The following is a 57,671-nucleotide window of genomic DNA, read 5'->3' on the forward strand; positions in this document are numbered from 1 at the left end:
TCCAAATTGGATTGAATATCTCTCAGACTTTGCCTACAAGAGAATTGAGACATCAATATGGCAATAAACTGATCCCACCGGGAAGCCGCTCTAAATTTCTGTCCAACATGGTGTACTTTAGCAAGTTCTTCAAAATCCTGTCGCACAACAGGTTTAATTAGCTCATGAAATACGGTATTCTGATGTGACAAAACCTGAATCCTGGTCGTTAAAGTGTTTGTTTGCACTCATATTTTAACTGTTAGGACTCAGGTTTTTTTATTTAAAGCAAACTATGGGACAGCAGTGAACTCAAGGTTCTCTTTTTTAATATATTTTTCTCAGTTTGGTGCGTGATATTTATACCAATGTGCTGCAATATCACCCCGTCGGCAAATCCACACCTTTTCATGACCTTGCACATAATCGAGGAACTTTTGTAGGGCTTTAAAGCGTCCTGGCCGCCCTAAAATACGACAATGCATCCCGATCGATAGCATTTTTGGTTCAGTTTCACCTTCAGCATAGAGCACATCGAAGGCATCTTTTAAATATTGATAGAATTGCTCCCCGCTATTAAAGCCGCCCGGTGAACTAAATTTCATATCATTGCTTTCTAAAGTATAGGGGATGATCAAATGAGGGCGTGTTTCACCTGCCTGATTGGTCAATGTACTCCAAAATGGCAAGTCATCTCCATAGTTGTCGCAATCATATTGAATCTGAGGAAATTCAGCCAGTAACTGACGGGTATTTGGACTATCACGACCGGTATACCAGCCAGTCGGTGCTTTGCCGAACAGGGTTTCCAGTACGCTAATCGCCTGATCCATATATTGGCGTTCAAGCTCAATTGGCATGTCCTGATAATGCACCCAGCGCTGACCATGTGACACTACATCATAATTGGCTTCTTTAATCGCTTCGACTATATAAGGGTTGCGGATTAAAGCCATCCCAACCCCAAAAATAGTCATCGGCAGATTACGCTTTTTAAACTCGTTATGAATGCGCCAGAAACCTGCACGTGAGCCATATTCATACATGGAATCCATCGACATGTGTTTGTCTGGAAAGCTAGCCGCGCCGATAATTTCAGATAAAAATTGTTCTGAACCGGCATCACCATGTTCAATGTGGTTTTCACCACCTTCTTCATAATTCAGTACAAACTGAACTGCGACACGGGCCTGATTGGGCCATTCTACTTTAGGTACATCACCATGATAGCCAATCAAGTCACGTGAATAAGGCTGGTTTCGAATTTGATCTATGAGTTCTTGTCCGCGTAGATAGGTACTGGTCACGTTTAATCCCTGATGTGTTATATCAAACAGTAAAATTGAATAAGGGTGACAAGCAATTTATGCGCCAAAAAGGATCATTAAATTTTCATGAAGTTTCATTAATAGTTCGATCTAATCTAGGATGATTAGGAACTGTAAGACCATAATTATTGAATATTCTTTCTACTCTAAAATAGGAAATTTTATTTTTACTACATATCTTTTTAAGTTTTTCCTCATCTTTGGATGAAATTTTAATTCCACCAATTACAGTACAAATTAAATCTGTATAAGGAATTTTTTGGATCGGTTCATTTGTATAAGGTCTTAAAATTCTAAACTCTTTTTCATAGCTCCATTCTTCAGATTTCGTTGTATAGATCTCTAATATTTTCCATTTAGGTGATCCTAGACAGTATCGTGGACAACCAGCCCCTCTAAACTTTTAATATATTTCTGTTCAAAGGCTTCTGGACTTAACCAGCCGTTTGCAGAATGTCTTCTGACTCGATTGTAATAAATTTCAATATAGTCAAACAAGACAGCATTCGCTTCTTTTCGAGTCGAAAACACACTGCCATGTACCACATGACCTTTTAATGTATGAAAGAAGCTTTCAGTCACTGCATTATCCCAACAGTTTCCACGTCTAGACATACTCTGAGTACAATCATTTTTCAGTAACAGCGCTCTAAAATCACGACTACAGTACTGTGAGCCTTGGTCCGAATGAACCATAACACCAGTTGGATAACCCTGACGAGCCATTGCATAGTTAAACGTATCACACACCAACTGGCGGTCTATTCGATGGCTGGTTTGCCACCCCACGATACGACGGCTAAATAAATCTAGCATCACACATAAATACAACCAACCTTCTTTAGTGCGGATATAGGTAATGTCTGTTGTCCAGACTTTATTAGGCTGAGTAGCTGTAAATTGGCGATCCAACAAGTTGGGTGCTGTAGGCAAACGATGGGTTGAATCAGTCGTATGCTTGTATTTACGTGCAATCCTGCTACGTAAACCAAGCTTTTTTAGGATCCTTCCAATAGTACGTTCGCTCATGTTGTAACCTAAATCATGCATGTCATGTACTAATGAAGGTGCACCCAATCGTGCATGATGCTGCCAATATACGGCTTTTAAGTCATTATATTTCTGTGCCGTAATGGCTTGATGTTTTCGCCAGGCATAATAGCCTGAAGTGCTGACACCTAGGTATTTACAGGCAGAAGATACGGTGACTTCATTCATATCTAGATCTTGAATTACCGTGTACTTTTCTTGGCATGATCTGTTAGAAAGTACACATGCGCTTTTTTTAAGATGTCATTGGCTTCCTTGAGCTGTTTGACTTCTTTCTCTAATTCCACGATCCGCTGTTGTTCTGGTGAAAGTTGACGTTTGCTTGAACCTGCCGGATTCGTTTCACGAATCCATTTATCTAATGTTGAATAACCCACACCTAATTTCTGGGCGATTGCAGCTACAGACTCGTGTGAGTTTGAAAGTGCATAATCAATCGCTTGCTGTTTAAATTCGGGACTAAAACGTTTAGCCATTTCTTGAATCTCCAAAGATTAAAGTTACGTTATCTTTAGAGGGATGTGCTGTCCATTATTTTGTCTAGGATCACTTTTTAAACATACTCATCAAGATCAAAAATAAGAAAATACCCCTCATCCTAACCTTCTCCCAAAGGGAGAAGGAACTTTCCAAGAATTTATTTAAATAGTGGAAATTCCCTCTCCTTTAAGGAGAGGGTCAGGGAGAGGTAATTAAAACAAGAAATACCTTTGCGCCATTGGCAACACTTCCGCTGGCTCACAAGTCAAATGCACACCATCGGCACGAACCTCATAAGTTTCTGGATGCACTTCCATGACAGGACAGTAACTATTATGTTTCATATCCTGTTTAGTGACCTGGCGTGTCGCTTTACATGGTGAAATCAACTTTTTCAGACCTAATTTTTCATGTACGCCATTCTCAATTGCAACTTGTGACAGGAACGTAATACAGGTGTTATGCACACCTCGCGGATAAGCCCCAAACATCGGACGGTAATGCACTGGCTGTGGCGTTGGAATAGAAGCATTAATATCACCCATTGGTGCTGCTGCAATCATGCCACCTTTAATAATCATGGATGGTTTCACCCCAAAGAATGCAGGTTTCCACAGTACCAGATCGGCTAACTTACCTTCTTCAACAGAGCCGATTTCATGGCTTAAACCGTGAGTAATTGCAGGATTAATCGTATATTTGGCGATATAACGTTTGACCCGGTTATTGTCCCTATAGGCTGTATCACCTTCCAAAGGCCCACGTTGCACTTTCATTTTATGCGCCGTCTGCCAAGTCCGTAAAATTACTTCACCCACACGACCCATCGCCTGAGAGTCTGATGACATCATGGCAATCGCACCCATATCCTGCAATATATCTTCTGCAGCAATGGTTTCGCGTCGGATACGGCTTTCTGCAAAGGCCACATCTTCTGCAATCGCTGGATCTAAATGGTGACAGACCATCAACATGTCTAAATGTTCATCGATGGTATTGACGGTATATGGACGAGTTGGATTAGTTGAAGATGGCAATACATTCGGTTGACCAATGGCTTTTAGAATGTCCGGTGCATGTCCGCCACCTGCACCTTCAGTATGATAAGTATGAATGGTTCGATTTTTAAAAGCTGCTAAAGTTTCTTCTAGAAAGCCACTTTCGTTTAGTGTGTCAGTGTGAATCGCGACCTGCACATCGTACTGGTCGGCCACAGTGAGACAGTTATCAATCGCTGCTGGTGTCGAGCCCCAATCTTCATGCAATTTTAAACCCACTACACCAGCTTTAATTTGTTCTGCAATTGGCTCTGGCTGGCTCAAGTTACCTTTACCCAATAAACCAATATTCATTGGTAAATCATCAATCGCTTGTAGCATTGTGGCAATATGCCAAGGCCCTGGAGTCACGGTTGTCGCAGAAGTTCCAGCTGCCGGACCTGTACCGCCGCCGACCATCGTGGTTGTGCCAGACATCAGTGCCGTTTCAACTTGCTGCGGACAGATCCAGTGAATATGGGTATCAATTCCGCCAGCTGTTAATATTTGTCCTTCACCAGCAATGACCTCAGTTGCAGCACCCAATGGAATAGTGATATTCGGCTGAATATCCGGATTACCGGCTTTACCAATTTTCCAGATTCGGCCGTTTTTTAAGCCCACATCGGCCTTTACAATGCCCCACCAGTCGACAATTAGCGTATTTGTAATGACAGTGTCAGCCACTTCGGATGACAAAAGTTGTGATTGACCCATACCATCACGAATGACCTTGCCACCACCAAATTTAACTTCTTCACCATAAGTGGTGAAATCCTGTTCGACTTCAATGAATAATTCAGTATCAGCTAGACGAACACGATCCCCGACTGTTGGTCCAAACATTTCGGCATAAGCACGACGTGACATTTTCATGATTTATAAACCTTTATAATTCTGCTGCAATTTTTATGAATCGAGCTTGCCCATGACCCGCCCGGCGAAACCATAAACTTCACGTTTCCCAGCCAGTGCGACCAGTTCCACATCACGTTTCTGCCCTGGCTCAAAACGAATCGCCGTACCGGCAGCAATATTTAAGCGAAAGCCTTTGCCCAGCTCACGATCAAACTGCAAGGCATCATTTGCTTCGGCAAAATGGAAATGTGATCCGACCTGAATCGGTCGATCACCAATATTAGCGACAGTCACCTTCAAAATTTCCCGACCGACATTCATTTCAATATCGCTCTCAGGTGTAAAAATTTCCCCTGGAATCATATGCTGCTCCTATACGATCGGTTGATGGACAGTGACCAGCTTTGATCCATCTGGAAAGGTTGCCTCGACCTGCACTTCTGCAATCATTTCCGGAATGCCTTCCATGACATCATCACGTGTCAATAAGGTCGTACCGTAATGCATTAATTCACTGACCGTCATGCCATCACGCGCGCCTTCAAGCAATGCTGCAGAAATATAGGCAATGGCTTCCGGATAATTCAGCTTTAAACCTCGGGCTTTACGACGCTCTGCTACCAGACCCGCAGTAAAAATCAGCAGTTTATCTTTTTCTGTAGGATTGAGTTCCATAACTGGTTCCTCATTGATATATATGTATTTCTAAGCAAAATATGTGCAAGATTCGATATTTGGTGTTCTCTCTCCCTTTGGGAGGGAGTTAGAGGGAGGGTTTTAATAAATGTTTAATCACCTCTCCCTAACCCTCTCCTATAAGGAGAGGGAATTAAAGGATTACGTCCGCCAAATCCTCGGAAATGCCTCATCCAGACCGAACCAGTAACGTCTTAATCGAGCGCGAATTGCAGCAAAACCATCATGGCATTGACGGACATTATCTCCCAGAAAACGTGCACTAATTACATCGCCAAGCAAAGTCAAGGTAATCGGTACATCCATCCGCATAATAAGCTCACGAATTAAATCGAGATGCTGTTCCAGATAAAAACTCGCGCGATATTTTTCAGGCGGTACAGCCCAGAAGCTACCCATCACCGCATGTCCATTCATACCTAGACATGAACTGAGCCAGCGGTCATTGCCCTTAAAATTCAAGGTGTCTGCAACCAGCAATTTGTCTTTGCGCCAAAGCTGAAACCGGTTTTGATAAGCTCCCTGTGCAAACTGCTCATCTCGTGCCTGACGGCCGATCACCAACATATCCCAACCAATAAAACTGGCTGCTGCATCTAAGTGGACGATTGTTTCGGAACTGGCATTAGCCCCATCAAATAGCATAGTTTCTTGAGGTAGCCATTCAAAAATGGCATTGTCATTTAAACGGATATGAATGTGCTGAAAAGCCTGCTTGCCATTGGTTCTGTACCATTTACCCGCACCCGGTGTAGTCACCAAGGCATGGGCATTGGCATCCACCTGCATATCAAAAGTGAGATGATCTCCACCGGCGATCCCTGCTGGCGGATGCACGATAATGGCATGGCAAATCCCATTGGCTTCTGGCCATAACATTTTCTGGATGCGTACCGGTCCATGATGCCTGCGATGTTGCAAAATGGTTCGTGCAGTCTGTTGCTGTGCCTGAAATCCCATTTCCAGACGTGCATACCATAAGTTCTGCTGCGTGCTTTTTTCTGCCAGTTCGTACATCAACAAATCAATCCAATATCATCTGAAAATGATTTTCCAGGCATTAAGCCAGGCCAATGACAGCAACAACTGCAGCTAGACCACCAACGATCTGCTTGCCATAAGGCATATATTTTTTCACGAATGCACCTAGAGCCAAGCCTGCACCATAAATCAAAGCCATTGCTGAAACCATACCGACAATTAATAGCGATACATGTCCACCTTGACCCAGTTCACTTCCATGCGCTACGCCGTGGAAGCTGGCCAATAAGATTGCAGCGACAGGCAAAACCTTATTCGATTTAGTCCATAGCGCAACAGCTAAAATAACCAGTGAAGCGATGATGCCTGACTCAGCCAGTGAAGTTGAAAGCAGACCCTTGCTACCGAGCACAAAGCCTGCAACCATCGCTACTGCAAGACCGATGAGACCCGTGATTTTCCAGCGCTGATTTGTAGTCCACATCAATACACCAAAAGCAATTGCCATCATCAGGTGATCTAAACCGGTAAAAGGATGGACAAAGCCAGACCAGAATCCATTGTGATGGTCATGTCCCGCGTGAGCCATTGCCAACATAGGTAAAGCAGCAATACCTGCGACCAGTAACTGTTTGAATAGACGCATGATGAATTTCCCCTTAAGACTTAAATAAACCTTGTTTTTCGATAAAGCTGATAATCTCGTTCAAGCCATCTTGTGTTTTCATATTAGAAAATAAAAATGGTTTATCGCCACGCATCCGCTTCGCGTCCTGATCCATCACCTCTAGGCTGGCACCGACCATTGGCGCCAAATCTGTTTTATTGATAATCAGCAAATCCGACTTGGTAATTCCAGGACCACCTTTACGTGGAATTTTCTCGCCACCGGCAACATCGATCACGTATAAAGTGAGATCAGATAATTCCGGGCTAAAGGTTGCCGCAAGGTTATCGCCACCACTTTCAATAATGATCAGCTCCAGCCCATCAAACTTTTCACACAAATCATCAATCGCAGCTAGGTTAATGGACGCATCTTCACGAATCGCAGTATGTGGGCAACCACCTGTTTCTACACCCACGATACGGTCTGGCGACATCGCTTCATGACGGGTTAAAAAGTTCGAGTCTTCTTTGGTGTAGATGTCATTGGTCACCACTGCCATATTGTATTTTTCACGCAGTGCAAGACATAAATTCAGGGTTAAAGCCGTTTTACCTGATCCAACCGGACCACCAATTCCAACGCGTAATGGACTACGTTCTGACATGTTGATTTCCTTTTTTACAATTTCTTGGCACCAGTTTTAATGATGCTTTTCAATCTTTTTACTGCTGCTCTGGTCTGAAGATTACGACCGAAATAAGCGTGAATACTGGGTTTCATGCGACATGCTCAACATGGCATATTGCGGCAATGCGCTGCTGATTTCATAATCGTTCAAAGCTAATGCAGCCTGTACAGCTTCAGGAATTTCCTGATGTAATTGCCAAATAATCCGCTGCCCGCTCATTTGCCCGAGTGGAATGGTTTTTACTGCTGCCAGCACCTGATTTTCCAAAACCGTAAAGCTATAAGCAGTTAATACATCGGCAAGATCTAAACCCAGCTCACCACATAAATGTGCATACACCGGCACAAACCCTAATTGCTTTTTTACGCTCGGCGGCTGCTTTAACACATCTCTAATCCATGCATTCAAGGAAAATGCCAACTGCTGTGATTCAGCCAGTAATTCTTTGGATTCTCGGCTGGCCCGATACAGTTCTGCCCAATAGTGAAATTTTTCAGGATTATTAAAAGACTCCACCAGACGCTTGAATACGGGAAGCTCAAAACGCACCAGCAGCATTTCCAATACTTCTTGGAAATAGCTCACACAAGAGGCTTCATCATGCACCATGCCTTTTTCGATAGCGCTTTCCACCCCTTGTGAATAACAGTACGCTCCAATCGGCAATGCCGTTGAAGATAAAGTCAGCAAGCTGAGCAGTTGAGACGCATTAGTGATGGACATGATGTAAAGCCTTGATTGGGCTTAAACGGTGATCATGTTGATGCTGTGCATAAGCACCACTTTCAGGTTCAAATGGGTGCATGACTTCCTGAACTTCAAGACCTAAGCCTTGCACCATTTCAGCCAGTACATGATCCGGTTCAAAGTACAATGCAGTAGGTGTTAACATGAGAGGAACATGACGATTCCCCAGGTGATAGGCTGCTTTTAATAAGTCAAAGCTATTGTTTGTAGTTACCTGCATCAATTTTTCAGGTTTTGCATCGACTCGAAGAATGTCACCCTGTTCAGTTGCTATAAAATAACCACTACGCAAGATTCCAGTACGTGGTAAATCTGCACCAATATCGACACCATTTTTTAAAGTTGCACGAAAACGGCTCTTTTGTCGTGTATCGAATGTGAGTTCAAGAGACTCAAAATCACTTTCTGGTGCAATGTTTTCCAAACGTTGCGTATAAATTTTCATAACTACCCTACTGATGCTGATAAATCCTGTATTTGTTCCAAATTGAAACCAAATATTTTTAGCATTTAAAATTTGCATCAAAATAAAGCAGTTATCGTGCCAACTTGGATTTTAGTTATTTATTCATCTCTGTTAATTTCGTTTTGTGATACCCATTGCATAAAATAAATGTTATCTCAAGGATTGAGATCAGCTTTAACAGGATTAGTTTGAAAAATTTAAATAAGGCTTTAAATTCCGTTATAGTTCAAAAATCACAAACATAAATATGACCAATAAAATGATTAAAAATTTTTCTGTTTTAGCACTTTTAATTCTTTTACTACCATTGGCACATGCCGATTTTTCAATTGAACAAGAAATTCGAGGTGGCTGTAATAAAGTCAAAGCTTATGGCTTGTTAGGCAAAAAATATTATGATCAAAAACAATATAAAAAAGCTCTTGATCAATTTCAAGATCAAGCCTCTTGGACATCTTTCTGTTTATTAAATCAAGAAGATAGTAGGATGAAACTATCTGAACAGGATGTTGTTATAGCCAATAATAATGTGGGTTTGACTTATGCCAAGTTAGGAAAACCACTTTGGGCTCGTGCCTGGTTCTTACTTAATCCAGAAGCAACATCGAGCCAGTTTAACTTAAGTAAATTACCTACGCCCAAAGCATCTCATAGTTTAAGTGGTCAGTATATTCGCAGTAATCGTTTTGGCTTCTGGGATACCATTACAGTAACGAAAAACCAAAGTTACTATGAAATTAGTTATGAAGGATTATACTTTCCTTATCGAGGATTGATTTCTGGTCCAAATATGGGCGAATTTATCACTTACATGGCTCTGGATCAGAAAAAAACAACATATAAAACTGAAGATTGTAAAATTGATTTAGCTTTTAATTTTGATAAAAAATATGGACAACAGATTCTTGTAAAACAGTCAGGCATAAGTCCTGATTGTGGTTTTGGCTATAATGTCTCATCTGAAGGGACTTATTTAAAAGTAGAAAAATAATCATGAATAGACAATCCCTCTCCTGATCAAATCTAAAATATAAATGTTTAAATTTTTGCAAGAGAGGATTTGAGCTAGAAAAAATTAAATCGCCACTAAATCGCGAATCCCTTTTTCCGGCATTTCACTTCCAACACCCTGAGCAATCACTTGTCCACGTGCCATAACCGTATAACCATCTGCCAGTTCTTCAGCAAAGTCATAGAACTGTTCCACCAGAACAATTGCCATTTCACCGCCATCAGCCAGCTTACGAATTACCCGACCAATATCTTTAATGATAGATGGCTGAATCCCCTCAGTCGGTTCATCCAAAATGAGCACACGCGGTTCAGATGCCAATGCGCGGGCAATCGCCAGTTGTTGTTGCTGGCCACCGGATAAGTCACCACCGCGTCGATATTTCATTTCCTCTAATACCGGAAAAATCTCATAGAGATGTTCCGGTACTTTACGAGTTTTGGTTCCTTTAAATTTCGCCATGCCAATCAGAATATTTTCTTCAACGGTTAACGTCGAAAAAATATCTCGTCCTTGTGGCACATAAGCCAAACCAGCCCGAACCCGCTGTTCAGGACTCAGTTTGGCAATATCTTTGCCATCTAAAAGAATCTGACCTGATTTGATGGGCAAAATTCCCATTAGACATTTAAGTAGTGTCGTTTTACCAACGCCGTTACGACCTAGTACCACTGAGCACTCACCAACAGGCGCATTGAAAGACACATCACGTAAAATGTGACTACCGCCATAAAACTGATTTACCTCTTTAACTTCTAGCATCAGTCAGCCCCTTAACGTCCAAGATACTTTTCAATAACATCTTCATTGGCCTGGACTTCTGCCAATGTACCTTCAGCCAGAATCGCCCCTTGTGCCAGCACCGTGACTTTCTCACTAATAGTATCGATGAAGCTCATATCGTGTTCGACGACTACCAGGGTATGATTCTTTTTCAGTTCCAGACACAGTTCAGCAGTCCGTTCAGTTTCAGCATCAGTCATCCCTGCCACTGGTTCATCCAGTAAAATCAGTTTTGGACGTTGCATCAGCAGCATGCCAATTTCCAACCATTGTTTCTGGCCGTGAGATAAAAGCCCTGCAGGTTTGTGAATAAATTCCTGCAAGCGGATCTGCTGTAAGGATTCATCCAAGGCATTTTGTGCATCCGGATCGAGCTTGCTGAAAAAGCTTTTTTTCACCCGTTTATCTTTAGGTGCAGCCAAGAGCAGATTTTCCATCACGGTGAAATTTTCAAACACTGTCGGTTTCTGGAATTTACGCCCGATACCAGCTTCTGCAATTTCTTCAGTACTCATTTTCGCCAGATTATAGGTTTGGCCAAAAAATGCAGAACCTTCAGTAGGACGGGTTTTCCCGGTAATGACATCCATCAACGTGGTTTTACCCGCGCCGTTTGGCCCAATGATGCAGCGCAATTCACCTTCTTCGATATACAGCGATAAATCATTTAAAGCACGGAAAGCATCAAACCAGACACTGACTTTTTCCAGATAAAGTGCGATCCCATGGCTAAAATCTGGCCCTTGCTCTTTTGGTCGGCCATAGCCTTCAGAAGCATGGCCGCCATGAGGTTGTAAAATTTCACTCATTCGCTACGCTCCTTTTTAAAACGGTCAAATAATCCAATCACGCCTTTAGGCAGGAAGATGGTGACCACAATAAATAATGCCCCCAGAATTAATAACCAGGCTTCTGGATAAGCGACAGTAAAGTAAGTTTTAACTGCATTAATTAAGCCTGCACCCAGGATCGGACCGATCAAGGTACCGCGACCGCCAGCCGCTACCCAGACTGCCATTTCAATCGAGTTCACCGGATTCATTTCGCTCGGATTAATAATCCCGGCTTGTGGTACATACAGTGCACCAGCGATACCTGCAATCACAGCAGATAATACCCAGGCTGAAAGCTTGTACCATAAGGTGCGGTAACCTAAATATTGCAGACGGTTTTCACTATCACGAATCGCGCCAAGCACACGACCATAAGGTTTATTCATTAAATGGCGTAGACCAACAAAGCACAGCAATAACACCAGAGCCGTGATAAAACATAGGCTGGCACGCATCGGTGCTGATGTGATGTCCATGCCTAAAATGGTTTTGAAACCGGTAAAACCGTTATTCCCGCCAAAGCCTGTTTCATTGCGGAAGAATAAAAGTGCTGCCGCAAAAGTCATCGCCTGAGTAATAATCGAGAAGTAAACGCCTTTGATTTTTGAGCGGAAAGCAAAGAAGCCGAAAATAAAGGCAATTAGTCCTGGTACCAAGACCACAAGTATCATGGCCCACCAGAAATGATTAGTCCCCACCCAAAACCAGGGTAATTCAGTCCAGCTCAGAAAACGCATAAAGTCAGGCAAACCATCACCTGCTGATTGACGCATTAGATACATCCCAAAGGCATAACCACCCAAGGCAAAGTACAGGCCATGACCTAAACTTAAAATACCGGCATAGCCCCAGACCAGATCAAGTGCTAAAGCCACCAATGCCAAGCACATGATCTTGCCGATCAAAGTGACCCAATAAGCAGACAGATGCAGGCTCGAATCCGCTGGCAATAAATGTAACCATGGCAAGGCCAGTAAAATAACAAAACAGATCGCAATTGCGAGTGCGCTATAAGGTTTATCTGAAAGTAATGATGTGATTTTCATAGGCTTACTCCACAAAGCGTCCTTTAATGGCAAACAAACCTTGTGGACGTTTCTGAATAAACAAAATCACAAGAACCAAGAGAATAATTTTTGCCAATACTGCACCCATACCAATTTCCAGTACGGTACCACTGACACCCAGTCCCAAAGCGGCAAGAACTGCACCCCATACCTGACCAACACCACCGACAACAACCACAAGGAAAGCATCGATAATGTAGTTCTGGCCCAAATCTGGCCCAACATTACCCACTTGAGCCAAGGCACAGCCGGCAAGACCGGCAAGACCTGAACCCAGACCAAATGCCATCATGTCAATCCGGCTGGATCGGATACCGACAGCACGAGCCATTTGACGGTTTTGCGTTACGGCACGGACAAATAAACCAAAACGGGTTTTATTCAGTAGATAAACAAGTAGCAGCAAGACAGCTACAGTAAAGACAATAATTGCAATACGGTTATAAGGCAGCATCAGGCTTGGAGTAATCGAGATCCCGCCTGAAAGCCATGAAATGTTAGAAACTTCGACATTTTGTGCCCCAAAGATCATCCGCACCACTTGCATCAGGATCAGGCTCACCCCAAAGGTTGCCAATAAGGTTTCCAGTTGACGGCCATATAAAGGACGAATCACGGTACGTTCGATCAGCATGCCAATCGCTGCACTGACAATAAATGCCGCAGGAATCGCTGCGATCAGATACCAATCTACCAAACCACTAAAATGCGATTTAAAGAAACTTTGCACTACATAAGTGGTATACGCCCCGATCATGATCAGCTCGCCATGCGCCATATTAATGACACCAAGCAAGCCATATGTAATGGCTAATCCTAAAGCCGCAAGCAATAAAATACTGGCAGTACTTAAACCGGAAAATACATGTCCAGCCCATTCACTGGCCTGAATTCGGGTTTTGATACTACTTCTGGCATCGACCAGCGCTGCTTTTAAATCAGGATGCAGATTTGGCTGAGCCAGTTCATTTTCAACCAGTGCAAGAACGTCTGGTCTGTTGGAATCTTTTAAAACTTTTGCCGCTTCTATTTTGGTCAGGACATTTTCAGATTGATAATCCAGACGTGCTTTTAACTGGGCAAAACGTGATTTAACCGTATTGTTTTTTTCATTTAAATACATCTGATTGATGGCTTTAGCATCAAGTTCGGACAAGTTATTTTCCAGAATATCAATCGCCTCAAGTCGCTGAGAGGCTTCTTCTGAATTTAATTTCTTTTTTGCTAAACCAAAGGTCAGTGCTTTATTTAAGGTATTTACCAGCGTAATTTGCGATAAATCAGATGGCCAGGTTTCCACGGTTTTTCCGTCAGGATAGCTAACCAGTTTGTCTTCTGCTTCCAGAATATAAGTATTGCCTGAACTGTCAGTATAAAGCTGATCTTTTTCAACAAACTCTGCCAGCTGATCAAGTTGTTCAACACTGGCAGGCCACTGGTTTAATAAAGCACGACGAGTGGCAAAGTCCCCACGAACAAACTGCTGAATAGCATCAAGTGACTGTTGAGATGATTGCGATACGGTTGTTTCGCTAGATTGAGTTTCCGCATGCACCATATTGAGACACAAACACTGACTCAAAATTAAAAAAATGGCCGCGAGATTTAGGCGAGTGGACATGAGTGCCCTCCCTATTTATATATTTAACGCTGTCCCGTCCGGGAAATGAAAAACAAGAAAGGCCTACTGCCGGAGCAGCAGGCTTTGAGGGAAATTATTTAGGAATGTATGGGCTCCATGGCTCAGCAGCGATGGTTTTCGGAGTCTTATAAACCACGTCAAACTGACCATCACCACGGATCTGACCAATCATCACCGGTTTATGTAAATGATGGTTGTTAGCATCCATTTGTAACTGATAGCCAGATGGTGCATCAAAGGTCTGACCTGCCATTGCTTCACGAACTTTATCTACCTCAGTAGAACCGGCTTTTTCTACCGCCTGTTTCCACATATTGATACCCACATAAGTCGCTTCCATCGGGTCGTTGGTTACGAACTTGTCTGCATTAGGCAATTTGTATTCCACGGCATACTGCTTCATCTTGCCGCTGAATTCAGTATTTTTCGGATTTTTCACGGACATGAAGTAATTCCATGCCGCTAAATGGCCGACCAATGGCTTGGTATCAATACCACGAAGCTCTTCTTCACCTACAGAGAATGCCATAACCGGAATATCAGAAGCTTTTATGCCCTGGTTACCCAATTCACGGTAGAACGGTACGTTTGAATCACCGTTGATGGTTGAGATCACCGCAGTCTTTTTGCCTGCAGCAAATTTTTTCACATTGCCGACAATGGTTTGATAATTACTATGACCAAATGGTGTGTACTCTTCCATGATGTCAGCTTCAGCGACGCCTTTAGATTTTAGGAAAGCACGAAGAATTTTGTTAGTCGTACGTGGGTAAACATAGTCTGTACCTAATAAGACAAAGCGTTCTGCTTTACCGCCTTCTTCACTCATCAAATATTCAACAGCCGGAATCGCTTGCTGGTTAGGTGCAGCACCGGTATAGAAAATATTTTTAGACTGTTCCTGACCTTCGTATTGGACTGGATAAAACAATAAGCCATTTAACTCTTCAACCACTGGCAATACCGATTTACGTGATACCGAAGTCCAGCAACCAAAGATGACCGCAACTTTATCCTGAGTGATGAGCTGACGTGCTTTTTCAGCAAATAGTGGCCAATCAGATGCTGGATCAACGATAACCGGTTCAAGCTTTTTACCTAAGACACCCCCATTGGCATTGATTTCATTGATCGCCATCAACGCTGTGTCTTTTAATGAAGTTTCAGAAATGGCCATCGTGCCAGATAAAGAATGCAAAATACCAACTTTAATCGTTTCCCCACTAGTTGCAGCTGCTTTCGGCTCAGAGGTAGCGGCTGTTTTATCTTCAGGCGACTTTGAACAACCTGTTAAAGTTAGTGTCCCCAACATTGCAGCAACAATTAAATTTTTAGAAAACTTTTTTTGTTCGACTTTCATGTACTTCTCTCCAACCCTAGTTAGGCTTTTTTAGAAAATTTGAGAGAAGCTATTCAAATACTGTGCCACTTTTAATTTATAATTTTAAACAACTGAATTTTCATTATGATTATCTACTTCGAATAAAAATAGAGATTAAATTTTGCACCAATAAATACATGTTGCCCTAAAATAGAAAATAAAATCTGAGGCTGAAAATCAATTAATTAGACTATAAAACCTCAAAAAAGTGCAGCTTTTTAAATCAAGATCTTAAAAATGCTTGGTTAAGATGCACTTCTTAAGGTTTTTTTTCGTCAGTTTTAATTTTTATATAGCTTCGTTTTTAGTCAAATTTAATTCAATGACCTTATCTTCTTGTGCAATAAGCAATACATCTATCATTTTTATGGTCGATAAAATTGAATAATCTTACTTTTCTCTCCTGGAATCTCGTGCAAAAACATATATCATTTATAAATTTATTTTAATAAAGATAGAAATAAAAAATATCTTTATATCAATAACTAAATTTTAATTTAAAAATGAAATTATCAATAACATCTGGCTTTATCACTATTAAATTTTAATTAAATATGCTTTATCAACGCACTATTATTAAGAAAAATTTTAGAATTCTACGCTAAAGTCAATGAATAAACATGATAAAAATGTAGACGGTGCGATCAAAGTCTATCCTTTTTAGAATCTATATTTATATGTAAAAATTAAATAATAATTTGTGATAAATATCACACATTTAAGAAAAATCATTAGAAATTCGATGCTAACTCGTGGAATCAAACGATCCAAAAGTACGGCTCGAAGTATTTTTTCAATAACGATCGCGTACTCTTCAGCACCGAGAGTTAAAAATTTAGGGACTTCACTATGCAATTCAAAAAAAAATTTATGAGTATGTCATTAATCGCCATTAGTAGTTTAACTACACTCTCTACTGCTATGGCTGCAAATTCAGTGACAGGACAATTTAAAGTAAAGATTCAAATTGATTCTGCTTGTAATTTTTCTACTAGTGAAGCCCAAGATATTAATTTTGGGAATGTTCTTGCAGGAACTCTAGCATCAGAAATTCAAACTCAAACTTCTGCAACTGCTTTATCTGTCAAATGCTCTAAGGGCACGCCCTACATTGTTAACTTAACTCCATCGAATGGCAATACAACTGGCGCGGGACTCATGACCCATACAGCTGGTAAAACTGACACAATTTCCTATCAATTAAAAAGTGATAGTACAGGTTTGGTTTGGGGAAATACTGGAACCTCTGGTGCCAAAGGAAATAGCGTTAGCGGAATTGGTAAAGGTATGAGTATTGCTAATGAGCATGCAGTATATGCTTCAATTGAAAGTACAACTGACGTCAATATAGGTAATTACACTGATACCGTTACTGTCTCAGTAATCTACTAATTTCATGATGAACCGTTTTTCAGCTGCTTTTAGAAAATGTAGTCTGCTTGCCGGCATATTTGTGTCTTATAACTTGGCAATAGCAAGTGGTCTACAAGTTTCTCCCATTTCTTTAAGTTTACAAGCTAGAGAAAATGCCAGTGGCCTAACGCTTAGTAATACAGGTGACAAATTGGTACACGCGCAAGTACGTGTTTACCAATGGTTTCAGGATGATAAAGGTGATCAGCTCACGCCATCGCGTGGGCTGTTAGCCAGTCCGCCTATGATCGAATTAAAACCTGGAGAAAAGCAACTTATACGGATTATTCGAGCCAAATCCCCACCTAAAGGTACGGCTGCGGTAGAGGATACCTACAGGTTATTAATAAATGAGATACCTGTTAAATCTGAAGCTCCGCAAAATGGTTTGGCATTTACACTTAGTTATTCTTTACCTGTATTTGTCAAACCAGTGGGTATTTCTGAAACCACTCCCAAGTTGAACTGGACCTCATCTTTAACCTCAGATGGCAAATATTTACATCTCAGTATAAAAAATAATGGAAATGGACATGCTCAACTGGCAGATCTAAAACTCACGGACTCTACTGGAAAGCTTAATGATCTACATCCAGGATTGTTGGGCTATGTTTTGCCTGGCGCAATCATGCACTGGAAAGTAAAAATGCCAGCTTCTACATCGGCTTTTGGCGGAAAAATCAAGGTAATGATTAATGGAACTCAGTCGGTACAAGACATTATCTTGGATACACCCTCTTATTAAAGTCATCTTTTTTCACAGTATGGGAATATCAGCGAGCTACGCAGTTGAATTAGAAAACACTACTGATAGTGATCTGATTTCCTTGAATCTAAATCATTCTTCTAACGACTCATTTCATGGTCAGGACTTATATTTAGATGTAAAATTAAATGGTACCTACACTGGCATTAGCCATTTTTATTATGATGAAGATCAGCTCTGGGCAGATGTTACTATTCTGCGTCAACTTGGTTTTATTTTACCAGATGGATTAATTGAGCCTGTAAGACTGAATAGTCTTGCTGGTTTACAGGTGAATTATAATAAACAACAACAAACTGTTGATATTATTGCACCTTTAACTCTGCTTAATCTAAATAAAACGGTCATTAACACTCGGGAAAATAAAGCTCAGAAAGCGAGTGCGTCTCCGGGAATATTATTAAATTATAATCTTTATGGTACCCAGAGTGACCACCATTCAACCAGTTTAAATGCGTTTACGGAAATTCGCGCATTTAATGCTTTAGGTGTTCTCAGCTCTACCGCTTTAAGCAATGGCTACCGCTCTAATGATGAGCATAATAAATGGAATAAGCGGACAGTACGTCTTGATACGTATTGGAGTACCTCCTTTCCAGAACAAATGATCACCTTCCGTGCAGGCGATATTTTGAGTAGTGCTCTCTCATGGACACGTTCTACTCGCTTAGGAGGTTTACAGATCGGTACCAATTTTGACCTACAACCCTATAGAATTACTACGCCTCTATCTTCATTTTTTGGTTCTGCCACATTACCATCAGCCGTAGAGTTATACATTAATGGACTCAAGCAATATAGTGGTGAAGTCCCCGCAGGACCCTTTGAAATTAATACATCTCCTAGTTTTAGTGGTATAGGTGATGCTCAATTGGTATTAACCGACGCACTTGGACAAAATACAACTCTTAATTTTTCACTATACAATACCCATCGTTTGCTTCAGCCTGGTCTTTCTGATTGGTCCCTGGAATTAGGTGCTATCCGTGAAAATTATGGACTAGCTTCTTTTGACTATGGGAAAAATCCTATAGGAAGTGGTACATGGCGCTATGGTGTAAATAGATTTCTGAGCACAGAAACACATGCTGAACTTGGAAAAAATCTGACAAATGCCGGTATCGGAAGCACTTGGCTTTTAGGAAATAGAGGCGGCATTTTTTTTATTTCTTTTGCAGGTAGTGAACACGAAGGCCAGAGTGGAACTCAATACACTGCAAACTACTCATGGAATAATGACCATTTCCATATCAACATCAATAATATGGAAACTTTTGGAGATTATCGTGATGTCGCTTCACAATATGGAAATATATCTACACGCCGTCATCAACAATTTTCAACAGGTTACAGTGCGGTATACTTAGGCAGTTTAGGTTTAAGTTATAACAAGCTGAATTATGCGCAAGAAAATAGTACAGAATTCGCAAGTATTTATTGGGCTAAATCTCTTGGACAGCGTCTTAACCTGAATTTTAACTATAATTATGATATATCAGATTCTAAAAATAATAGTGCTTCACTTGGAGCAACAATTTCTTTAGAAAGAAATAAATCAGTCAGTGCACATATTCAACAAACGGGTCAACGTTATGCAACAGTAGTCGATGCATTACAATCTATTCCAAGTGCAGGTGGATTGGGTTGGCGTGCACAGGCACAAAATACTGTGAGTGATAATATTGATAGTAATCAGGCTGGATTATTTGAACTCAGTTATCTGGGACGATACGGACAATTACAAGGTGGTATAAGTAGTAGGGAAAATAATTTTTCTACCTATGCCAATGCCACAGGTTCACTGGTACTGATGGGGCGAGGAATTTTCGCTACACGCCAAATCAATAATGGTTTCGCCGTTGTCTCGACTCAGGGAATTGGAGATGTCCCTGTACTTCTGCAAAATAATCGTATCGGCATGACTAACAGTCGTGGTCTTTTACTAGTTAGCCCATTAAGTGCCTATCATAGTAATAAAATCAGTATTGATCCTATGGATTTAGCTGCTGATCTCTATATTGATACCGTAGATATTGAAGCAATCCCAACTGATCGAGCTGGAATTCTAGTTAATTTTAATATTAAACCTGTAAGTTCAGCCTCAATTATTCTTCATAATGTCCATGACCAGCCCTTAGCTACAGGGAGCCAAGTTTACCTTTCCTCTAAAAAAGACAAACCATCAGGTATGGTCGGTTTTGATGGCGAAGTATATTTAGAGGTTTTGGATCAACACAATATTCTCAAAGTAATTACTCCCTCTAAAGAGATTTGTACTGCTAGCTTTGATTATTTAAAACAAAATGATGATATCCCACTTATTGGACCTTTAGTCTGTCAGCAGGTAGCTAAATAATGAAATTATTTCTTAAGAATTTTGCTCTTTTTTTAGTTCTATTTACTACATTATTATTTATTAAAAATGCCAATGCTGCTGATGCTACATGCACCGTGAGTGTGAATGCGGGCATAGTAAATTTTGGGAATTTAACTCTTATTAATATAGAAAATATTAATATACCGGCTATATTAAATTATACTTGTACCAATAATGACTTAACACCAAGGTACATAACCGTTTGCCTTTCAGTGGGTGATGGAGATGGAGGCAATGGTTCTGGAAATATCCTACCTCGTTATATGAAACATACGAATGATTCTTCTGCACGTTTAGCCTTTACTATGACCTTACCGGGAAATCGTTTATGGGGATCACGTTTTATAAGTAATAGTAATGAATATAAATCTCAAGAGTATCGTGTAAATGGCAGGAGTTCTTTTACTGATAGTGTGGAAATTAATATCAGCATACTTCCAAACTATAATAATCATTTAGCAAAGCCGGGTACATATATAAATAATTTTAATAGTGGCCATACCTTAATGACGGTTCAAGATCGACTTCTATCTATCTCTTCGGACTGTTCATCGGGAGGTTCAACAACCGGTCAGTTCCCTTTTAAAGTCCAAGCGACTGTTATTCCTAGTTGCGAAATTACAAGTACTTCAGATATTAATTTAGGAATTTTTTCAGCAGGAAATCAGAATATCTCAGGAACTAATAATTTTGATGTAAGATGCACAAATAGTGTGCCCTATTATATAGGATTAGCGCCGTCGAATAAAAATAATCTGGGCTCAGGTATTATGAACGGTACTAGTGGTAACTTAGATAAATTGTCTTATCAACTACGTTCAACAAATGGGTTAGAAGGTAAAATCTGGGGTAATACTGCTACCTCAACTAATGTAGGAAATGGAGTATCAGGTATCGGTACAGGGTCTACTAATACACATCCTATATATGTAACTGTCCCTCAGACTGATGTTCGACCTGATAATTATTCTGATACAGTAGATATTCGGATTAATTATTAACTTTTTTGAATTTTAGACGGTTTAAAGCACCTCAAACTCAATTCTGCGATTTTTTTTACGCCCTTCGGAAGTTGTGTTATCAGCAACTGGTTTATTCGAACCAAGGCCTTCAGTGCTTAAAGATTCTGCCGGAATATTCTTATGAATTAGATAAGTTTTAACCGCATCTGCACGTTGCTGACTCAAGATGATATTTTTATCAGCATCTCCAGAACTGTCTGTATGTCCTAAAATCTTGACCTTTTTTCCACGCACACGTTTCAATACAACTGCCATCTCATCTAAAATCTGCACCCCTGAGGTGGCTAAAATTGCACTACCAGATTCAAATTCAATAATACGATTTTTTAATGCAGCATCAATGATTTGCTGTTCTGCCTGATTCAATGAAAGCTGGGTATTTAAGCGAAAATTTACTGGTGTCAAACTTTGAAATCTAACTTGAGTTGTTTGTAAATCTTCAGGATTGGACAATTTTCCTGTCAGCTTAATCTCTGTTCCGTTTACCGTTAAATTGCCCTGTTTCACCTTTTTAAGATCATCATTAATCACTTTCGTTACTGTATTTATCCAGTTACTCGGTGTTGTAACCTGGCGAACCTGAATCTGATCCACCACATTTTGCTGTCCATAGATGCTATAAGCTTTAGCCAAAATCTCAGCCTTTATTTTTTCATTTGGCACTGCCCCTTCAATCAAAATCGGTTGAGCAAAAATCATAAAGCTTGTACTTAGCCCTAAGACACCTATTAGTATTTTTATTGGGTCAATATAGTTCTTTTTTTGCATCTTATTCTTCAATAAATGTTTGTTTAAAAATTTGAGTAATATTAGTCAGGCTCATCCGTGGTTGATTCAGTATTTGTTCTAACACTGCTAGTCCTGCATTTTGTTCTAAATAAGGATCAATCCAATCCGTGTGCACCAAGGACACCCAATGCTGACTCTGCATATTTTGATTAAAAATATCGCCTAAAGCCGTACTGTCAGTACCTTGGAAGCCACATAATAAAACCGGTTGATCTGCATGCAACAACCCAATAAATAAATGACTAGACTGTTTCTGTATAAACAGGCTGATCAGATTGATCCAAAATGCAGCGATTTCATAGCTATAGCGCACGTTATGAATAGGTAAAATCAGAATTTTATTTAAACGGGCTGTACCCTGCTGAATAATGGGTTGCAGCAATAATCCGAGTGCAATCAGTGTTTGTACCAGTTCATATACTGAACCCCCCATAAGCCTAGACAGCGAATTCAATGTCTGCGTATCATAAAATTGCTGAACATCTTCAGTACTATATACCGAACTTTGATCGGTTAATTTGCTTAATTTATCCAATAAAATATCCGGATTCTGAATCGAGCGTATCACCCGATTACGCTGATAAAGCTCGATCAGCGTCGGTTTAAATCGGTAAGTTAAATACATCAGGTTTTCATAAAGGTGATGTGTTTCAATAACTTGTCCTAAAACCATTGGAAAATGACGGCCTGAATAATCTTCACTGCTGATCAGATTTGCCACCAAAAACTGACCTACCTGAAGATTGACTAGGAAAAAATCTAAAGATGGCAATTTGGTATAATGCTGCTTGAAATTGTTAGACCGCATCGCATATTCAAGCGCTTTACTGATCCAACGGTCTATAGATTGAATCAGCCCATGCTGGCCTTGGGATTTTAAGAAGTCACCATGAGCTGGGCATTTTCCATAATAAAAAGGCTGGGTCGATAATTTATACATCGCCACTCACCTCAAAATTCTGCTCCCATAAATTGATCCACATCATGGTGCAGTTGCCTCTAACTTTTGCTGGCTAGTCGCCGTCGTTAAAGATGACGTTAACTGACCATTGTTAGTTGCCGATTGTGCAGCAACCACTCGAACTGCCTTGTTTGACATGACCTGATCAACCAGCTGTAAATTGTGATAACCCGCACCTCCTGCAATCGAACTAGAAGTATCTCCACTGACCAGACGGAAATTAACTTTTACTGCTAGGCTCGGCTGCGCTTTGCTCTGCCAAACCATTTCAAAAATATTCCCTTTTTGCTGCCGCTGCGCTGAATCAATCAACCGATTAATACCATATTCACCTGGCTCATCAAAAATGGTATGGGTCTTCCCTTCAAGATCGACTACGCTAATCCGTGCACCCGGAATCGTTCCGGGATTTGGCCAGATAAAATTCACCCATTGTTGAATGCCATTTTCAAACTGCATATGCTGTCCATCAATCTCAATGCTATAGGACAATACATTCGGATTTTCCAAAGGATAGAACTGGAAATTTGACTGATTTGAAGAGATTGCTCTATTCGAACTTTGGTTTAATTCGCCTGTAGCGACTCCATGTACAGGCGCAACATAATTTTGAAAATTTGACACAAAAGCAGGATTCAAACCGACGCCTAAATCCTGCCAGGTTTTAGAAGTCAGCTGATAGCCACGACGAATTACTAAAGGATCCAGATATTCTTTTACAAAGCGGGCAATACTGCCATTTTCACCAAAAATCTGGTTAATCTCGGCCGTTGTTGCCTGAAGGCTGGCTTGGCTGCTAAATGGGTATTTATGTGCAAGACTATTGTTAAATGGCTGATAAGCGTGAATCTGCCATAACTTATTGATTTCAGCCTGTGCTGGTGGCATCAGACTCGAAAAGGCCTGTGTCAGTGGTGCGACTAAAATCTTTTGCAGGATTTGTTGATCGAGTTCCTGGCTTCCTGTAGACATTTTTTCAGTGACAAATTTCTGGCTTAAATTAAAGATAGAATTCTGCTCATGAATCGTTTGTCGCAGTAAAGCCATACTCGCTGGACCAATATCTCCTGAACTTTTCAGGTCATTAAACTGACTACGCATCTTGCCCAGTAACACAAGATATTCATCCAGTAATGATTTGTTTTGCAGGTCATCTCGCTGGCGGACAATTTGGTATAGCACCTGAAAATCTTGGGCAATTATGCCTTGAGACAAATGAGCAGCTGTATTTTGTGCCAGACTGGCCTCATCACGTCTTAAAATTTTGCGTTTAAACCAGGCCATGAAACCTTTTTGTGGCATCGCTAATTCCGCTTGAATCATTGGATTATCCCAACTGGTTTCTTTGGCAACACGTTGCAATAAGATTCGGATTGGAGAATGTTCTGTTTCTCCCAGAATATCCATCCGGCGGATCTGCTGATCCATATCGGTAGCTTTAATATAATGAATGCCATTCAAGAACTTACGCCATTCAGCAATATATTCTTTTTTATACATCTCTGTGAGCTGTTTACGGATTTGTTCCGGACTGCCACTAAAACTGAGATCATCAGATTTTGAGACATTCAGTACCCAGTCTTTACTCTCGGTCGGATTTTGTGCCGCCTTTTCAATCGCAGGTTGTACATACTCGCTCCAGGCTTGATAGCTAAAAAAACCCGGTATGGCATAACTACCTAACATCGTGGATTGAGTATCTTGTTCTAGTATCTGCTTTAATGTCAAAGTGGGGTAACGCACCGAAGCACGCATTTTTATCTCGTTATAGACGCGATCTCGTGCCGAAACGCCTGTTGTAATCGCGGTTAAAATCTGACGGCTTTGCTCGACCAACACCGCATCAGAATTTAATTGAGGAAAATGCTGGTGATTGGTTAAGGTCATGGCATAACTTAATAGCTGTTCAGCTTTCTGAATCATCTCGGCACGAGGCATCTCACCACGATGAATATCCAACCAGGAACGCCAGAAACGGGTGACCTGATCACTCAGATGTCCCGCCTCTATATACTGCCGATTACTTAGCATCAAGTAAGTTTTCAAGGCATTATAAGCATCTTGCGGATTCTGCTCAGACGGTTCTGATATCACTTGTTGCACTTGAACAGTCTGCTGTACAGGTACATTAATATAATTGGCTTTCAGATGAGCTTCATTTAATTTGAGCTGTTGTAAGTATTGGGCAATATTTTGTTGTGTGGGTTGCAGTACTAGCAGCTCTATCCCTTTTAAATATTCAGTTTCTAGCTGTTTCCGAATTTGATCACCTTGATAGAGTCCAAAACTGTATTTGTATGGAAGCTGCTGTTCATATTGATCCAATTGTTGTAAATGATCTTGCAAAATCAATAAAGAATCCAGCTGGGTCGAGAGTTCATGACCAGATTGCTGATGCAGCTGCACAACTTTATTTAAATCAGTCTGGATTTCGCTCATTAGTTGCTGGTTATTACGATATGACCAGATCCATAAACTGAGTACAATTGCAACTGTCAGCAGAGTGCCTATAAACCCGATAAAACGCTGACGTTTACGCAGCGGGTTAATCTGTTGTTTAACCAGATTTTTATCTTTTAAAATCACTTCTGAAAACAGGTTTTTTAGAAAATATCCATGATCTTGAGATATCGATCGTGTAGGTAGACCAAATTCACCATCTTCATTTTGAATCAGGTGAAAATCTTCAGCAATCTGTTCGGTTTTTGGGCTTTCAATGGTTCCTTCCTGCAGGGCACTGGTAAAGTAAAAGCCACGAAAGACCGGTTTAAACTGGTAAGGATTTTCCTGAAATAGGGCTGAAATAAAGGTTCTTAATACCGGTTTTAAACTTTTAAACTCAAGCGGAAAAGTCATTACACTTGGTGAAATATATTGCGAATGACGACGTGACAAATGGGTATGACTGACATTTTTTAGACCGTCATATAAAATATTATAATGCTTTTCAAAGAGCTGAACCGCATTCTCACTGGACTGAGGATCGTAGGCTAAGGTAGCACCCCAGGTCTGATTGAACTCATGCTCGCTATAACAATCAAAAAATTCAGTAAAGCCGGCAATCAGATCCATTTTAGAAAAGATCAGATACACGGGTGTCACAACTTCTAAACGTTCAGTCAAGTCCTGAATCCGGGCACGCAATTTTTTTGCCAGTTGAATTGATTTATCTGGGCTCTGGCTCACCAGTTCAGCAATGCTGACAATGACAATTAGCCCATTAATTGGTGCTTTGGAACGACTCTTTTTTAGAATATTGAGAAAACCCAGCCATTCGGAATGATCTTCGCTATATACTGAATAACGTCCGGCTGTATCCAGTAAAACACCGTCTGTAGAGAAAAACCAGTCACAGTTTCGTGTACCACTTAAACCAGCAGACACCGTTTTACGATGGGTTTCTTCAAACGGGAAATTTAATCCAGAATGATAAATCGCTGAACTTTTTCCTGCTGCCGGATTGCCAATGACCATATACCAAGGCAACTCATAAAGGGCCGCATTGCCTTTACGATCCCCCAATTTAGATTTTCGGAGAAGTTGGATTGACTGCTTCATTTGCTGATTAATCAGTTGTAGTTCTTCCTTATTTTTATATTTATTTTCTGCTTCAGCATTTTTGGACATGGCCTCAGCTAGCGCCTTACCCTTTTTGCCATGGCGATAGCGTTGAATCAACTCGTAAATTCCCCAGCCAACCAGAACAGTAATATAAACAGCTGCCAGACTCCAGAAGACCCGATCAGATACGGTATTCTTCATCGAAATCAGAACAACTAAGAAAGATAGGGCCATGATCACTTTAGGATGAGTGACATATTGCCAGACATAACCTAGGACCGTATAAATTAATGTATTCACTATAATCTCTAATTATTCTATTTTTTTTAGTTATTTATGCGACTAAAGCTGTTGCTTCAATTTTTTCTAAATCTTTATTTTCACAATAAATATATGTGTTTTCCTGTTCCAGGCTATAGGTCATCGTAATGATATTGTTTCGCATTTGTGTCACTAGCATCATCCCAAAAATATGTCCTAAACATTGCGTATTTCCTATAAAAGATTGGATATAAATAAAAAATTCTGGATGAACTCCAATCGGAATAAAAGTTTGCTGTAATTGATTAAGATTTTTGGATTTTTTTGTTTCATCTAAGAGCAATACAAAGGCCTGTTCTTTTTCGATCTGGCCAGCTAAATCTAACTGCTGCTCAGTTAAATAATTTTTTAACTCTTTCATCTGAGTGCTTATTCTTATTTTTTGTAATACAGGAACTACCTCAAGAACGACTTGTTCAGCAGTTAAGCACCAACTGGCTGCATATTCTGAAGCAATATATTGCTCATTTTGCCAAAGTTGTTCATCCAGCCAGTCCTGATCGATTTCAGAATCCACCATAATAATCAGGTTTGCTTGTTCAGGCTGCTGAGCAATCTCTTGTAAAAGTTCAATATAAGAAGCATAAGCCTTGGGTTGGCTGAAATAATAGAATTCAATATGCAGATGATCTGCCCGGAATGAGTAATCATCTTCTAACTGCTGTAAAAGTTGAGTTTGAAAAACCTGATCATCCCAAGTGTGAATCAGATTTTCTGCTAATAAGATATAAACATTGAGACGATTTAAACGTACTACAGTTTCTATCTCTTTATGAGAAATATCCTCTTTCTCATTGAAATTTTCATGAAGATTTTCTGGATTCCATCCGGGATGTATACGGTATTGGTAGGCAAAGTCACTCTCATAAAAAAGTGCAGACCGTTTTAATTGCTGGGAAATCCCTTGTAAACTATGTTCATGCTGTTGCAGTTGCTGCCGAATTAACTGCTGTATTCGCCGTTCACGTGTAGTCAAAATTAAAAATTGATCTTCATCATCGTCTTGAGTTTTTTCCAGCCACTGATCGAGTGCTGTAATACGATAAGATAAAAGAGGCAAGCCATAATTATTGCTCAGTTGGAAATCCAGTTCAGGGCTTCTAAACTGCTGCATAAACTGTATGATTTCTTCATTTTCTCCAAAACAATGCCAAGCAGCACTGGATAAAATGTTCAAAGTGTAATGCTGGTCTGTTTGCTGAGCTAAATTCACAGCTTGTTTTTCTTTTTGCTGTACTAAAATAGATAATTCCTGATCTTTTTGTTGCTGCAGTTTTTTGTTTCGGAAATTTTGAATAGTTTTATAAATAAAATAAGGGCTTAAAATTAGCAGACAAAGTGAAACTGGTAGCAAGATAAAAGACCAGATCAGATCCATTTGGGATGGATCATAGTTGCTATCTCGCCAGTAATAGATCGCTAAAGTGCCAACTAAAATAGTAAAAATCAGAAAAGCAGAAATGATAAATTTGATCATGCCATGCTCCCCTTTAAGCAATAACACGTTTCATTATTATGTTCATCCTGTTCAGGCAGGATTAATGCCCCTTGACCCAATGTCATTGAATTGTTTTTGCCAAGCTGTACAGATGAAAGATCTTGTTTATCCAGAATCAGTCGAATATCGACTTGCATAGTTGGACTGCACCAAGTATTGATAATTTTTTGTAATTTAAGGTTGTATGTCCCTTGGGCTAAGAAATTTAGATAATCCTTTCGGCGTAAAGGACCAATCATAATTTCGATTCTTTCATCTATTTGAGTAATATTTTCACCACAAAAGCTATTTATGCCGAGTGCAACTGGTCGAGCTTCACTCAAAGAACTTTTCTGCTGATCATCTAAATGGAATTGCTCTGGCATCAGCTGCTTGATTTCAAAATCAAATTGAAAAATACAGGACAGAATGGTTTTCAAAGCATATTCACTATTATTTTGTCCCTGCATTAAACCTGCAAATTCAGCAAAATAATCATCTATGTACTGTTGGTCTTGTTGCTCTTCCACATAACCATTTAAGGCATGTAAAATTTTTAAGTAGTGATTATCCTGTTCAATTTCATACCGCACAGGCAAGTTGTAGTTCAGGCAGGCATCTATATATTGCACAGTGAGTTTGTTATTAAACAGCCCTAAAAAATACAGACTTTGTTCACGCTGTTGGCGTACTGCATGTCTGACTTTATGGGTGTAGGTATAAGGTAATACCCCCTGAATCCCCGTCAGCCCCACCATCAGATTAGTGATTTGTACCCGTTCATCGTCTAGCTGAAGTGATTCAATTTCAGATACCGGAAAATTCAGATTCAATGAACTTAAAAAATAAAAAGTATTATTCCATTTTTGCTGATTTTGCTGCTGAGGATCGTGTCGTAGTAACCGCGTTGCCTGAACCAGTTCAAATGCAGTCGGTCGCTGATAGAGCTGATCAATTACAGAAGTCTCTTGCCACCAACGTTCTGCACGCATTGGTATAACTCCTGTTTTGATTCTGAGTCCAGCACAGTCATCTCCACATAACTATTCATCTGAACTTTTAAATTAAAAATATGATTTAGAATCTGGGCAAAAATATAAATACTTGTACCTCGGAAAACTTGGGTATCCAGCTGGATCTCGACTTTAACCCCTCGAACAAACAGTGGAAATGGATGATGATCAATCAGCTTTTGCCCCAAAGAAAACTCAATCGCCTGAATTGAATTAATAATGAGCTGATTTTCTTTCGTTTGCGGTAAGTTATAAAGCTCAAGCAGCTCTTTCATATGACTAACTGAATCCCCTTTCATCAGAGACAAATTATTTAAAGACAGATGAGAAATAATTCGCCATTGTTCTAGCTGTTTTTGCTGAAAACGATAAGGTAAGTTCGGCCGTTTTAATAATTTGCCTTTCCGTACCAGATGATTTTCATTGAGAGATAAGCTGTTTTGATCTTGGTGATAACTTTGATAAGGCAGATCCCTATTAGTACATAGTAAGCGTACACTAATAAAATCAGAAGTCGTCGTTCCCGGTTTTAAATTCTTGGAAATAATCGAGTATTTAAAATCAATACTGTTATTTTTATTCGCTGCTGGTAAAAGCTGATAGAAAAACTGTTCGTTCTCCTGATGAGAATGACTCATGGCAAAAAATGGCAACACTTTATAAATCAGTTGATTCTTGTCACTCTTTTCTCTTAAGAGATTCATCTCAGTAATGCCGTAAACCTGAAAATATTCAGGATGATGAGCATCACTGATTAAAGGATATTCGAGTTGTTGATGATCAATTTTTTGAGGTTCAGCCTGTTTTTCAAACAAATTGACGATTGGTGTGCTAAACAGCTTGAAGTTTGCACTATTTAACTCTGCATAATTTCGGATGACCGCTTGATCATTCAGGTCTACCTTAAAATGAATCTGCAATTCGAAATCTGTAATATCTTCCATCACAGATTTTAAAAAATTTAAATTGAGATTTAAAAAATTAAATTTTTCTGGAAAACAGAAATATTCAGTCAGCAGACGATAAGCTTGATGTGTATGTTGATCAATCGGAAGAATACTTTCCTCTTCAGTAAAACCTATCCCTTCAAATGGACGAGCAATATCAACTTTGTGATTCTGATATTTTAAAGAAAAATGGGTGTCAGACTTAAAAATCGTATCGAGAACCTGTAAGGGAAAATTAGAAATCGCATCCAGATACAAAGGTAATTTCTGTCGGGCTAATAGTTCAATTTGCTGATCAAATATTTCAAATTTAAGAATGAGTGTGGCATTACGATTTAAATGAGTATAGGCAGAAGGATGCGCTTTAAAACTCACTTCTTTCAATTGAATCGGTAACAGCGTAACAGTGTTGACAGTTCGATATTCACATTGCACACCACGAATACTACGCGCCTTTAAGACTGTATTTTTCGGAATTATATGGTCTTCTTTTAAGTTCTTTGTCTTATTGCTATCTTCGAAGCTGACGATTGAACAGGCAGGAAAAGTTTTTAGATATTGTGGAAACATCACCTCAAAAATTGAGCGTGTAAAGATTTCATAACTGTCATTCAGCTTTTTATCAATACGTGCTGAAATCAGCGAAAATGCCTGTATCAGCCGTTCAATATGTGGATCATCAATATGCTCTTGATTCAAAGATAAGCGTTGCGCAATTTTAGGATATTTAGTAGCAAACTCTCGTGATTGCTGGCTAAACTCCTGTAACTGCTTTTCATAATATGGTAGTAAATCTTCAATCACATGCAGCCTGCTTATTTTCGAGCCAAGATAACGTATTGCTGTGTTGTTGGTTTAAGTAATGCATCAAACATCACCACCTCGTATAAAGGTGAAATATTTAAGTAAGCCGAAATACTTAAATACAGGCTGCTCATATTATTTTCATTAATCAGCATCTCTACTTTCACCTGTTTTAAACGCGGTTCATGAGCACTGATCGACTGCTCTATTGAACGGCAAATTTTGTCACGATCTGTAGGATTCGCAGTCGACAAGCCAACAAAATCAATAATTCCAAATTGCAGAATTGAATTTTTTATCCCAGGATAATGCTCTTCCGTTTGGTTCAGGCGAGTCATCCGATTATTTAAAAGATCTTCGAGATCATGGGCAATGGATTGTCTTAATTCTTGTATAGACAAACCTTGTCCAGTGTATTGATCATCTACAGGTAATAAACGTTCGAATAACGTACTTCTAAATCCATAAGGATAAAGTTGATCCAGATTCATATTCTTTTCATTAGATATTTTCTAAAAGAGAAAGATAAAGGCTAGGGATATCAGCCTTTATCCAGGCCATGTAAATTAAGCTGCGTAAGAAGCAGTATTATTTGATAATGACCATTTCTTGGTAACTGCACCTTTTTGCGAACCGTTAATATCCTGCTGATTATAAGTCCACTCAACTGCAGCATATTTCAAACCAAATGTTTCAGTTGGAACGCCTTCCTGATTCACATTTGGTGTCACTTGAGAAACCAAGACATGCTTGAGTTTGATCTGCAAATACTTGATACGTTTGTCACCGTTGGCACGATAAAAATCAATTTGTACTTCATCAAAGGTATACCCTGCAGAGCAAGCCTCCCAAAGCTTTGGACTCGTTGCATCCAGATCCTTTACAAAGACCATATCAGAATGCTCAACTCGTTCTGCAGTATGGCCGCCCACACTTGAAGAGGTAGCAGATTTAGGCTGACGGATATGGTGTGCCCATGAATTTACTTCTAACCAGCTTTTATGTTCAGAATCGCGTGATTCGCCATCGACTTTATATTTGCCACGAAATTGGACGTAAATGTCTTTCATTTTAATAATTATCCTATTGTTATAAATGCTTATAGTTTTTTAATCGCAGTAGTCCTATTGACTTGACTGCGGCAGTTCAGTGACCAACCTGAGTGATACAGAGAGCTCATCTAACTGAAAATGTGGTCTTAAAAAAACCACAGACTTGTAGTGACCAGGTTCAGCTGGATTTTCTACAACTTTGATCGAAGCTTCACGAAGCGGATATTGAGCTTTTGCTTCTTGTGAAGCACCGTCGTCTAGTAAAATGTACTGAGACAGCCAGTCATTAAGAAAGGCTTCGACATTTCCTGCCGAGGCAAAACTGCCCACTTTATCCCGCATCATGGCTTTTAAATAATGAGCGATACGTGAAACTGCCATAATGTATTGAATTTGACCTGATAATGCAGAATTGGCATTAGCAATATCATTGTCATATTTTTTGGCTTTTTGCACAGACTGTGCACCAAAGAACGCAGCATAGTCCGTATTTTTGCAATGGACTAAAGGAATAAAACCAAGATCACTCAGTTCTTTTTCACGCCGATCGGTAATGGCAATTTCTGTTGGACATTTAAAAATCACTTCACCATCATTGGTCTTGAAGCTATGTACTGGAAGGCCCTCAACCAGACCACCACCTTCCACACCACGAATGGCTGCACACCAGCCATGCAGATCAAAGGCATTGGTCAAACGGGTGCCAAATGCATAAGATGCATTCATCCAGAGGTATTCATTATGATGTTCACCAGAAACTTCCTCGATATAATTGAAGCCCTCAGTCACTGTACCTTCACGTGGATGATAAGGTAAGCGTCCCAGTACTCGAGGAATGGTCAGTGCCACATAGCGAGCATCTTCGCTTTCACGGAAAGAACGCCACTGTACATACTCTGCTGTTTCAAAAATTTTAGAAACATCACGCGGACGATCAATATCAGTAAATGACTCTAGTCCAAACATTGATGGGCTTGCAGCAGAAATAAATGGTGCATGTGCTGCCGCAGCGACATGAGAAATCTGTTCCAGAAGGTACATATCTTCAGGTGTGCGATCAAATTCAAAGTCACCAATCAAGGTTGCATAAGGTGCGCCACCGAATGAACCATATTCTTCTTCATAGATTTTCTTGAATAAGGTACTTTGATCAAAATCGGTCGCACTTTGGAAATCTTTAATTAGCTCCCTTTTTGTAGTATTCAGCATCCGGATCTTGATTAAAGAATGTGCTGGTGTTTCTTGGCAGAAATAATATAAACCACGCCAAGTCGACTCAACTTTTTGAAAATCTTCATGATGCATAATCTTGCTAAGCTGACTTGAAATCATGGCATCAATTTCAGCAATACGCTTATCAAGTGCCAGCGTCATATTCTCATAAACAGTAATGGTCCCTGCCATAACCTCTTTAGCAAGTTCACCAATCAAACTTTTAGCACGATCATGTTCTTTTTCAGTACGAGCAATACGGCTACGCTCGACAATTGAATCCAAAAGTGAATGTTCTTCAAGTGCAGTATCCATGGCACTTGCAGCATTATAATTATTCATCACCAGCCTCCACACTGATCTTTTGTACTTGATCCGTGTTTTTCAGCACTTCATCCAATAAATCTTCCAGACGTTCACTATTGGAAATTTTATTACGCAGATCAGTCAAACGTTCACGTGCTTCAACCAGCTTACGTAAAGGTTCCACCTGTTGCACAATTTGCTCTGGGCGAAAATCATTCATCCCATTGAATACCAGGTCAATCGCCATAGTGCCGCCGGCTTCGGTTAAAGTATTTTCAACCTGAAAATTTGCTCGCGGAGCAAGTGATTTCATCACTTCATCAATATTTTCTAAATCGATATTGATAAATTTTTTATCTTTTAATTTGGTTTTTTCCAGCTCAGAGGAAGCAGAAAAATCGCCTAAAACACCCACAACAAATGGTAGTTCCTTAATTTCCTTTCCATCACCGACTTCAATATCATAGGTCAGTTGTACGCGTGGTGGTCGGATTCGCTGTAATTTTTTCTGTACGCTTTCACGTTTGGCCATTGTTTGTTTCCTTATTAATTATTCTTTAATGAACCAAATGGATTAGAACTGGCTGTATTGGTGCGAGTACTGATATTTTCAGTCTTTTTAATAGGAGCAGATTTGACTACATTTTTTGTTTTAGTGCTGGTTGTAGTAGATCGCTTCGTACTTGCAGCAGTCTGTTTCTTGCTATTTTTGGTATTTGAAACAGTATGTGATTTAAACTCAACTGGCGCTAGTGCAGGTTTTGCAAACTGAATATTCTCAGCCAATAGTTTAGCTTGAGGATAGGTCGTTTCATTTAAGGCACGAACTTCTGTACTACGCATTTGCTGTAAAGCATTTGATGAAATAGCAATCCCTGCCATAAAACTCAAGTCCGTTAAAGTCTGGTTATACTGTTGCTGGAGGTGTAATTGATCAATCAAATTGAGTGCTTTGAGATGAGAACCTAACTCCACATAACGTTTCGCAATTTGTGTATTGAGTTCATGTTGTAAAGGAATATTTTTTTTCGCTGATTTATCACAAAGCTGTTGATATAAGCCAATTAATGTTGGGTCTGTTTCACCCGCGGCATAAGGATTGACCTTAATACATGATTTTTTTAATTCAGCAGCATGTACTTGTGGAAGGTAAAGACAGGCTGTACCAAATATAAATAATGATATGAAACTTATATACTTTTTCAAAATGAGCCTCAGTTATTTTTGTTTGTTGTTATATTTTTTAATGTCTAAATATTATTTTTATTTGACAATCGTTTGGCGGATTTAACATAAAACATTAAGGAGAAGTCAAGCTAAAAAAGATTAACGGACTTAGTGACTAAAAATTTTAAGAATTGACAAAATTCTGATGAAAGATACAGACTTTTATTTTTATTTGAGTAAAATGAGCCAAAATTGTTCGGTCAATTTTCATAAAAAGTATAAATATGGGCCGGATAAAAATAGAGAAATATTCATTTTAATAAATATAAAAAACACAGCTATCCATTTAAAAATTCTAAAGTTTTGTATGCTAACAATAATGAGAAACTCATGAATAATTTAAAAATTTTGATTTTGAAACTTTCTGAACATGCACGCCTATGTCTTGAGAAATCTGCCAATACCTGTATCCAGCAAAAAAATTATGAAATTGAGATCGAGCATTTTTTTCTAGAATTACTCCAGCATCCAGAATTGAATGATTTAAAAATATTATTAGCAAAACATTGTATTGATAAAGACCATCTGATTAATCAGCTTGAACAAAGTATCCAGCAGCTTAGCAAGGGAAATTCCCGTACCCCTATTTTTGCCAAATCGATTATTCAGCTCTTGGAACAAGCCTGGTTGCTGGCATCCGCAGATCAAAACCCAGTGATTCGTAGTGGCCACTTGTTAGTCGCTTTACTGATTTCGCCAGAGCTTTATCAAATGGCTCTTCGGGCATCTTCTCTTTTTGCACAATTCCCTGTGGATAGCATGAAACATCAATTTCTGGAACATTGCCAGAAAAGTATTGAACAACTTAAAGTGCCTCAACCCTCTATTCCTTCCCCTGATTTATCTAGTGTTTCAAAAAAGACACCAGCGCTTGACCAGTATACGATTAATCTGACTGAAAAGGCTCGTCGTGGTGATATTGATCCAGTGATTGGGCGTGAATTCGAAATCGGGTTAATGCTGGATATTCTGTTGCGCCGTCGTCAGAACAACCCTATTCTCACTGGTGAACCAGGCGTGGGAAAAACTGCTGTAGTTGAAGGTTTAGCATTGAAAATTGTCAATGGCCAAGTTCCGAATGCTCTTAAAACAGTTGAGTTACACGTATTGGATATGGGTTTATTACAGGCAGGTGCCAGTGTCAAAGGTGAATTTGAAAATCGCCTCAAGCAAGTCATTGCAGAAGTACAATCCTCTACCCACCCTATTATTCTTTTCATTGATGAAGCACATACATTGATTGGAGCGGGTAGCCAAGCTGGTCAGAATGATGCAGCGAATTTGTTAAAACCGGCGCTAGCACGTGGTGAATTAAGAACTATTGCAGCGACGACTTGGGCTGAATATAAACATTATTTTGAAAAAGATGCTGCATTGAGCCGCCGCTTTCAGGTAATCAAAGTTGAAGAACCAACTGAGCAGGTCGCCATCGATATGCTTCGTGCTATGGTTCCTGTGATGAGCCAGCATTTTCAAATCCAGATTGATGATGAAGCCATTCGTACTGCTGTGCATGCATCACATCGTTATATCAGTGGCCGTCAGTTACCGGACAAAGCAATTAGTGTATTAGATACTGCGGCTGCACGGGTGGCCTTGAGCCAAAATGCTCAACCTGCCAAATTGGATCAGTTACAGGCTAAGCTGCATAATCTCAAACTAGAATATCGACTTCTTGATCAAGAACAGACAACTTCATATCGAACTGATCGATTACAAGAGCTGTTAGATATGATTCATTCCATTCAACAAGAGATTAATCAGACTCATAATCAATGGCAACAAGAGCTGCAGCTTATTCATGAGATTCATGGCTTAACTAAATCGGAAGCATCGGTTGATCAACACCAGATTCATCAACTACGTCAAACATTAGCTAAGATTCAGGCGCAAAGTTCGTTGGTTTATGAGCGTGTAGATGCCAACATCATTAATGAAATTATCTCGCACTGGACTGGAATTCCAGTCGGTAAAATGATGAATAATGATATTTCGCAGATTCTTAATCTGAAAAATAAACTCTCACAGCGAGTCATGGGCCAGGATTATGCTTTAGAACAACTGGTTCAAGGCATTAAAACGTCCAAAGCTGGACTGGAAGATCCAAATAAACCTCAAGGAGTATTTTTACTCACCGGCCCAAGTGGAGTTGGAAAAACCGAAACTGCACTGAGTCTTGCTCAAGAACTCTATGGTGGTGAATCGCATCTAATCACGATTAATATGTCCGAGTATCAAGAGGCGCATACGGTTTCTTCTTTGAAAGGTGCACCCCCGGGCTATGTTGGGTATGGTCAAGGTGGTGTATTAACAGAAGCCGTTCGCCGCAATCCTTATAGTGTGGTACTTCTGGATGAAATCGAAAAAGCCCACCCAGATGTACAAGAATTATTTTATCAGGTCTTCGATAAAGGTGTGCTCGAAGACAGCGAAGGTCGCCTGATTGACTTTAAAAATACCACCATTTTGCTGACCTCGAATGTCGGCTCACATGTCATTATGCAATCCTGTATAAATCAGGAAGTTGATCAATGGCCAGATGCAGATACCTTAATTGAACATCTCAAACCAAGCCTTTATAAGCAGTTTAAACCAGCATTTTTAGGACGCATGCGAATTGTTCCTTATTATCCGCTTTCAGATGAACTATTAATCCAGATAATTCAGCATAAATTAGGGAAAATTACCAAGAGGATTCAGCAGCAGTATGTGACTCAGGTAAGCTATAGCGATGAGGTACTGGAATTATTACTCAGTCGATGTACAGAAATAGATAGTGGTGCACGAAATATTGATCACATTTTAAATGCATCCATATTGCCAGATCTGGCGACAAAATTACTGGTGGCTATGAGTGAAAATCAGCTGCCAAAACTGATTCATATCGATGTTCAGAAAGATACTTTCTATTATCATCTGGATACAGAATTATCAGTACTCAAAAAAAGGCATTCCAAGAAAAATAAGGCAAATGCTGCTTAAACAGCAAAGATTAAAATAAGAATAATTAGGATTCATAATGACATTGGAATTTGAATATTTATTTGAAGAAATTTCTGTAGAGCATCCTTGTGGTATAGATTGCTCATTTTCGAACGAATTTCTAAGTATTAAAAATGCCAGAATACAGGATAATCCTTTACTGGATCAAGGAGAATGGGTTGCCGAACCCAAGCAAGCAGATTGGGCTTTTGTAGAAATAAAGTCGATAGAACTACTGACTGAAAAAACCAAAGATATCCGTTTATATGCTTGGCTGATTGAAGCTTGGAGTCATCTATATGGTTTTGAAGGTATTGCCCGAGGCCTGGAACTTTACCATCGTAGCCTGAAGCAATACTGGTTGCAATTGCATCCAAAAATTGAAGAAGATGATCTGGATCAACGCTTAGGATTATTGAAAGGTTTTATTGCTCAACTTCCGAGATTAACCAAGCGGGTTTCTCTTATTCAGCAATCCCCTTTTTATAGCTTGAAAGACTATGACAATTTTCTATATTTACAGAATCAAAAACGTAAACAACAAGTAGATGATTTAGAAGCACAAGAAGGCTCCGAGCAAAAGTTAGAGCACTTTGAGCAGTTATTGCTTAATACTCCTAAAGAATTTCAACAGCAAAATTATCAGTATCTATTAGAGATTCAACATCAATGGCAACAGTTCAAGTCTGCGCTTGATGAACTTCTTGGAATAGATGGGCCAAGTTTTGCTGCAGCTGATGCTCAATTAGAGTCTATTTTTGCCAATATTCAGCGGATATATAAAAAAGACATAAGTTCAACGAAATCTGCATCTCCGGCTCCAGCCGATTATCAAATGGCTCAGATACTTGCACAAAATGAAATAAACCTTTCTTCAGGTCAGGTGCTGCCAACTTTCCAGCAATCTGTTCAATTCCATAATCAAAATCATATTGTTAATCGTGAACAGGCTATACAGATTCTGAAAGAAATTGCCGATTATTTTCAGATGAATGAGCCACATAGTCCGGTGAGCTATATGCTGCAAAAGACTATTACATGGAGCCAAATGCCTTTACATGAGTGGCTGGCCAAAGTGATTAAAAATGAAAATCCTTTAGAACATCTACATGAATTATTAGGCGTCCCTGCCCAAAATGAATCAAGCTGCGAGTGGTGAAATCTCAATGTTTAAAGCAGAAAAAATACTTTGGGGTGAAGGTCTGTTTTTAAGACCTCAACATTTTCAATTACAGGATGCCTATCACGAACAGCGACTGAATCACACCATTCGTGCGACCTTCCCTTTTGCTCATGGCATTCAGTCGATTGAGTTTGATGAAGCTCAACTTGGAATGCAAATTCTGGCATTAAATAAAGTTGAAGTGATCTGGCAAGATGGGGAAATTTATCAGGCACCTGCAAAGGATTTATTACCTGAACCGGTTCAGCTAGATACACTGAATTTACAAGGTGAAATGCAAATTTATTTGGCCTTACCGATGGTGCAGCCAAATAAACAGAATGTCAGTCATGCTGATCAAGCCCGACCTAGCCGTTATCATTCCCATTTAAGTTCAACTCATGACTTGTTTACCGATGCAAGTACTGCTGAGATTACATTATTGCGCCGTCGTGCTGAATTAAAAATATTTGAAGGTAGCCAAGAACCTCAGCATCACATGGATGGCTACCTGTATCTTCCAGTAGGTCGAATTAAACGACAAAGTTCAGGGAATTTTATTTTTGATCATAAATTTATCCCACCAATTTTACATATACAGGCCAATGAAAATCTTTTGGTTAATTTACAACGCACCTTGAATATTATCCAAGCAAAGATCAAGACCATTCAGAGTAATAATCGGGAAAATGAACAGAAACTGATTGAATTCCGTTCTGGGGATATTGTGTCTTTCTGGCTGGTCAATGCCTTAAATACTGCATATGCAAGCCTAAACCATATTTTGCAGTATCCGATTATTCATCCTGAACGTCTCTATAGTGAACTATTACGCCTAACTGGCTCATTGCTAACTTTTTCGACTGCTTATAATGTCGATCAACTGCCTAAATATCAGCACTATCATCTATACGAAAGCTTCAATCAGTTAGACATCATTCTAAGAAATCTACTAGATACCATTATCTCGAATCGTTATATCAGCATCTCCTTAAAAGAAACCCGACCATCCTATTGGCTTGGCAGCCTGGAAACCGACAAGATTACCCGAGATACGCGTCTATATCTGGCTGTTTCAAGCAGTGTGATGCCTGTCCAAGATTTAATTGCTTATGTGCCGATCCGTTTTAAAGTTGGCAGTACAGTTGATGTTGAACAGCGAGTCATTGCAGCCCTTCCAGCTATTCCAATTCAACATTTAATTCAGGTGCCAACAGCGATCCCGGTTCGTTCTGGAGTCAGCTATTTCGAAATTGAACCGAATAACGATTTGTATCAAGGCATGCTCGATTCAGAATCGATTTGTATTTATATCCCGAATGGATTTCAGGATATCAGGATTGAACTTATTGCAGTCATGAAAGGATAAGTATCATTATGAATACCATTACTAATTCTGCACCATCGCTATTTGATGATGGCCAGATCGGATCTGGACAGGTTTTTACTCAAATGACTGATCAGAAATCTCATGTGACGACCAATCTGATTGATCTTCTCTATGATGGGTTTTATATCGTCTTTTTGCTAAAAAATCATTATATCCCTTCGCACCCAGCATCGTTTCGTGAAAAGATTCTGGAAATGCTAAACTATTTTGAGCATCAAGCACGTAAACAGCAATTTTCTTTCGAAGACATTCAGGATGCTAAATATGCTTATTGTGCCTTATTAGATGAAACCATTGTCACGCAGCAGGATGCCCGTTTCTTTGATCTGCAAAATTACTGGATGATAGATCCATTACAATTAAATTTATTTGGTTCTCAACTTGCAGGTTATCGTTTCTTTGAGCATCTAGAGGAAATTCGTTATAAAGATAATGAACGTTTAGCGGTACTGGAAGTCTATCACTACTGCCTGTTATTAGGTTTTCATGGAAAATATCGGCTTGAGTCTGTGCATAGTTTGAATCAGCTGATTACCCAAGTGAGTGAACAGATTGATTACCTAAAAGGTAAAAAAACGCCGTTTTCCCCTTTTGCAGCACTACCTGACAAGATCAAACATATTATTCATCGTGAATTACCATTTTTATGGATTTTGGTATTTTTGCTTTTGTTCACTCTAATGAGTTTTGTCGGTCTGAAATATATGCTATCGAGTGAAACTACAGAAATTTTTACTCAATATCAGAATGTGATTAGTGCACCAGCGGAACAGGCCTACATCACGATTCATTTACCTTAATGAAACCTATAATAAATGATCTATAAAAACTAATAACTTAAAATAAAAATGAAGATAAAACAAAGCAGCTTATATCAAATAATGTGTCATTTCTTACTGGAAAAAAATGCTTTAATTTATGAATATTTTAATATCAAGCTAATATTAAACTGCTCGAATGGGATGACTGCTAGATGATTTTTATCATTATTAGCAGCTTTATTCTTCTCAGCTGTATTTTGGTTTTGATGCAATTCTATGAGCTTAGGCAGTATATACAGAACTCTTTAATTGCATGGCTGCCACAAACTAAAAAACAGTTCATCACAATTAAGCAATTTATACATCAATTTAAACTGGCTGGATCTCCAGACTATCTACAATCACATTGGTATTTACAACAATGGTGGATCTTGATTGCAGGATCTATATTATTTATCAGTATCCTGATGTTTTCTTTGACTCGGCCTGTTTCTGCCAGTATGTCTGAGGCACGTTATTTACAAAAAGTCGACCCGCAAATATATGCACTTTTGGAAGGTCAAATTTTGACTCCACCTGAAGAAGTCGATGAAGCTCTCATTCTTGAAGCTTTGCAGGAAGACCAATATGTCCATCAACCGGTAATTTCAGCGCAACGATTTAATTCTAATATTCAGGATATACATTTAAACCACTATCAAGATCTGAATCAAGCTGATCGCAAATGGCACAAGATGAATCCGCGTTTTAAGCAGCGTTTATTGATGGTATTTAAAATCATGCAGGAACAGTATGGCTATGAACTGATATTGCTTGAAGGGTATCGGAGCCCAGAAAGACAGAACTCACTGGCGACCAATAGTAATATTACCCGAGCCAAAGGCTTTCAAAGTTATCATCAGTTTGGTTTGGCTGCAGATATTGCTTTTAAGCGTCATGGCAAAGTAGTAATTAGTGAGCGTGATCCATGGGCTATGCGTGGTTACCAGTTATATGGACAGATCGCAGAATCAGTAGGACTCACTTGGGGGGGACGTTGGAAATCCATTCAGGATTACGGACATACGGAATATCGTATGCCTGGTCTGAAGAAAACTCCTGAAATGGCTTATCAATTAATAAATGAAAGTCAGTTGCAAACTCATGCAATAATATCTCACCCATAAAGAATGAGCAGAAGGTAAATCTGCTCATCAATATAATTTATTTTTCATCAATAAAATTTTGCATATGCTGCAAAACTTCCGCCGTCTTTTCACCATGTAGCCAGTGCCCTGCATTTTCAATCACTTCAACCTGTGCATGAATAAACTGCTGATTGATGGCTTCAAAATGTTCAGGTTTAGAGATATACGATGAATTTCCACCTCTTAAGAATAACGCTGGAATTTCATTTTTTTCTATCTTCTCCCATGTAGTAATATCTTCATAATGATTATAAAGTGCTTGCACATTAAACAACCACTGCCCTTTATTGAATGATTTTAAAAGAAACTGGATGACCATTTCTTCTTGAATATATTCACGCATAATTTTTGCTGCTTCATTTCGTGAAGCGACTTGTGCCTGTTGGACTGCAAACAAGGCTTTAAATATTTCAGAATGATGATTTTCTTGATATTGAATTGGCGTGATATCTAATACAACCAGTTTTTCAATCAGATCAGACGCCAGGTCTGCCAGCTTCATGGCAATTTTTCCGCCCATTGAATGCCCGACTGCAATAAATTTTTTAATATTTAAACTGGCTAAAGTTTCTAAAATATCTTCGGCCATGATTTGATAATTCACTTCATCAGAATGGCCAGATAAACCATGATTTCTGACATCAATTTGAATCGTAGTTGCCTGCTCTGAAAAATGTCGGGCTAACATACCTAAATTACTTAAACTACCAAATAAACCGTGAATAAATACCATTGGGGCTAAAGTTGATGTTTCATGGGTTTGTATTTGATAATTCAGGATCATTTGAGAATTCCGTGATTTCCTATGTTAGGTGTTAATAGTGGAGTTATATTGGAAGTTAATCAATTGCCAATGACATAATTTAAAATTTTGCTTAGGCTATTTTTATGGAAATAAAATATGCTTAGGCTAAATTGCAATATCTGCTCATAATTGAGTGTCACACTAGATCATTAATAAAAAAATATTTTAAAATTTTTAGGAAATATACGAGTTTTAGAGGTTTATTTGTTATTAAGTTTTAGTTATGGGATATGGATTTTGCGAGAATAAATATAAAGTAGAAAATTGCTTAGGCTATTTTAGCATGCAATGATTTTACCGCCCTTCGTTTGAGTAAAAAAGAAACATATAAATATCTAATATTTCTTAATAAATTTCAAAAGCAGCTGATATTTACCCGGTAAAATTTGTATATATATAGATTTTTATAAAGTTTATTTAATGAATAATTTAAAAAGCACTGAAATCCATATGCTACGTATCAGAGTATTTATGCATTTTATAAACAAGCTGAAAGTCGAAAAAAGGGGCTAATTTTTTTGGCCCTACCCTTTTTTATCCGTCTATACCTTTATCAAGATCAACATTCCTAAATAAGATATGAAAATTTAATTTCATTAGCTTGTATATGCTTCATATCTGATAGTTTAAAGTAGTGTATAAAATGTATTCTAAGGCTATCTTATGAACAATTTAGTTAAAAAAAGTATTGAATTCTTAGTGGAACAAGACGTTGTTGAATCAGCAGAATGTGTAATAGCAGAAGCGGGTTTAACTCCAGCAGAATTGATCACGATAGTTTATGGTGAAATTGTTCGAACAGGTCAAATACCTATTATCCCTCAAGTAGGAACTAAGGATTTCAATATAGCTCGATTAACAGCAGCGAGTTACTCTATTCCAACTGTCAAAGTTTCCACTCCGGAACAGAAGGATGCATTTTTAAATGATGATGGTGGCTATTAAAACTCAAGACGATGCTCTTGCTTTTATAGCTTAATTACACTTCCCTACTCTTACAAAATACTGCGGTGGTCATACCTGAATTATTCATGCTCTGTGCTTGTCGATCCAGAAAGCTTTTAGCAATCATCGCCATTGTGGACGCCATATTGAGTTCATGATTTTCTTCAGAAACTTTTTGAATCTCTTCATAAGCCGTTAAACGCTGGCAGAATGCCTGACGTTGACTTTGGGCATCTGCATTCTGATCTGGCTCATCTAAAATATGTTTGGTTTCATTGACTATTTTTGTTTGCGCAGCAATAAACTGATCATAATCCGCTTGTGAAAGCTTTTCGGCAAAAGCCATATTGTTCAATTGCATGCAAATAAAGAAAGTACATATTAAAGATGAGGATTTGATCATTTCGAAGGTCTTCTTTTAGTTTTCTTCTTTCCAGACATCTTCATAATCATCTGCATCAATCATGAAGCGGTAGCCCTGCTCTAAAGCCAGATAAGGTAAAACTTCAGGGGCGATATCCTGTAACTCACGCACAGTCATGGTTTCAAAAGTATCTTCATTTGAAGCCAGTTCACCACCATAAATATACCAGCTAATATTTTCTTCTGTCTCAGGCTTTCTACGGATTCCGACAATTGGATCCTGCTTCAGGGTATGTACAGCCACTGCAACGACATCATCACCACTTACTTCTACATAAGCAGAACCGACCTCTTCACACAGCAATTTCTGCTCTGCAATCAGTTCCTGTAATGGTGATAATTTCTGCGTGTTTTTCGACATTCGGTTTGACTCATTAAATTCTTCAAATACCGCTTTAGTTTAGCCTAGTTTTAAAAAATCTAATGCGTATTTTTATAAACAACCTTGAGATCTGTCCTTAAAAATGATTAAAGACAGATCGGAAATTAAGCTTATTGGAAAACTTTGAAGCGTTGATCATCTTCCAGATAATCTTTCGCACGCGCTTCGCCTTCAACTGAACCAAATACCAGTTGAGCACGAAGTTTCCAGTTTTCTGGAATATCCCACTCTGCATGAACCTGCTCATCTACAATCGGATTATAGTGTTGTAAAGATGCACCCAGGCCTTCAGTATGCAAGGCAGTCCAGGTAGAGAACTGAGCAATAGCAGTTGAATGTTCTGCCCAGATTGGGAAATTCTCGGCATAAGATGGGAATTGCTCTTGCAAGCCTTTTACTACATTTTGATCTTCAAAAAATAAAACTGTACCCGTACCAGCAGCAAAGGTTGCCATTTTTGCAGTCGTTTTTGCAGCACTTTCTTCATCTTTGGCATAGCTTTTTAATTTATCAGCGACAAAGCCCCAGAATTTTTCATGTTCGCTATTGAATAAAATAACGGCGCGAGATGATTGCGAGTTAAAAGATGACGGACTTTGCTTAATCGCATTTTGAATCAAATCAGTTAAATATTCAGGAGACTGTTCTACATTTTTACCAATGGCATAAATAGTACGGCGTTTTGTAATTAAATCTAAAAACTGATTCGACATTCGGTTAAATCCTTGGATATATCTTCGGGAAAACTGGAACCTTCACTTATTTTTATGAAGGAATTCTAATGAATAAGATTTCTGTGATTCATTTACTCACAAGTACTGATAGCTTAAAAAAATATGACTGGAATAGCTATATTATTAAAGTAATATCTTTATATATTCTTTTGATAAAGAATATTTTTTTAATTTATTTTTTATCAAACGATAAAATAAATGCCCTTTTCTGAGCCAATTTCTGTTTTAAAATAAGTCACCATGTTCAATGATGTAGCAGAAAGTTGTTTTGATGATAAATATAGAAATTTGCTTAGGCTATTTATTGTCATAAGGGAAATGTCAATCCTTAGAAATCGCTACAAAAAAAATCATCCCCCAATTTGGAGGATGAAATTGAATGAATCAGCTTAAATTTTCTTAGAATTTAGCATTAAGCACTTGGGCAGAGACTTTATTTTTCCAAAGATCACGTAAGGTTGGTAAATAGAATTTTTCACCTAGTTCTACCAGTTCAGCATCAATCAAGCCATGCACATCATGCATAAATAGATAATCCAGATCCACACTAGAAAGCTTAAGATGTTTCTTCTGATATTCTCTGCGTTTTTGCTGCGCCTCTTTCACCAACTGATCTGCAAATGTCTTATCTTTATACTGGGTGATCGCATTTAAACGCAATTCAATAATGCCCCACCCTGTTAATAACATCTGAAATGTCTCAAAGTCCTGAGTGGTTGATTCCCAGGTCATTTCATCAAGATTTTCATTTTCCGGGAGAACAGGTAAAAGAAGTTCCATTACGCTTGGAAAAATCTTTTTAAAATTCAGAATAAATTTAACAGGATGCTCACCTGGATAATCCTTGAATTGAACCTTTTTTTGAACATCTGTTAAATAAATATCAAGCATTAAATTTTCCTTAAACAACCTGCCATTTTATGGATGTTTATTCATAAGCCATAGAAACTCATGCTGAATAAACGACAAAACAGCAGTAAAAACGAACTGCATTTTAGCAGCTATATACGCTTATTCAATGTTAATTCGGTATGAGAAGCCATGAGGATAGGCTTTAGCACTAAAAAAACTTCAATAGTTATCTCTAACCATCCTTCTAATACGATTTCACCCGTAATTTTAGATTCTTTCTTTTATTTGCTCATGAATCTATAAAATTAAGAACTCCTGATGAGGAGAATAAAAAAGCCCACTCACAGAGCAGGCTTAATAAACAATTATGAGTTGAGTTAATCTATCTCACCAGTTTTTCCGGTTCCCATACATTTGACACACTGTTTGGCTTCCACAACGTTATAGCCGGTACCGCTACAGCTGCTACACTTCTTTTTTGTATAGTCTGGATATAAATCCTCATCTGGATAGGGTTCGTCCAGATCAAAATCATCATCAAAGTCAGTCATCACCCTTACCTCATTTTTCTAGTTATCAGGGAATTTCTATTAGTAATCCTTCATTGCATATCTGTCAAAACCTGAACGATAGATGGTTCATAGCATTTAATAAGCAAGCTCAATTGAATGAGAATTTTCCAGCAAAAATATGTACTTGTTATTTTATTAAAATTTGTATGAATAATCCTTAGATATTATAAAGCCCTCATTTAGAGGGCTTTATTACTTAACCATAATTAGAAGACTTATTTTACGTTTGGAGCCACCATATTTTCAGGGCGAACCACCTGATCGAACTGTTCTGCAGTTACCAATCCGAGTTCTACTGCGACCTGTTTTAAGGTTTTACCTTCTTTATAGGCAGTCTTGGCCACTTTAGCTGCATTCTCATAACCAATGACTGGATTCAATGCAGTGACCAGCATTAATGAATCATGCAGGAAGTGCTCAATCTTGTCACGGTTAGGCTCGATTCCGACTGCACAGTTATCGTTAAAGCTGTTACATGCATCGCCAAGCAGTTGAATAGACTGCAACAGGTTATAAGCAATCACTGGCATAAAGACATTCAGCTCAAAATTCCCTGATGCACCGGCCACATTAATTGTCGTGTCATTCCCTAAGACTTGGGCAACTACCATGGTCATGGCTTCACTTTGAGTCGGGTTCACCTTACCCGGCATAATACTTGAACCCGGTTCATTTTCAGGAATACTTAATTCACCAAAACCACAACGTGGTCCACTCGCCAACCAGCGAATATCATTGGCAATTTTATTCAGGCTAACCGCTAAAGTCTTTAAAGCACCTGAAGCAAAAACTGCTGCATCACGGCCGGCCAAAGCTTCGAACTTGTTAGGAGCGGTGACAAAAGGCAAGCCTGTTAATTTAGCCAGAGTATCCGCAGCTTTAACAGCATAATCTGGATGTGCATTGAGGCCTGTACCGACGGCGGTTCCGCCTAATGGCAGTTCATATAACCCTTGCAAAGCCTGATACAGTCGAATTAAAGCATGATCCAGTTGAGAGACATATCCACTGAATTCCTGACCTAAAGTTAAAGGTGTGGCATCCTGAAGATGGGTACGACCGATTTTTACAATCTCGGTAAATTCCTGAGATTTGGCATGCAAGGTATCACGTAAACGTGTCACTGCCGGTATTAGCAGTTCATTGATCTGTAAGCTAGCTGCCACATGAATCGCGGTCGGAAAAGAATCATTGGTCGATTGAGCGCGGTTGACATGGTCATTTGGATGCACAGGCTTTTGTGCGCCTAAAGGATTGCCCAGTTTCTGGTTAGCAATATTGGCAATCACTTCATTACAGTTCATGTTACTTTGCGTGCCTGAACCAGTTTGCCATACGACTAGCGGGAACTGGCTATCCCATTGACCGCTAATCACTTCATCCGCAGCACCGATGATATAGGTCGATAACTCATGAGGAATCTGGTTTAACTCGGCATTGGTGATTGCAGCTGCTTTCTTGACCAAGCCCATGGCACGAATCATGGCGCGTGGCAGATGCTCATTGCCAATCTTGAAGTTTTGTAGACTACGCTGAGTTTGTGCACCCCAAAGTGCTTCACTCGGTACAGCGACTTCTCCCATCGTGTCATGTTCAATACGTGTTTGCATGCTCAACCTCAATTGTTATTCCATGTTTTACTCATTTAGACAGCAGCTTCAATGCTGTACTCCATTCATTCATCTTAATGAGTTTGATTAATTTTGCAAATGATAATTATTATCAATAATTAGCTTATAGGATTCTAAATCACTGCCCTCTTAACGTATTCTGATAGAATAGCCATTCATCCTCTAACATTTTCCTCAAGGTATAGCGTGGTTGCCAATGTAACAACTGTTGGGCCTTATCTGTATTAGCGCCCAGCTGATCCATTTCGGCATGTGGATATGGCAAAGCATCTACTGTAGGAACAGCGGATTGAGTGACTTCTGCAACCTGATCCAGCAAAGTCTGCATTGAGATTAGCTCTCCAGCAATATTAAAGGCTTCGCAAGTCCATTGTTGCTGCTGCGAGAGCCAATGTAGTGACTTGAATACTGCATCACAAACATCCATTACATGTAGAAAGCTGCGTTCTACCGTATAGTCTTCAGTCTTGGCCTGACGGCGCAATTCCAGATATTCACGCTGCTTCGCACCTACCTGCATGGCCAGAGGCACAATATTCTTTGGTAAAGGTGGCACCCATTCACCTAAAATGCCATTTTCAAAAGCACCCGCGACATTAGAAAGACGTAACATCGCAATACGCCATTCATTATCCGTCTTGGCAGTATCCCGAATGATTTCTTCCACCATCTGCTGTGATTTAATATAAGGGTTTGGATAAGTGTAATTGAAAGCCTGATCTTCTTTTAAATCCGTTCCGGAATGGCCATATACAGCCAATGAAGATAAATATACCAGATTTCGCACTCCGGTACGCTGCATGGCACGCATCAGACTCATGATACAGCTGACATTATCATTATAATATTCAAGTGGTTTTAAAACTGATTCTTCTAATGATTTAAAGCTTGCAGTATGAATGACAGCCTGTACCGAATTCTGTTCAAAAACTTTATTTAATGCTGGAGTGTTACGGATATCAATTTTGACAAAAGGCACATAGCGGCCGGAAATAAATTCAAGGCGTTCTAAGGTCTGTAGACTGGCATTGGCCAGATTATCGACCACAATGACCTCTAGTCCTTGTGCCATCAGACTTAAAGCAATATGTGAGCCTAAAAAGCCTAAACCACCCGTCACTAAAATCATTGTTTATTAACTCCGCTTTAGAATCAGTATTTTAAATTGATATGGTGTTTATTTGGTGCTTTCTCCAACTTATCCACAGGATCAAAAACGCAAAAACCGACCCAAAATTTCTTCTGAGCCGGCTAATCTGCTCAATAAGTATATTTTATTTTACAGGTCGAACAAAAGTTGATTGTTATGTAATGTATGGAATTCATGACAATGAATTAAGCCTCATCTTGAGAGCTTTTATTAAATTATAATCTTCAGTTATAAAACTAAAAGGTAAGAGTATGAGCTACAACTATCCTCACTATATAAAGAAGAATGGAAGATATAAGGATTTTGAGAAAGCTAAGCAGTTCTACAGTAAGTATGAAGCGGAGAAGTTTTTGAGGGATAAACGTGGGGAATTTTGGGAAGGCGTGGAGATAACAAGACAATGAGAGCATGGACCTACTTTTATGTAGAGCATACGATAAAGAATGGGTAGATTTTTAGGACGGAAGCCGGATGGGCTTAAATTTGAAGAGTAATTATGTGTTTTTAATTGGGGTGAAAAGTTGAAAAAAATCAATCCATTGGCTTTAAGTGTCATTGGTGGAATATTTATATTGGCTATAGTTTACATTTTATTCTGGGTTTTATTACTATGTCTTGAGTCACCCAATGCTGCAAAAGAAGCTATAAATATTTTAGGCAGTTACTTTGGTGGGGTTGCAACACTATGGGCTGCTTTTATTGCAGCTTATTTATTTAATGATTGGAAGGATCAGCATAATAAAGGGATAGATGCTCAACTTTGCATGAAGGTTATGGATTCAGTTTATGATTGCGACTTAAACCTCCTTAGAATTAACACCTTCATGGTGGATTATTTGTCAACACCTCATAAAATTTCTTATCAGCAGGAGTTGAATATTAATCTAAAACAACTAAGGGATATTATAAATATTATGGCTTCATCTTTATGCATACTGGGTCATATAATACCAGAAGATGATTACAATCAAGAATTTTTACCCAACCTGCAAAGTGTTATTGATGATTTAGAAGAATATTATAAGGCAATAAATACCACGTTTAGGGGACTCAACACTCCTATGCCTATTGAGTTTATTCAAAGCTACAACACATTATGTGAAGGTAGTAGGATTAAGTATAGATCCGTAATTGAAAAATTACGCCGGTACTATAAGGCTTAACTCTCAAATCACCCCAATACATATTCTTTCATTCACATTCGTCGTAATCGAATGAGCTGTGCAGCCTAGTAGGATGCACAGCGTTAAAAAACTTAAATAAAGCTACTTTTACTTAAATTACAGCCAGTTAGTTTAAAAAAATATGGAATATACAGTAAATTTATTTGAATATTAATATTTTATGAGTATATTGCATTTACGAAATTATCATCAGATTTGAATATATGGCAATGAATATAAAAAATTTTTTACTATTAGGGATATTGGGATTTTTAACTGGATGTCAGGTTGTAGAAACTGCAGATGATAAAAAATCTGTTTCTATGCTACCACTGTATATTCCTAAAGAAGCGCGTTATTTAAATACTCCATCGAATGCACCCACCTCTGAAAAGTTGACGGCATATACAAATCAACTCGTTAGCCAAGAGCAAAAATATGCAACGATAAAAACTATTCCTTATACATTTTTTCAGGGTTCTGGCTCCCTTAGTGCGTACCCATATACCGTTTATACCTTTGATGGAAAACGCGTAAGATTTGTTGAGAATTCAATCATCAGCCCTTCTACTACAATGACTCGATTTGATTACTCGCAAGCAAAATTAAAACTACCGGTTGGTCAACATGACATTGTTTTTGTTAGCGGAATAGGTAACCATAGTTATTTCACTGAAATTAAAAATATAACCTTGGAAGAAAATAAAGATTATGTGATTGGTGTGGATCGTATTCCAGGCAGCAAGCCAAGAGTATTTATTGCTGAATATGAAGTGGATTCAAGATTTAAATCAAACGATCCAGACTCTATTGTAATTAAAAAACGAATTGTTGAAGATGTTGAGCATGCAAATCTCAAAAGTGTCAAAGTATATTAAAGAAACAGCTACTTTCGGATTATTGGCATCCTTAGTCCTATTACAGGGCTGCGTAAAAATGATCTTGCCGACTTCTGAAAGTGAATTAATCTCTAAGTCAATTGGCAAAGGTGGGTCAATAGATGTTCCATTGGGATATGTAGATGCTTATGCGAATTTAAAGCAAGCGTATTTAAGATGTGAGCAGGTAAAAACTGCGAATTCATATGTATTAGTTGATGCAAATTTAGATCGGGAAAAAAATCTTGCCATTTTTTTTGGTAAAGCACCTTATGGCACCTATTTGTTTAAAACAACTATCACGCCATCTGATGCTAACAATTCTAAGCTTACTCTTCATTTGATGAAAGCTCAGCTATTAACAGAAAAAGCCAATCAAAATTTACTTCAAAAGCGTTTGGAGCGAGATAGACTACGTGCTTTAGGCCAAGACACTAAATGCAATAAAGATTAATTTTTCAAGCCAAGCATTATATTAAAGTTTTAAAAAAGCTGTGAACCCCAGGGTTGCACAGCAGTAAAATCTTAATTGCACTTTTCATAATCAATCAGCACTTTGGCCACAGCTTTTGCTGCAATCCAATAACGTGCCTGGTATGCTGCAAGCTCAGCTTCATTCGAAATAAAACCAAGCTCTACAATCAAGCCGCCAGCATTGATATAACCTAAACTTCCACGAGCCGATTGGCTCTGATCAATCCAGCCATCATTACCACGTAAACGGCTTCCCAATGCTGAAGCTACAGCTGCAGACAGATCCTGTGCCAGTTTCTTGTCTTTTGGCAAAGCAATTGTTTCTACTCCATTCGCCTGTTTGGAGGGTGCAGCATTCATATGGAATTCAACCGCAACACTAGATCCTTTGATCAACTTGATGGCGGATGAAAGAGAATCATTCTGTGATCCGGTACCATCATTTTTGACCTGAATACCTGCCTCACGTAAATAAAAAGAAACCGCATTCCTGAAATTAGTCACCAAATCAGCTTCTTTAATTTTGCCATTCACTGCACCAGGATCAGAATTGCTATGTCCTGCCGTGATAGTGGCAAAACCTAAAGATTGCGATAGATTTGGCTGAGCCTTTTTACGGCCAATCAGCACCGCCAAGAACATCAAGCCCAATGAAGCAATCGTTTGATACGGTTCAGGCAAGACATTGGCGTTATACACTTCCTGCAAAACTAAATGTACGCAGGATAAAAAAAGCGCCATATAGGCGCCGTATTTTACTGAGTCAAACTTCCAAACACTTTCATTAATTAATTTCATCTTATCTCTCTTCACTGTTTGTTTTTTTGTTGATCAATCTGGTTCCGCATTGCTGCCAGGTCTGTATCCATGCGGATCTGCTTTGATTCGATAATGGCTAATTTTTGATTTAGTCCTGCATTTTCTTTAGCAAGTGCTGTGCTCCCTTGAACTATCCATGAACCAAAGGCAATGAGTAGCCCAATAGCAGTTCCACCTAGGGCTTTCGCAAAGGTGAGCCCTCCTTTAGCCTGGTTCATATCCGCCTGAAGCAGATCAATATCCCGTCGGTTTGCCACAGCTTGTGACTGGTAATATTCATTCCGTTCAGTTAAGCGAATGACGTTGTTGTTTAATTCACCCATTTCCAAGCGCAGTTGATCTAATTTTTTCTCAACTCGCACCCCATACGTTTCACTGTCAGGCATACGCCCCCCTATTTTTTTGGCAATAAAAAAGCACCTAAAAAAGGTGCTGTCATTTGGTTAAGTTTAGACTTCTATTTCTGAATGCTGTCCAGTAGGTGCTGGCCTTAGGATCACTTGGTTTGAAATGAATACTCTAGTACCTAAATTGTAGGCTGTACCGGACGTACATAGTACCGGACCAGATCCACCGTCAATCTGTACCCGATACTCTGGATGTTTCACTGATGTAATGGTGCCAATATATTCTGCATGTGTTGGACTAAGCAGCTTGCGCAGTTCAAATAAGGGATTCGTCACGGCTGATACGCTCCACTGTAATGGTTTCATTGACCTTTTCGTGTGAAAAGCTACCTGAAACTGAATCAATCACACCCCACCACTGGCCATTAAACGCAATCGATTTACCAGGTAGCATCTCGCCTATTTCTCGGCTTACTGGAATATCAGCGAAGGTGTGCAATTCCTGAATATTGGCTTTCACTAACTCATTTTTGCCATAACTGGCACCAGACACCACATTGAATAATGGCCCTGTGACTGTCTCTAAAGGCACATCACCGGAAGTACCTCGCTGCTGTACTTTCAGGCTCTCACCACTACGGCTATTTACTACAGTGATGGCATTGAAGTCAGCAATGTATTCATCGTTCTTTTTGATGTTCTGCTGCATGACCAGGCTTTCAGACAATAGAATATCGTAATCATCCACGGTCATCGTATCCCAATAGCCTTTCTGGTACCGGGGTAAAATGGTCAATGTATTGCCTGCTTTTTGACTATAAATAAAGCCACCGCCTGCATCGACCACCGGCTTGATTGCATCAATTGGTGCAAGTTCGGCATAGCTCAGGCTTTCAGTAGGCACGATCCAGCCAAATTCATCAATCAATTTCCAATCCAAGTTGGTACCGCTATTTGCTCGATCCAGTTCAGCCTGAACCAGTTGAACAGAGGTACGTTCGTTATCCTGAATGAATGAGCGTGTTGGCCCGTACTTATCCGAGTTCAGTGCGGTAATACTTCGCCCCGGATAAGTGTAAAGAATGCTGGCAAAGCGTCGGGTTTCTTCTGGATCTTCAAGCAAGATATGATGCTCAAAACCATTAATCATGACTTTAAGAATCACCGGCTGGTCGTCAATCGGCTGCAGCTTATCTTTTTCCGTATGAGCCACGGTAATTGAGTAAGTCCAGCACCACTGAGACCGACTGGTACTGTAAGTGCCATCCATGACTTTGATTTTCTCGCCGGTATCCAGTCGTTCGGCTGTTAATGTATTCACGATATACCACCAGTTCCGTTTAGGCAGTGCTGGAATGCAGTCATCTGCACCAAAATTTAAAACAACATTGTGTGAATCAACGTCATGACATAAGCAGATAAAATTTAGATCACCAGTGCCTTCATATTTAGGTATTTCCGGCTTTGGCCATGGTTGAACAGGATGCTTTCTGTAGTGAATTGCTTTAGCTTTATCCCAAGGCAAATCTGACTTGGTGATAATCTCAAGACCTTTATCCCATTCAAATGAAAAATGGTGTTCAAATACTTGAGCCACTTCATGAGAATAAGTGAAAGTCTTACGACGTCGGATCATTTCCTGCCAGACCGTTTCCCGGTTATGGCGCAGCTTAATGGTTTCTTCATGCAGGTAGCGCTGGTGAATAAAGCGCTTATCGCCTTCTTCCCAGTGTATGTATGCATCCGAACTTAAACCAGTTGCTTGCTCATGTATGGATCTAATCGCCCGGGTTAATGATCCGGCTTGCTCATACCGAATATTTGCCTGATTAGAAATCACCAAGCCTTGATCATAAAAAAGAGCCTCAGTTGAGGCTCTTAAGATGGGTTTGGCCCATGGTATTTCTGTAGTGCTTAAGGCTGCGATGGCTTTTTGGTAGCGCATGTCAAAACCATAAGACACGCCTGCCAGATGATTAATATCGAATAACGCTTCAAATTGGGCATTTAATCCAGTTTGAATCACCGCATCCACTACACAGTACTGATCAATCCGAACTGCAAATAATTCGGCTATAAAACCGGTTTGCAGTTGTATATCTAGTTGAGCAAACTGCCCTGTAACAGCATTAAACTCAGCATTAAAGCCCGTATTAATCTGGGCATCCAATACGTCGTTACTATCACTAACAGCATTAAGCTCAGCAATAATCTGTGTATTAACTACAACATCTAGAGAAGCAAGATTCTGGCCATCACTACCAAAGTTAAGATCGGTAGAGCCTGTGACTTGATCTTTAAAATTAAGGTTTACTTGATGGCCATCGGGTGGAATATAGTTCGACACATGTCCACCTCGTTTATGTTGATGGTCGTAGGATCAGTGAGTTCATCATAAGGGTGCTGCCTAGTACCAATCCCGGATTCGCAAGAATTATATTCGTATTAACCGAAAGATCAGCCACTGCTTTTCCCTCCCCATTAAATAGGCGCGCCCAAACTGCAGTACCTGATTTTATAACTGTTGCTGCATCTGTCTGATTCAACTCAACGTAATCGGTATGCACCTGTTTGATTGAGGGTTTAGGCAGCGTTAATGTAACCAATCTGGCGTTATTGTTTGCTGCTACCGTTACATCTGCAGGCTTTGCATCATCATAAAAAACAAAGGTAGCATTTGCGCTACCTTGGTCTAAAAAGTTTGCCAGTGCCTGAAGTTGAGCCAGTCCGGCAGCTAAAGAGGTTTTAATCATTTGGCTACCACCTTATCTAAAATCACTGCGTTATATTCTTCGTTTGGATCGAAGGCCACTACAAAACATTCCAGTCCAACTGCAATATTGCGAAATGCATAGGAGCCATCAGTTTTGGACGTTATCTCCCAGAGTAATTGGCGGTTGTCGCGACGAAAAACACAAACTGGCACTGGTGAGTAATTAGCTCCTACTTTTTTGGTTGTGCCTTTAATTTGTCCAAGACCTTGATTTTCATTCAAAAAAGTAATAATTGGCTGATACAATTTTGCAATTAGATACCCCATATCTCCCAGTTTTTGAAAGTCTGGATCGTATCCACCAAAAAATATCCGATTAATTTTAAGAGACAATTTTCACCTCCTCTAGTGGAAAAGCCATATAAGCCGCTTGCGAAGCTGCTGAACCTGTAGAGATGTGGTGTATACAAATCGAATTATCTAGATCAATGTCTTTTGTAGTAAATGGGCTGCTGTTTGCAGAAAGACTAGGTGCATTAGTTGATGAGTATTTTGCAATAAAGGCACCAAGCAAAACTCCCAAATGTTGTCTGGTAGTTTTTTCATAGATAAAAATTGGTTGTGCAGTTGTGGTGTTAAATATATCCAATTCAGCACTTATAGATGATGTTGCTGCCTGTGGAGTCTTAAAGATATAGTCAGATGTTGTGTTTGATGAGCTTGAATCAAATGCAACACTAATGTTCCCTATAAGCGCTTGTGTTACTTGCAGTGCATTAGAAGATATTGAGGTGGTTATCCCTGTAACCTTGCCAATCAAAACTGGGTACTGAAGTTTTTCATTATCAATACAGAGACTTGGCAGTACAGCTGATATTACACCAGAGCCATCTCCGGTATAGCAATTGGTCAGAATAGCAAGATGATATTTACTTCCTAATGCATGTGCTTTTCCGTAAGAAGAACTGCCTTGTGTGTATGTCCAATCGTTGCGCGAAGATGACGCACTTGAACCCCAGTCAAAGTCAAATTTCAGATCACTTCCAGGTGAGACCACTTGCGCATTTTGAAAATAAGCATCGGGATCGGTAATAAATCCAGTGAGTTGATCAAAAGTTTTGCCGACACATGGGGCGATTGCGTTTCGACGAGTTGCAACATCCTGAAAGCAGAATCGAATATAAATATTCGATTCATCTAATTGTTTAAATTTATATACATGAATATTTGCATTTTCATACTCAAGCTCCCAACCAAGCGAAGCAACCTTGGTTGTAAAATTGCCTACAATAAAAGTTGGCGCACCATCAATAGTCATCGTGACTGTATTTGCAGTCACACTATCAATGACAAATTCACCATCATTAATATTTAAAAGCTCAGGTGCACTGACTTTTAAGACACGATCCGCAACA

At 39.2% G+C, this 57,671-nt stretch carries 56 protein-coding genes (1 of these 56 running past the window's edge); 14 read left to right on the forward strand and 42 right to left on the reverse strand.

All coding sequences use genetic code 11. From position 1 onward, the window contains the following. The 11 genes from FTU00_RS05130 to ureE form a co-directional block, all read right to left on the reverse strand. On the reverse strand, positions 1 to 191 hold a 191-nt coding region (locus FTU00_RS05130), incomplete at its 3' end, for a DUF4372 domain-containing protein (protein WP_180179247.1). A gap of 129 nt (positions 192 to 320) precedes the next feature. Further along, the gene (gene puuE / locus FTU00_RS05135; protein ID WP_180179248.1) at positions 321 to 1,286 is read right to left on the reverse strand and encodes an allantoinase PuuE; all 966 of its coding nucleotides are present in this window, start codon (positions 1,284 to 1,286) and stop codon (positions 321 to 323) included. Between the two features lie 387 nt (positions 1,287 to 1,673). Further along, positions 1,674 to 2,833 (reverse strand): IS3 family transposase gene (locus tag FTU00_RS05140; RefSeq protein WP_180179249.1). Its coding sequence is split into 2 segments (ribosomal slippage): positions 1,674 to 2,599 and positions 2,599 to 2,833, totalling 1,161 coding nucleotides; the frame shifts between segments, so codons are not numbered across the junction. A 216-nt stretch (positions 2,834 to 3,049) separates the two neighbouring features. After that, positions 3,050 to 4,750 carry an urease subunit alpha gene (gene ureC / locus FTU00_RS05145; protein ID WP_180179250.1) on the reverse strand — a complete coding sequence of 567 codons (1,701 nt, stop codon included), beginning with the start codon at positions 4,748 to 4,750 and terminating at the stop codon, positions 3,050 to 3,052. 33 nt (positions 4,751 to 4,783) lie between these two features. Beyond that, the gene (locus tag FTU00_RS05150) at positions 4,784 to 5,095 is read right to left on the reverse strand and encodes an urease subunit beta (protein WP_180179251.1); all 312 of its coding nucleotides are present in this window, start codon (positions 5,093 to 5,095) and stop codon (positions 4,784 to 4,786) included. A gap of 9 nt (positions 5,096 to 5,104) precedes the next feature. Beyond that, complete coding sequence (gene ureA / locus FTU00_RS05155; RefSeq protein WP_004785859.1) at positions 5,105 to 5,407, reverse strand: urease subunit gamma; 303 nt, start codon at positions 5,405 to 5,407, stop codon at positions 5,105 to 5,107. Positions 5,408 to 5,569: 162 nt separating this feature from the next. Continuing rightward, positions 5,570 to 6,445 carry an urease accessory protein UreD gene (locus FTU00_RS05160; protein WP_180179252.1) on the reverse strand — a complete coding sequence of 292 codons (876 nt, stop codon included), beginning with the start codon at positions 6,443 to 6,445 and terminating at the stop codon, positions 5,570 to 5,572. A 43-nt stretch (positions 6,446 to 6,488) separates the two neighbouring features. Beyond that, entirely contained in the window at positions 6,489 to 7,055 is a 567-nt protein-coding gene (locus tag FTU00_RS05165; protein WP_180053668.1) for a HupE/UreJ family protein, read from the reverse strand. Positions 7,056 to 7,068: 13 nt separating this feature from the next. Next, positions 7,069 to 7,683 (reverse strand): urease accessory protein UreG, encoded by a 615-nt coding sequence (gene ureG, locus FTU00_RS05170; protein WP_004785864.1) that lies wholly within the window; start codon positions 7,681 to 7,683, stop codon positions 7,069 to 7,071. 81 nt (positions 7,684 to 7,764) lie between these two features. Beyond that, positions 7,765 to 8,430 carry an urease accessory protein UreF gene (locus FTU00_RS05175; protein WP_180179253.1) on the reverse strand — a complete coding sequence of 222 codons (666 nt, stop codon included), beginning with the start codon at positions 8,428 to 8,430 and terminating at the stop codon, positions 7,765 to 7,767. Continuing rightward, positions 8,417 to 8,899: an urease accessory protein UreE gene (ureE, locus tag FTU00_RS05180; protein ID WP_034705323.1), complete on the reverse strand. Its 483-nt coding sequence runs from the start codon at positions 8,897 to 8,899 to the stop codon at positions 8,417 to 8,419. The genes FTU00_RS05175 and ureE overlap by 14 nt, the downstream gene beginning before the upstream one ends. A 268-nt stretch (positions 8,900 to 9,167) precedes the next feature. On the opposite strand from ureE, the gene FTU00_RS05185 reads away from it, so the two are divergent. Then, the gene (locus FTU00_RS05185) at positions 9,168 to 9,911 is read left to right on the forward strand and encodes a hypothetical protein (protein ID WP_373686170.1); all 744 of its coding nucleotides are present in this window, start codon (positions 9,168 to 9,170) and stop codon (positions 9,909 to 9,911) included. Positions 9,912 to 9,995: 84 nt separating this feature from the next. Here FTU00_RS05185 and urtE read toward each other — a convergent pair whose 3' ends face one another. The 5 genes from urtE to urtA form a co-directional block, all read right to left on the reverse strand. After that, positions 9,996 to 10,694, reverse strand: coding sequence for an urea ABC transporter ATP-binding subunit UrtE (gene urtE, locus FTU00_RS05190; protein WP_125278701.1), 699 nt, complete (start codon positions 10,692 to 10,694; stop codon positions 9,996 to 9,998). An 11-nt stretch (positions 10,695 to 10,705) separates the two neighbouring features. Next, entirely contained in the window at positions 10,706 to 11,524 is an 819-nt protein-coding gene (urtD, locus tag FTU00_RS05195; RefSeq protein ID WP_034171447.1) for an urea ABC transporter ATP-binding protein UrtD, read from the reverse strand. Further along, positions 11,521 to 12,594, reverse strand: coding sequence for an urea ABC transporter permease subunit UrtC (urtC, locus tag FTU00_RS05200; RefSeq protein WP_034705328.1), 1,074 nt, complete (start codon positions 12,592 to 12,594; stop codon positions 11,521 to 11,523). Before urtC ends, urtD begins: the two co-directional genes overlap by 4 nt. A 4-nt stretch (positions 12,595 to 12,598) precedes the next feature. Continuing rightward, entirely contained in the window at positions 12,599 to 14,236 is a 1,638-nt protein-coding gene (urtB, locus tag FTU00_RS05205; protein WP_180179255.1) for an urea ABC transporter permease subunit UrtB, read from the reverse strand. A gap of 94 nt (positions 14,237 to 14,330) precedes the next feature. Next, positions 14,331 to 15,569, reverse strand: a complete 1,239-nt coding sequence (gene urtA / locus FTU00_RS05210; protein ID WP_373686176.1) for an urea ABC transporter substrate-binding protein — start codon at positions 15,567 to 15,569, stop codon at positions 14,331 to 14,333. A gap of 918 nt (positions 15,570 to 16,487) precedes the next feature. Here urtA and FTU00_RS05215 point away from each other — a divergent pair. The 4 genes from FTU00_RS05215 to FTU00_RS05230 are packed head-to-tail and all read left to right on the forward strand — an operon-like array spanning position 16,488 to position 21,195. Next, positions 16,488 to 17,030: a spore coat U domain-containing protein gene (locus tag FTU00_RS05215; protein WP_180179257.1), complete on the forward strand. Its 543-nt coding sequence runs from the start codon at positions 16,488 to 16,490 to the stop codon at positions 17,028 to 17,030. A 4-nt stretch (positions 17,031 to 17,034) separates the two neighbouring features. Next, a complete protein-coding gene (locus FTU00_RS05220; RefSeq protein ID WP_257229785.1) occupies positions 17,035 to 17,796 on the forward strand; it encodes a molecular chaperone in 762 nt (253 codons plus the stop codon). Then, a complete protein-coding gene (locus tag FTU00_RS05225; RefSeq protein WP_180179258.1) occupies positions 17,747 to 20,173 on the forward strand; it encodes a fimbria/pilus outer membrane usher protein in 2,427 nt (808 codons plus the stop codon). The genes FTU00_RS05220 and FTU00_RS05225 overlap by 50 nt, the downstream gene beginning before the upstream one ends. Further along, positions 20,173 to 21,195: a spore coat protein U domain-containing protein gene (locus FTU00_RS05230; protein ID WP_180179259.1), complete on the forward strand. Its 1,023-nt coding sequence runs from the start codon at positions 20,173 to 20,175 to the stop codon at positions 21,193 to 21,195. Before FTU00_RS05225 ends, FTU00_RS05230 begins: the two co-directional genes overlap by 1 nt. 21 nt (positions 21,196 to 21,216) lie before the next feature. On the opposite strand, the gene FTU00_RS05235 is transcribed toward FTU00_RS05230, so the two are convergent. The 11 genes from FTU00_RS05235 to FTU00_RS05285 all read right to left on the reverse strand — a co-directional run bounded on the left by FTU00_RS05235 (position 21,217) and on the right by FTU00_RS05285 (position 34,865). Beyond that, a complete protein-coding gene (locus FTU00_RS05235; protein ID WP_218951762.1) occupies positions 21,217 to 21,984 on the reverse strand; it encodes an OmpA family protein in 768 nt (255 codons plus the stop codon). A 1-nt stretch (position 21,985) separates the two neighbouring features. Then, on the reverse strand, positions 21,986 to 22,945 hold the full coding sequence (tagF, locus tag FTU00_RS05240; protein WP_180179260.1) for a type VI secretion system-associated protein TagF: 960 nt from the start codon (positions 22,943 to 22,945) through the stop codon (positions 21,986 to 21,988). Positions 22,946 to 22,987: 42 nt separating this feature from the next. Next, on the reverse strand, positions 22,988 to 26,827 hold the full coding sequence (tssM, locus tag FTU00_RS05245) for a type VI secretion system membrane subunit TssM (protein WP_180179261.1): 3,840 nt from the start codon (positions 26,825 to 26,827) through the stop codon (positions 22,988 to 22,990). Between the two features lie 34 nt (positions 26,828 to 26,861). Beyond that, a complete protein-coding gene (locus FTU00_RS05250; protein WP_180179262.1) occupies positions 26,862 to 28,325 on the reverse strand; it encodes a hypothetical protein in 1,464 nt (487 codons plus the stop codon). After that, positions 28,322 to 29,317, reverse strand: coding sequence for a type VI secretion system baseplate subunit TssG (gene tssG / locus FTU00_RS05255; protein ID WP_180179263.1), 996 nt, complete (start codon positions 29,315 to 29,317; stop codon positions 28,322 to 28,324). The genes FTU00_RS05250 and tssG overlap by 4 nt, the downstream gene beginning before the upstream one ends. After that, positions 29,281 to 31,089, reverse strand: a complete 1,809-nt coding sequence (tssF, locus tag FTU00_RS05260) for a type VI secretion system baseplate subunit TssF (protein ID WP_180179264.1) — start codon at positions 31,087 to 31,089, stop codon at positions 29,281 to 29,283. Before tssF ends, tssG begins: the two co-directional genes overlap by 37 nt. A gap of 11 nt (positions 31,090 to 31,100) precedes the next feature. Then, positions 31,101 to 31,580 (reverse strand): type VI secretion system baseplate subunit TssE, encoded by a 480-nt coding sequence (gene tssE, locus FTU00_RS05265; protein ID WP_180014941.1) that lies wholly within the window; start codon positions 31,578 to 31,580, stop codon positions 31,101 to 31,103. A 75-nt stretch (positions 31,581 to 31,655) separates the two neighbouring features. Further along, complete coding sequence (locus FTU00_RS05270; RefSeq protein ID WP_004785894.1) at positions 31,656 to 32,159, reverse strand: type VI secretion system tube protein Hcp; 504 nt, start codon at positions 32,157 to 32,159, stop codon at positions 31,656 to 31,658. 54 nt (positions 32,160 to 32,213) lie between these two features. After that, on the reverse strand, positions 32,214 to 33,695 hold the full coding sequence (gene tssC, locus FTU00_RS05275) for a type VI secretion system contractile sheath large subunit (protein WP_180179265.1): 1,482 nt from the start codon (positions 33,693 to 33,695) through the stop codon (positions 32,214 to 32,216). Then, entirely contained in the window at positions 33,688 to 34,191 is a 504-nt protein-coding gene (tssB, locus tag FTU00_RS05280) for a type VI secretion system contractile sheath small subunit (protein ID WP_180179266.1), read from the reverse strand. The genes tssC and tssB overlap by 8 nt, the downstream gene beginning before the upstream one ends. A gap of 14 nt (positions 34,192 to 34,205) precedes the next feature. Then, a complete protein-coding gene (locus FTU00_RS05285; RefSeq protein ID WP_180179267.1) occupies positions 34,206 to 34,865 on the reverse strand; it encodes a hypothetical protein in 660 nt (219 codons plus the stop codon). Positions 34,866 to 35,216: 351 nt separating this feature from the next. Between FTU00_RS05285 and tssH the strand changes: the two genes are divergently transcribed. From tssH to FTU00_RS05310, 5 genes are all read left to right on the forward strand, one after another. Then, the gene (gene tssH, locus FTU00_RS05290) at positions 35,217 to 37,868 is read left to right on the forward strand and encodes a type VI secretion system ATPase TssH (RefSeq protein WP_180069257.1); all 2,652 of its coding nucleotides are present in this window, start codon (positions 35,217 to 35,219) and stop codon (positions 37,866 to 37,868) included. 37 nt (positions 37,869 to 37,905) lie between these two features. Beyond that, positions 37,906 to 39,027, forward strand: a complete 1,122-nt coding sequence (gene tssA / locus FTU00_RS05295) for a type VI secretion system protein TssA (RefSeq protein WP_180179268.1) — start codon at positions 37,906 to 37,908, stop codon at positions 39,025 to 39,027. Positions 39,028 to 39,034: 7 nt separating this feature from the next. Beyond that, entirely contained in the window at positions 39,035 to 40,399 is a 1,365-nt protein-coding gene (gene tssK, locus FTU00_RS05300; RefSeq protein ID WP_180179364.1) for a type VI secretion system baseplate subunit TssK, read from the forward strand. Positions 40,400 to 40,407: 8 nt separating this feature from the next. Then, positions 40,408 to 41,220, forward strand: a complete 813-nt coding sequence (gene icmH / locus FTU00_RS05305; protein WP_180179269.1) for a type IVB secretion system protein IcmH/DotU — start codon at positions 40,408 to 40,410, stop codon at positions 41,218 to 41,220. A gap of 173 nt (positions 41,221 to 41,393) precedes the next feature. Next, positions 41,394 to 42,347: a M15 family metallopeptidase gene (locus FTU00_RS05310; protein ID WP_180179270.1), complete on the forward strand. Its 954-nt coding sequence runs from the start codon at positions 41,394 to 41,396 to the stop codon at positions 42,345 to 42,347. Between the two features lie 37 nt (positions 42,348 to 42,384). Here FTU00_RS05310 and FTU00_RS05315 read toward each other — a convergent pair whose 3' ends face one another. Beyond that, the gene (locus FTU00_RS05315; protein ID WP_180179271.1) at positions 42,385 to 43,152 is read right to left on the reverse strand and encodes an alpha/beta fold hydrolase; all 768 of its coding nucleotides are present in this window, start codon (positions 43,150 to 43,152) and stop codon (positions 42,385 to 42,387) included. A 684-nt stretch (positions 43,153 to 43,836) separates the two neighbouring features. On the opposite strand from FTU00_RS05315, the gene FTU00_RS05320 reads away from it, so the two are divergent. Then, complete coding sequence (locus tag FTU00_RS05320) at positions 43,837 to 44,118, forward strand: damage-inducible protein J (RefSeq protein ID WP_180179272.1); 282 nt, start codon at positions 43,837 to 43,839, stop codon at positions 44,116 to 44,118. 34 nt (positions 44,119 to 44,152) lie between these two features. Here the strand turns inward: FTU00_RS05320 and FTU00_RS05325 are convergent, their stop codons facing one another. From FTU00_RS05325 to FTU00_RS05355, 7 genes are all read right to left on the reverse strand, one after another. After that, positions 44,153 to 44,521, reverse strand: coding sequence for a hypothetical protein (locus tag FTU00_RS05325; RefSeq protein WP_180179273.1), 369 nt, complete (start codon positions 44,519 to 44,521; stop codon positions 44,153 to 44,155). Positions 44,522 to 44,536: 15 nt separating this feature from the next. Next, positions 44,537 to 44,902 carry a hypothetical protein gene (locus tag FTU00_RS05330; RefSeq protein ID WP_180179274.1) on the reverse strand — a complete coding sequence of 122 codons (366 nt, stop codon included), beginning with the start codon at positions 44,900 to 44,902 and terminating at the stop codon, positions 44,537 to 44,539. Between the two features lie 131 nt (positions 44,903 to 45,033). Continuing rightward, positions 45,034 to 45,636 carry a nitroreductase family protein gene (locus FTU00_RS05335; protein ID WP_180018270.1) on the reverse strand — a complete coding sequence of 201 codons (603 nt, stop codon included), beginning with the start codon at positions 45,634 to 45,636 and terminating at the stop codon, positions 45,034 to 45,036. 420 nt (positions 45,637 to 46,056) lie between these two features. Next, positions 46,057 to 46,548: a hypothetical protein gene (locus tag FTU00_RS05340; RefSeq protein ID WP_005235543.1), complete on the reverse strand. Its 492-nt coding sequence runs from the start codon at positions 46,546 to 46,548 to the stop codon at positions 46,057 to 46,059. 338 nt (positions 46,549 to 46,886) lie between these two features. Next, entirely contained in the window at positions 46,887 to 47,063 is a 177-nt protein-coding gene (locus FTU00_RS05345) for a hypothetical protein (protein WP_180179245.1), read from the reverse strand. 233 nt (positions 47,064 to 47,296) lie between these two features. Then, complete coding sequence (gene fumC / locus FTU00_RS05350) at positions 47,297 to 48,691, reverse strand: class II fumarate hydratase (RefSeq protein ID WP_180179275.1); 1,395 nt, start codon at positions 48,689 to 48,691, stop codon at positions 47,297 to 47,299. A gap of 139 nt (positions 48,692 to 48,830) precedes the next feature. After that, positions 48,831 to 49,841: an NAD-dependent epimerase/dehydratase family protein gene (locus FTU00_RS05355; RefSeq protein WP_179992529.1), complete on the reverse strand. Its 1,011-nt coding sequence runs from the start codon at positions 49,839 to 49,841 to the stop codon at positions 48,831 to 48,833. Positions 49,842 to 50,383: 542 nt separating this feature from the next. Between FTU00_RS05355 and FTU00_RS05360 the strand changes: the two genes are divergently transcribed. From FTU00_RS05360 to FTU00_RS05370, 3 genes are all read left to right on the forward strand, one after another. Continuing rightward, positions 50,384 to 51,025 carry a hypothetical protein gene (locus FTU00_RS05360; RefSeq protein ID WP_180179276.1) on the forward strand — a complete coding sequence of 214 codons (642 nt, stop codon included), beginning with the start codon at positions 50,384 to 50,386 and terminating at the stop codon, positions 51,023 to 51,025. Positions 51,026 to 51,249: 224 nt separating this feature from the next. Beyond that, entirely contained in the window at positions 51,250 to 51,903 is a 654-nt protein-coding gene (locus FTU00_RS05365; protein ID WP_180003502.1) for a hypothetical protein, read from the forward strand. Then, positions 51,872 to 52,357 (forward strand): hypothetical protein, encoded by a 486-nt coding sequence (locus tag FTU00_RS05370; protein WP_052209089.1) that lies wholly within the window; start codon positions 51,872 to 51,874, stop codon positions 52,355 to 52,357. The genes FTU00_RS05365 and FTU00_RS05370 overlap by 32 nt, the downstream gene beginning before the upstream one ends. Positions 52,358 to 52,428: 71 nt before the next feature. Here the strand turns inward: FTU00_RS05370 and FTU00_RS05375 are convergent, their stop codons facing one another. The 7 genes from FTU00_RS05375 to FTU00_RS05405 form a co-directional block, all read right to left on the reverse strand. Next, positions 52,429 to 53,175 carry an N-acetylmuramoyl-L-alanine amidase gene (locus tag FTU00_RS05375; protein ID WP_180179277.1) on the reverse strand — a complete coding sequence of 249 codons (747 nt, stop codon included), beginning with the start codon at positions 53,173 to 53,175 and terminating at the stop codon, positions 52,429 to 52,431. A gap of 11 nt (positions 53,176 to 53,186) precedes the next feature. Then, complete coding sequence (locus tag FTU00_RS05380) at positions 53,187 to 53,582, reverse strand: hypothetical protein (protein WP_034171137.1); 396 nt, start codon at positions 53,580 to 53,582, stop codon at positions 53,187 to 53,189. Positions 53,583 to 53,645: 63 nt separating this feature from the next. Beyond that, entirely contained in the window at positions 53,646 to 53,879 is a 234-nt protein-coding gene (locus FTU00_RS05385; protein WP_180179278.1) for a hypothetical protein, read from the reverse strand. After that, positions 53,860 to 55,890: a hypothetical protein gene (locus FTU00_RS05390; protein WP_180179279.1), complete on the reverse strand. Its 2,031-nt coding sequence runs from the start codon at positions 55,888 to 55,890 to the stop codon at positions 53,860 to 53,862. Before FTU00_RS05390 ends, FTU00_RS05385 begins: the two co-directional genes overlap by 20 nt. A 13-nt stretch (positions 55,891 to 55,903) precedes the next feature. Continuing rightward, complete coding sequence (locus tag FTU00_RS05395; RefSeq protein ID WP_180179280.1) at positions 55,904 to 56,296, reverse strand: hypothetical protein; 393 nt, start codon at positions 56,294 to 56,296, stop codon at positions 55,904 to 55,906. Next, complete coding sequence (locus FTU00_RS05400; RefSeq protein WP_180179281.1) at positions 56,293 to 56,649, reverse strand: carboxypeptidase regulatory-like domain-containing protein; 357 nt, start codon at positions 56,647 to 56,649, stop codon at positions 56,293 to 56,295. The genes FTU00_RS05395 and FTU00_RS05400 overlap by 4 nt, the downstream gene beginning before the upstream one ends. Then, positions 56,639 to 57,671, reverse strand: partial view of a hypothetical protein gene (locus FTU00_RS05405; protein WP_180179282.1) — the 3' portion only. Its footprint extends 194 nt past the window's final position; only the last 1,033 of its 1,227 coding nucleotides appear in the window; its start codon lies beyond the right edge, outside the window — the gene reads right to left on this strand; the stop codon is at positions 56,639 to 56,641. Before FTU00_RS05405 ends, FTU00_RS05400 begins: the two co-directional genes overlap by 11 nt.

The organism is Acinetobacter sp. YH12041 (assembly GCF_013419975.1).
Classification (GTDB): Bacteria; Pseudomonadota; Gammaproteobacteria; order Pseudomonadales; family Moraxellaceae; genus Acinetobacter.

Bases quoted from the DNA above. Each gene is read 5' to 3' on its own strand.
- ureG (WP_004785864.1), bottom strand. From the start codon at position 7,683: ATGTCAGAACGTAGTCCATTACGCGTTGGAATTGGTGGTCCGGTTGGA.
- FTU00_RS05270 (WP_004785894.1), bottom strand. From the start codon at position 32,159: ATGAAAGACATTTACGTCCAATTTCGTGGCAAATATAAAGTCGATGGC.
- FTU00_RS05230 (WP_180179259.1), top strand. From the start codon at position 20,173: ATGAAATTATTTCTTAAGAATTTTGCTCTTTTTTTAGTTCTATTTACT.
- FTU00_RS05315 (WP_180179271.1), bottom strand. From the start codon at position 43,152: ATGATCCTGAATTATCAAATACAAACCCATGAAACATCAACTTTAGCC.
- FTU00_RS05375 (WP_180179277.1), bottom strand. From the start codon at position 53,175: ATGAAATTAATTAATGAAAGTGTTTGGAAGTTTGACTCAGTAAAATAC.
- FTU00_RS05335 (WP_180018270.1), bottom strand. From the start codon at position 45,636: ATGTCGAATCAGTTTTTAGATTTAATTACAAAACGCCGTACTATTTAT.
- FTU00_RS05150 (WP_180179251.1), bottom strand. From the start codon at position 5,095: ATGATTCCAGGGGAAATTTTTACACCTGAGAGCGATATTGAAATGAAT.
- ureC (WP_180179250.1), bottom strand. From the start codon at position 4,750: ATGAAAATGTCACGTCGTGCTTATGCCGAAATGTTTGGACCAACAGTC.
- fumC (WP_180179275.1), bottom strand. From the start codon at position 48,691: ATGCAAACACGTATTGAACATGACACGATGGGAGAAGTCGCTGTACCG.
- tssE (WP_180014941.1), bottom strand. From the start codon at position 31,580: ATGAATCTGGATCAACTTTATCCTTATGGATTTAGAAGTACGTTATTC.
- tssH (WP_180069257.1), top strand. From the start codon at position 35,217: ATGAATAATTTAAAAATTTTGATTTTGAAACTTTCTGAACATGCACGC.
- FTU00_RS05340 (WP_005235543.1), bottom strand. From the start codon at position 46,548: ATGCTTGATATTTATTTAACAGATGTTCAAAAAAAGGTTCAATTCAAG.
- tssB (WP_180179266.1), bottom strand. From the start codon at position 34,191: ATGGCCAAACGTGAAAGCGTACAGAAAAAATTACAGCGAATCCGACCA.
- urtD (WP_034171447.1), bottom strand. From the start codon at position 11,524: ATGAGTGAAATTTTACAACCTCATGGCGGCCATGCTTCTGAAGGCTAT.
- urtC (WP_034705328.1), bottom strand. From the start codon at position 12,594: ATGAAAATCACATCATTACTTTCAGATAAACCTTATAGCGCACTCGCA.
- tssC (WP_180179265.1), bottom strand. From the start codon at position 33,695: ATGAATAATTATAATGCTGCAAGTGCCATGGATACTGCACTTGAAGAA.
- tssG (WP_180179263.1), bottom strand. From the start codon at position 29,317: ATGCGTGCAGAACGTTGGTGGCAAGAGACTTCTGTAATTGATCAGCTC.
- FTU00_RS05310 (WP_180179270.1), top strand. From the start codon at position 41,394: ATGATTTTTATCATTATTAGCAGCTTTATTCTTCTCAGCTGTATTTTG.
- FTU00_RS05330 (WP_180179274.1), bottom strand. From the start codon at position 44,902: ATGTCGAAAAACACGCAGAAATTATCACCATTACAGGAACTGATTGCA.
- tssA (WP_180179268.1), top strand. From the start codon at position 37,906: ATGACATTGGAATTTGAATATTTATTTGAAGAAATTTCTGTAGAGCAT.
- ureA (WP_004785859.1), bottom strand. From the start codon at position 5,407: ATGGAACTCAATCCTACAGAAAAAGATAAACTGCTGATTTTTACTGCG.
- FTU00_RS05175 (WP_180179253.1), bottom strand. From the start codon at position 8,430: ATGTCCATCACTAATGCGTCTCAACTGCTCAGCTTGCTGACTTTATCT.
- ureE (WP_034705323.1), bottom strand. From the start codon at position 8,899: ATGAAAATTTATACGCAACGTTTGGAAAACATTGCACCAGAAAGTGAT.
- tssK (WP_180179364.1), top strand. From the start codon at position 39,035: ATGTTTAAAGCAGAAAAAATACTTTGGGGTGAAGGTCTGTTTTTAAGA.
- FTU00_RS05215 (WP_180179257.1), top strand. From the start codon at position 16,488: ATGCAATTCAAAAAAAAATTTATGAGTATGTCATTAATCGCCATTAGT.
- FTU00_RS05185 (WP_373686170.1), top strand. From the start codon at position 9,168: ATGACCAATAAAATGATTAAAAATTTTTCTGTTTTAGCACTTTTAATT.
- FTU00_RS05160 (WP_180179252.1), bottom strand. From the start codon at position 6,445: ATGTACGAACTGGCAGAAAAAAGCACGCAGCAGAACTTATGGTATGCA.
- FTU00_RS05165 (WP_180053668.1), bottom strand. From the start codon at position 7,055: ATGCGTCTATTCAAACAGTTACTGGTCGCAGGTATTGCTGCTTTACCT.
- FTU00_RS05380 (WP_034171137.1), bottom strand. From the start codon at position 53,582: ATGCCTGACAGTGAAACGTATGGGGTGCGAGTTGAGAAAAAATTAGAT.
- FTU00_RS05355 (WP_179992529.1), bottom strand. From the start codon at position 49,841: ATGATTTTAGTGACGGGTGGTTTAGGCTTTTTAGGCTCACATATTGCT.
- FTU00_RS05250 (WP_180179262.1), bottom strand. From the start codon at position 28,325: ATGATCAAATTTATCATTTCTGCTTTTCTGATTTTTACTATTTTAGTT.
- FTU00_RS05220 (WP_257229785.1), top strand. From the start codon at position 17,035: ATGATGAACCGTTTTTCAGCTGCTTTTAGAAAATGTAGTCTGCTTGCC.
- FTU00_RS05225 (WP_180179258.1), top strand. From the start codon at position 17,747: ATGGAACTCAGTCGGTACAAGACATTATCTTGGATACACCCTCTTATT.
- FTU00_RS05320 (WP_180179272.1), top strand. From the start codon at position 43,837: ATGAACAATTTAGTTAAAAAAAGTATTGAATTCTTAGTGGAACAAGAC.
- urtE (WP_125278701.1), bottom strand. From the start codon at position 10,694: ATGCTAGAAGTTAAAGAGGTAAATCAGTTTTATGGCGGTAGTCACATT.
- FTU00_RS05395 (WP_180179280.1), bottom strand. From the start codon at position 56,296: ATGATTAAAACCTCTTTAGCTGCCGGACTGGCTCAACTTCAGGCACTG.
- urtB (WP_180179255.1), bottom strand. From the start codon at position 14,236: ATGTCCACTCGCCTAAATCTCGCGGCCATTTTTTTAATTTTGAGTCAG.
- FTU00_RS05235 (WP_218951762.1), bottom strand. From the start codon at position 21,984: ATGCAAAAAAAGAACTATATTGACCCAATAAAAATACTAATAGGTGTC.
- urtA (WP_373686176.1), bottom strand. From the start codon at position 15,569: ATGTTGGGGACACTAACTTTAACAGGTTGTTCAAAGTCGCCTGAAGAT.
- FTU00_RS05370 (WP_052209089.1), top strand. From the start codon at position 51,872: ATGCAAATCTCAAAAGTGTCAAAGTATATTAAAGAAACAGCTACTTTC.
- tagF (WP_180179260.1), bottom strand. From the start codon at position 22,945: ATGTATAAATTATCGACCCAGCCTTTTTATTATGGAAAATGCCCAGCT.
- FTU00_RS05365 (WP_180003502.1), top strand. From the start codon at position 51,250: ATGGCAATGAATATAAAAAATTTTTTACTATTAGGGATATTGGGATTT.
- FTU00_RS05325 (WP_180179273.1), bottom strand. From the start codon at position 44,521: ATGATCAAATCCTCATCTTTAATATGTACTTTCTTTATTTGCATGCAA.
- icmH (WP_180179269.1), top strand. From the start codon at position 40,408: ATGAATACCATTACTAATTCTGCACCATCGCTATTTGATGATGGCCAG.